This is a genomic window from uncultured Campylobacter sp. (assembly GCF_944323605.1).
GTDB lineage: Bacteria > Campylobacterota > Campylobacteria > Campylobacterales > Campylobacteraceae > Campylobacter_D.
In genome coordinates, this window is the sequence record NZ_CALUTC010000002.1 from 57,672 (window position 1) to 115,342 (window position 57,671).

Annotated in this window: 48 protein-coding genes and 6 tRNA genes (2 of these 54 cut by a window edge); 25 read left to right on the forward strand and 29 right to left on the reverse strand. The window is 31.4% G+C overall.

Features of this window, described 5'->3' with window-relative positions:
• Window positions 1-385: the 3' portion of a hypothetical protein gene (locus Q0J35_RS01990; RefSeq protein WP_297192876.1), read on the forward strand. 146 nt of this gene lie to the left of the window's left edge; the window shows 385 of its 531 coding nt (coding positions 147-531); its start codon lies beyond the left edge, outside the window; it ends in the stop codon at window positions 383-385.
• Between the two features lie 329 nt (window positions 386-714).
• Here the strand turns inward: Q0J35_RS01990 and Q0J35_RS01995 are convergent, their stop codons facing one another.
• The 4 genes from Q0J35_RS01995 to Q0J35_RS02010 form a co-directional block, all read right to left on the reverse strand.
• Complete coding sequence (locus tag Q0J35_RS01995) at window positions 715-1,998, reverse strand: site-specific integrase (RefSeq protein WP_297192877.1); 1,284 nt, start codon at window positions 1,996-1,998, stop codon at window positions 715-717.
• A gap of 175 nt (window positions 1,999-2,173) precedes the next feature.
• Window positions 2,174-2,249, reverse strand: a tRNA-Val gene (locus Q0J35_RS02000).
• A 33-nt stretch (window positions 2,250-2,282) separates the two neighbouring features.
• Window positions 2,283-2,774 carry a flavodoxin FldA gene (gene fldA / locus Q0J35_RS02005; protein WP_297192878.1) on the reverse strand — a complete coding sequence of 164 codons (492 nt, stop codon included), beginning with the start codon at window positions 2,772-2,774 and terminating at the stop codon, window positions 2,283-2,285.
• A 72-nt stretch (window positions 2,775-2,846) separates the two neighbouring features.
• Window positions 2,847-3,173, reverse strand: coding sequence for a DUF2325 domain-containing protein (locus Q0J35_RS02010; RefSeq protein ID WP_297192879.1), 327 nt, complete (start codon window positions 3,171-3,173; stop codon window positions 2,847-2,849).
• Between the two features lie 166 nt (window positions 3,174-3,339).
• Between Q0J35_RS02010 and Q0J35_RS02015 the strand changes: the two genes are divergently transcribed.
• The 5 genes from Q0J35_RS02015 (at window position 3,340) to Q0J35_RS02035 (ending at window position 3,767) form a co-directional block, all read left to right on the forward strand.
• Window positions 3,340-3,417, forward strand: a tRNA-Pro gene (locus Q0J35_RS02015).
• A gap of 15 nt (window positions 3,418-3,432) precedes the next feature.
• Window positions 3,433-3,509 (forward strand) — tRNA-His (locus Q0J35_RS02020).
• A gap of 3 nt (window positions 3,510-3,512) precedes the next feature.
• Window positions 3,513-3,589 (forward strand) — tRNA-Arg (locus Q0J35_RS02025).
• A 12-nt stretch (window positions 3,590-3,601) separates the two neighbouring features.
• A tRNA-Arg gene (locus Q0J35_RS02030) sits at window positions 3,602-3,678 on the forward strand.
• Between the two features lie 4 nt (window positions 3,679-3,682).
• A tRNA-Leu gene (locus Q0J35_RS02035) sits at window positions 3,683-3,767 on the forward strand.
• Window positions 3,768-3,790: 23 nt separating this feature from the next.
• On the opposite strand, the gene Q0J35_RS02040 is transcribed toward Q0J35_RS02035, so the two are convergent.
• The 4 genes from Q0J35_RS02040 to waaC form a co-directional block, all read right to left on the reverse strand.
• Window positions 3,791-5,581 carry a sodium:proline symporter gene (locus Q0J35_RS02040; RefSeq protein ID WP_297192880.1) on the reverse strand — a complete coding sequence of 597 codons (1,791 nt, stop codon included), beginning with the start codon at window positions 5,579-5,581 and terminating at the stop codon, window positions 3,791-3,793.
• Between the two features lie 12 nt (window positions 5,582-5,593).
• On the reverse strand, window positions 5,594-9,082 hold the full coding sequence (locus tag Q0J35_RS02045) for a proline dehydrogenase family protein (protein WP_297192968.1): 3,489 nt from the start codon (window positions 9,080-9,082) through the stop codon (window positions 5,594-5,596).
• A gap of 207 nt (window positions 9,083-9,289) precedes the next feature.
• Entirely contained in the window at window positions 9,290-10,171 is an 882-nt protein-coding gene (locus Q0J35_RS02050) for a lipid A biosynthesis lauroyl acyltransferase (protein ID WP_297192881.1), read from the reverse strand.
• Complete coding sequence (waaC, locus tag Q0J35_RS02055) at window positions 10,158-11,186, reverse strand: lipopolysaccharide heptosyltransferase I (protein WP_297192882.1); 1,029 nt, start codon at window positions 11,184-11,186, stop codon at window positions 10,158-10,160. Before waaC ends, Q0J35_RS02050 begins: the two co-directional genes overlap by 14 nt.
• A gap of 66 nt (window positions 11,187-11,252) precedes the next feature.
• Here waaC and Q0J35_RS02060 point away from each other — a divergent pair, with 66 nt between their 5' ends.
• From Q0J35_RS02060 to Q0J35_RS02125, 14 genes are all read left to right on the forward strand, one after another.
• On the forward strand, window positions 11,253-12,038 hold the full coding sequence (locus Q0J35_RS02060) for a 3'-5' exonuclease (RefSeq protein WP_297192883.1): 786 nt from the start codon (window positions 11,253-11,255) through the stop codon (window positions 12,036-12,038).
• A 50-nt stretch (window positions 12,039-12,088) separates the two neighbouring features.
• Window positions 12,089-13,075, forward strand: coding sequence for a UDP-glucose 4-epimerase GalE (gene galE, locus Q0J35_RS02065; protein WP_286005621.1), 987 nt, complete (start codon window positions 12,089-12,091; stop codon window positions 13,073-13,075).
• Complete coding sequence (locus Q0J35_RS02070) at window positions 13,069-14,766, forward strand: ABC transporter ATP-binding protein (protein ID WP_297192884.1); 1,698 nt, start codon at window positions 13,069-13,071, stop codon at window positions 14,764-14,766. The genes galE and Q0J35_RS02070 overlap by 7 nt, the downstream gene beginning before the upstream one ends.
• Window positions 14,763-15,830 (forward strand): glycosyltransferase, encoded by a 1,068-nt coding sequence (locus Q0J35_RS02075; protein WP_297192885.1) that lies wholly within the window; start codon window positions 14,763-14,765, stop codon window positions 15,828-15,830. The genes Q0J35_RS02070 and Q0J35_RS02075 overlap by 4 nt, the downstream gene beginning before the upstream one ends.
• Complete coding sequence (locus Q0J35_RS02080; protein ID WP_297192886.1) at window positions 15,827-16,756, forward strand: glycosyltransferase family 2 protein; 930 nt, start codon at window positions 15,827-15,829, stop codon at window positions 16,754-16,756. The genes Q0J35_RS02075 and Q0J35_RS02080 overlap by 4 nt, the downstream gene beginning before the upstream one ends.
• Window positions 16,744-17,841, forward strand: a complete 1,098-nt coding sequence (locus tag Q0J35_RS02085) for a glycosyltransferase (RefSeq protein WP_297192887.1) — start codon at window positions 16,744-16,746, stop codon at window positions 17,839-17,841. Before Q0J35_RS02080 ends, Q0J35_RS02085 begins: the two co-directional genes overlap by 13 nt.
• Before the next feature lie 6 nt (window positions 17,842-17,847).
• Complete coding sequence (locus Q0J35_RS02090) at window positions 17,848-20,100, forward strand: STT3 domain-containing protein (RefSeq protein WP_297192888.1); 2,253 nt, start codon at window positions 17,848-17,850, stop codon at window positions 20,098-20,100.
• Window positions 20,101-21,231: a glycosyltransferase family 4 protein gene (locus Q0J35_RS02095; protein ID WP_297192889.1), complete on the forward strand. Its 1,131-nt coding sequence runs from the start codon at window positions 20,101-20,103 to the stop codon at window positions 21,229-21,231.
• Complete coding sequence (gene pglC, locus Q0J35_RS02100) at window positions 21,224-21,826, forward strand: undecaprenyl phosphate N,N'-diacetylbacillosamine 1-phosphate transferase (RefSeq protein WP_297192890.1); 603 nt, start codon at window positions 21,224-21,226, stop codon at window positions 21,824-21,826. Before Q0J35_RS02095 ends, pglC begins: the two co-directional genes overlap by 8 nt.
• The gene (locus Q0J35_RS02105) at window positions 21,813-22,415 is read left to right on the forward strand and encodes an acetyltransferase (protein ID WP_297192891.1); all 603 of its coding nucleotides are present in this window, start codon (window positions 21,813-21,815) and stop codon (window positions 22,413-22,415) included. Before pglC ends, Q0J35_RS02105 begins: the two co-directional genes overlap by 14 nt.
• Window positions 22,412-23,569, forward strand: a complete 1,158-nt coding sequence (locus Q0J35_RS02110) for an aminotransferase class V-fold PLP-dependent enzyme (RefSeq protein WP_297192892.1) — start codon at window positions 22,412-22,414, stop codon at window positions 23,567-23,569. The genes Q0J35_RS02105 and Q0J35_RS02110 overlap by 4 nt, the downstream gene beginning before the upstream one ends.
• Window positions 23,570-23,572: 3 nt before the next feature.
• A complete protein-coding gene (gene pglF, locus Q0J35_RS02115) occupies window positions 23,573-25,354 on the forward strand; it encodes a UDP-N-acetylglucosamine 4,6-dehydratase (configuration-retaining) (protein ID WP_297192893.1) in 1,782 nt (593 codons plus the stop codon).
• 50 nt (window positions 25,355-25,404) lie between these two features.
• A complete protein-coding gene (locus Q0J35_RS02120; RefSeq protein WP_297192894.1) occupies window positions 25,405-25,674 on the forward strand; it encodes a hypothetical protein in 270 nt (89 codons plus the stop codon).
• A 115-nt stretch (window positions 25,675-25,789) separates the two neighbouring features.
• On the forward strand, window positions 25,790-26,428 hold the full coding sequence (locus Q0J35_RS02125; protein ID WP_297192895.1) for a GntR family transcriptional regulator: 639 nt from the start codon (window positions 25,790-25,792) through the stop codon (window positions 26,426-26,428).
• A gap of 51 nt (window positions 26,429-26,479) precedes the next feature.
• Here the strand turns inward: Q0J35_RS02125 and prpD are convergent, their stop codons facing one another.
• Genes prpD through prpB form a run of 3 tightly spaced genes read right to left on the reverse strand, consistent with a single transcriptional unit; the run spans window position 26,480 to window position 29,935 of the window.
• Entirely contained in the window at window positions 26,480-27,934 is a 1,455-nt protein-coding gene (gene prpD, locus Q0J35_RS02130) for a 2-methylcitrate dehydratase (RefSeq protein WP_297192896.1), read from the reverse strand.
• 1 nt (window position 27,935) lies between these two features.
• Window positions 27,936-29,063 (reverse strand): citrate/2-methylcitrate synthase, encoded by a 1,128-nt coding sequence (locus Q0J35_RS02135; protein ID WP_297192897.1) that lies wholly within the window; start codon window positions 29,061-29,063, stop codon window positions 27,936-27,938.
• Window positions 29,060-29,935 (reverse strand): methylisocitrate lyase, encoded by an 876-nt coding sequence (gene prpB / locus Q0J35_RS02140; protein ID WP_297192898.1) that lies wholly within the window; start codon window positions 29,933-29,935, stop codon window positions 29,060-29,062. The genes Q0J35_RS02135 and prpB overlap by 4 nt, the downstream gene beginning before the upstream one ends.
• Before the next feature lie 311 nt (window positions 29,936-30,246).
• On the opposite strand from prpB, the gene Q0J35_RS02145 reads away from it, so the two are divergent.
• Window positions 30,247-31,176, forward strand: coding sequence for a hypothetical protein (locus Q0J35_RS02145; protein ID WP_297192899.1), 930 nt, complete (start codon window positions 30,247-30,249; stop codon window positions 31,174-31,176).
• Between the two features lie 48 nt (window positions 31,177-31,224).
• Here Q0J35_RS02145 and Q0J35_RS02150 read toward each other — a convergent pair whose 3' ends face one another.
• From Q0J35_RS02150 to Q0J35_RS02165, 4 genes are read right to left on the reverse strand one after another with little or no spacing between them, the layout of a single operon-like run.
• Window positions 31,225-32,190 (reverse strand): biotin-dependent carboxyltransferase family protein, encoded by a 966-nt coding sequence (locus tag Q0J35_RS02150; protein WP_297192900.1) that lies wholly within the window; start codon window positions 32,188-32,190, stop codon window positions 31,225-31,227.
• A complete protein-coding gene (gene pxpB, locus Q0J35_RS02155; RefSeq protein WP_297192901.1) occupies window positions 32,171-32,911 on the reverse strand; it encodes a 5-oxoprolinase subunit PxpB in 741 nt (246 codons plus the stop codon). Before pxpB ends, Q0J35_RS02150 begins: the two co-directional genes overlap by 20 nt.
• Window position 32,912: 1 nt before the next feature.
• The gene (locus Q0J35_RS02160) at window positions 32,913-34,082 is read right to left on the reverse strand and encodes an NRAMP family divalent metal transporter (RefSeq protein WP_297192902.1); all 1,170 of its coding nucleotides are present in this window, start codon (window positions 34,080-34,082) and stop codon (window positions 32,913-32,915) included.
• Between the two features lie 8 nt (window positions 34,083-34,090).
• On the reverse strand, window positions 34,091-34,858 hold the full coding sequence (locus Q0J35_RS02165) for a 5-oxoprolinase subunit PxpA (protein WP_273402856.1): 768 nt from the start codon (window positions 34,856-34,858) through the stop codon (window positions 34,091-34,093).
• Window positions 34,859-34,946: 88 nt separating this feature from the next.
• Between Q0J35_RS02165 and Q0J35_RS02170 the strand changes: the two genes are divergently transcribed.
• Window positions 34,947-35,876 (forward strand): SLAC1 anion channel family protein, encoded by a 930-nt coding sequence (locus tag Q0J35_RS02170; RefSeq protein WP_297192903.1) that lies wholly within the window; start codon window positions 34,947-34,949, stop codon window positions 35,874-35,876.
• 4 nt (window positions 35,877-35,880) lie between these two features.
• Here the strand turns inward: Q0J35_RS02170 and Q0J35_RS02175 are convergent, their stop codons facing one another.
• The 14 genes from Q0J35_RS02175 to ileS form a co-directional block, all read right to left on the reverse strand.
• Window positions 35,881-36,648: a thiazole synthase gene (locus tag Q0J35_RS02175; RefSeq protein ID WP_297192904.1), complete on the reverse strand. Its 768-nt coding sequence runs from the start codon at window positions 36,646-36,648 to the stop codon at window positions 35,881-35,883.
• A complete protein-coding gene (gene thiF / locus Q0J35_RS02180) occupies window positions 36,642-37,454 on the reverse strand; it encodes a thiamine biosynthesis protein ThiF (protein ID WP_297192905.1) in 813 nt (270 codons plus the stop codon). The genes Q0J35_RS02175 and thiF overlap by 7 nt, the downstream gene beginning before the upstream one ends.
• Window positions 37,454-37,645, reverse strand: coding sequence for a sulfur carrier protein ThiS (thiS, locus tag Q0J35_RS02185; protein ID WP_094325736.1), 192 nt, complete (start codon window positions 37,643-37,645; stop codon window positions 37,454-37,456). The genes thiF and thiS overlap by 1 nt, the downstream gene beginning before the upstream one ends.
• On the reverse strand, window positions 37,620-40,739 hold the full coding sequence (locus Q0J35_RS02190) for a type ISP restriction/modification enzyme (protein ID WP_297192906.1): 3,120 nt from the start codon (window positions 40,737-40,739) through the stop codon (window positions 37,620-37,622). The genes thiS and Q0J35_RS02190 overlap by 26 nt, the downstream gene beginning before the upstream one ends.
• A gap of 7 nt (window positions 40,740-40,746) precedes the next feature.
• The gene (gene dapE / locus Q0J35_RS02195; RefSeq protein WP_297192907.1) at window positions 40,747-41,850 is read right to left on the reverse strand and encodes a succinyl-diaminopimelate desuccinylase; all 1,104 of its coding nucleotides are present in this window, start codon (window positions 41,848-41,850) and stop codon (window positions 40,747-40,749) included.
• Window positions 41,851-41,876: 26 nt separating this feature from the next.
• On the reverse strand, window positions 41,877-42,476 hold the full coding sequence (locus Q0J35_RS02200; RefSeq protein WP_297192908.1) for a LysE family transporter: 600 nt from the start codon (window positions 42,474-42,476) through the stop codon (window positions 41,877-41,879).
• 1 nt (window position 42,477) lies between these two features.
• A complete protein-coding gene (locus Q0J35_RS02205; protein ID WP_297192909.1) occupies window positions 42,478-43,170 on the reverse strand; it encodes an NAD-dependent deacetylase in 693 nt (230 codons plus the stop codon).
• Between the two features lie 81 nt (window positions 43,171-43,251).
• Entirely contained in the window at window positions 43,252-45,444 is a 2,193-nt protein-coding gene (locus tag Q0J35_RS02210; protein WP_297192910.1) for an endonuclease MutS2, read from the reverse strand.
• A 35-nt stretch (window positions 45,445-45,479) separates the two neighbouring features.
• Complete coding sequence (gene murC, locus Q0J35_RS02215; protein ID WP_297192911.1) at window positions 45,480-46,763, reverse strand: UDP-N-acetylmuramate--L-alanine ligase; 1,284 nt, start codon at window positions 46,761-46,763, stop codon at window positions 45,480-45,482.
• Between the two features lie 12 nt (window positions 46,764-46,775).
• Window positions 46,776-47,561 (reverse strand): carbon-nitrogen hydrolase family protein, encoded by a 786-nt coding sequence (locus tag Q0J35_RS02220; protein WP_297192912.1) that lies wholly within the window; start codon window positions 47,559-47,561, stop codon window positions 46,776-46,778.
• On the reverse strand, window positions 47,554-47,727 hold the full coding sequence (xseB, locus tag Q0J35_RS02225) for an exodeoxyribonuclease VII small subunit (RefSeq protein WP_297192913.1): 174 nt from the start codon (window positions 47,725-47,727) through the stop codon (window positions 47,554-47,556). Before xseB ends, Q0J35_RS02220 begins: the two co-directional genes overlap by 8 nt.
• A complete protein-coding gene (gene guaB / locus Q0J35_RS02230; protein WP_297192914.1) occupies window positions 47,727-49,181 on the reverse strand; it encodes an IMP dehydrogenase in 1,455 nt (484 codons plus the stop codon). The genes xseB and guaB overlap by 1 nt, the downstream gene beginning before the upstream one ends.
• Window positions 49,178-50,548: an Asp-tRNA(Asn)/Glu-tRNA(Gln) amidotransferase subunit GatA gene (gatA, locus tag Q0J35_RS02235; RefSeq protein ID WP_297192915.1), complete on the reverse strand. Its 1,371-nt coding sequence runs from the start codon at window positions 50,546-50,548 to the stop codon at window positions 49,178-49,180. Before gatA ends, guaB begins: the two co-directional genes overlap by 4 nt.
• Before the next feature lie 96 nt (window positions 50,549-50,644).
• Window positions 50,645-53,413 carry an isoleucine--tRNA ligase gene (ileS, locus tag Q0J35_RS02240; RefSeq protein ID WP_297192916.1) on the reverse strand — a complete coding sequence of 923 codons (2,769 nt, stop codon included), beginning with the start codon at window positions 53,411-53,413 and terminating at the stop codon, window positions 50,645-50,647.
• A gap of 101 nt (window positions 53,414-53,514) precedes the next feature.
• Here ileS and Q0J35_RS02245 point away from each other — a divergent pair, with 101 nt between their 5' ends.
• The 3 genes from Q0J35_RS02245 to napA all read left to right on the forward strand — a co-directional run.
• On the forward strand, window positions 53,515-54,609 hold the full coding sequence (locus Q0J35_RS02245) for a CinA family protein (protein WP_297192917.1): 1,095 nt from the start codon (window positions 53,515-53,517) through the stop codon (window positions 54,607-54,609).
• A gap of 3 nt (window positions 54,610-54,612) precedes the next feature.
• Window positions 54,613-55,044: a GNAT family N-acetyltransferase gene (locus Q0J35_RS02250; RefSeq protein ID WP_297192918.1), complete on the forward strand. Its 432-nt coding sequence runs from the start codon at window positions 54,613-54,615 to the stop codon at window positions 55,042-55,044.
• A gap of 152 nt (window positions 55,045-55,196) precedes the next feature.
• On the forward strand, window positions 55,197-57,671 hold the 5' portion of the coding sequence (napA, locus tag Q0J35_RS02255; protein WP_297192919.1) for a periplasmic nitrate reductase subunit alpha. The gene runs 300 nt beyond the window's last position; 2,475 of the gene's 2,775 nt are visible here — the first part of the coding sequence; its start codon is at window positions 55,197-55,199; the stop codon falls past the right edge of the window.

Here is a 57,671-nt window from a genome sequence, read left to right on the forward strand (position 1 = left end):
TTGCTATAAAAATGAAAGAAAAGAGGAAAGAACAAAAGAAGTTAGACTTTGTTTTACGCTAAATGAGTGGAAAATATTAAAGGAAAAATCAGTGCTAAATGGTCATAAACATCTCACACAAGAATTAAGATACATCATACTAAATGAAATTTATAAAGATAAATTCCAAAACACTAAAGAACTTTTAGAGCTCACATCAACTAAGACAAGTATAAATATATTGGGTAGAAATTTAAACGCATTAAATAGAGAGCTTAAAAGAAAAAAATTGATTAAGGTTAATGAAAAAAATCTCGAGCTAATGTTAAAAAACATAGTTGCAAAAATTGATAAATTGACTTTAAATTTAGAAAATATAATCAAAAAGACAAAGGATAAAATTTAAGCAAAGCCTTTAAAAATACCTAGAGTATTTTTAAAGAGCTTTTCATAAACTCCAAAAGAAAGATGAAATATTTCTACTACATAAAATCTTAATCCTAAGAATTATTTTAATCTTGTTAAAAAGTAATCCAAAACACTGCTACATAGAACTTTTAACATATAAATTTGTATTTCTTTTTATCCCTATACACACCTATTTTTTAAAAAGAAATAGAAAAAATGCTTTCAAATGTCTATATATCAATGTGTTATTTCTTTTTAATGGCATTAAAAAGAAATTAAAAAGAAATGCCCCAAAGATAAAAAGAAATCTTTGTTTTGATTGTAGGATTATTGGATTATACCCAAATTTTCTAAATTATTAAGATAGTTTTCATACCACTGCAAAAGCTCTCGTTTTTGTTCTATGGTAGCCTTTTGTCTTTCATAAGAGAATTTGATTTGATTAAGCTCTTTATGTGCTAAAACACTTTCTATTACCTCTTCGCTTATACCAAGCTTTAAAAGCTCACCTTTGTTTTGCGAACAAATTGTTCTAAAGGTAGCTCTAAACCCGTGAGAACTTGCCTTTTCTTTGTATTTATTCTTTGCACCTAAATTTCTAATTGCCTTGCCTATGCTGTCCCTATGAATATGCCCTAGAGTATTAAAGGCAGGAAATACAAACTTGCTAATATTACCACTGAATAAAAACTGCTCTTTAAGAATTTGTATCATAGTTTCACTTAGGGGTATTTCGTGTGCTGTCCTAGTTTTCATTTCATTGGCTGGTATAGTCCAAATCCTATTTTCAAAGTCTATATCAGTCCATTTAGCACTAGCTGTATTAAATGGACGATTTACGCTTAAAATTTGCAAATAAATGGCTCTTTTGGTTTGTAGTTCCATTTTATTGTCGTTTTTTAAGTCCTTAATAAAATCTTGTAAATCTTCTTTTTGTGTAAGTGCCGGATATCTTGTATCTATGCTATGTAAAACTTTAAACCTTGCTGGACTTGGAAATTCATCTTTTAAGCCAAAGCTTGGGTCAAAGTCTAAATATCTGTCTTTTATAGCTATCTTAAATACACCTTGCAAATGATTAATAAGGCGATGTATAGTTTCGAGTCTGCTTGTGCGAGGATTATTTGGATTATAAATAGCATTTAAAATTACAAGCAAATCACTATATTTTATATTTTTAACATCAAATTCAGCTAAACTTGGCAAAAGGTATTTTTCGTGCATTTGTATTACTTTTTTAGTATAGCTATCACTTAAACCTTTTTTACGCTTTTGCTGCATAAATAAAGCAAAGAGATTTTTAAATTTATATTTTTCATTAGCATTTTTAAGAGCTTGTATGTCATTGCCACCCTCAAGCTCTTTGAGTAGTTTTATGGCGTCTTTTCTAGCTTCTGCCACACTATAAATTCCTTCTCTAAATTCCTTTATTTTATAAAAATATGATTTCTCATTATGTCTTATCCTTAAAGAAAAAACCTTAGTGCCTTTTGGATTTATAAATATACATAATTCTTTAGGATTTCCAACAACTCTAAAATATTTCCTTTCTTTTTGAGTAAGACTTCTTATATCTTTATCGTTTAGATAGGTTTTTGCTATATTTGCCATAAATTCTCCTAAAAGTAACCTAATAAATTTTTAGTAACCCAATTAGCAACTTAAATAATACGAAACGATTATAGCACAAAGAGAAAGAAAAAGAAATTAAAAGCAATATAGAGCTTAATATATAAGCATTTGAAAGAAGTTAAAGAAAGCTAAAAAAACTTAAAAAAATCTTAAATGGTGGCTCCGATTGGGCTCGAACCAACGACTTCCACCATGTCAAGGTGATACTCTACCAACTGAGTTACGGAACCAAAAAAAGCTAGGACTTAACCTAGCTTAAATTTTTATGCAAATTGAGCTTTTATTTGCTCTACCCAGTTGTTTATTCTTTCTTCAGTTAAATCTTCTTGATTGTCATTATCTAAGGCAAGACCAACAAATTTGCCATCAACTACGGCTTCACTAGCTTCATAGCTATATCCTTCTGTTGAAACTTGACCTACTAATTTAGCACCAGCTTTTTTGAAATTCTCAGCTAGTTTTCCCATAGCATTGCAATATGTATCAGAATAAGATTCGCTATCTCCCATACCAAAAACAGCCACGGTCTTTCCGTCTAGTTTTAAAGCTGAAAAATCAAAAGAATCCCAGTCATCTTGTAAATCTCCACTTCCCCAAGTAGATGAACCAACTATAAGCTTGTCGTATGAATTTATTTTAGCAGCATCTATGTCAGATATATTTAAAACATCGCTTATGCCAAGTTTTTCTGCTATTGTATTTGCAGCACCTTCTGTATTTCCCATAGAGCTTCCATAAATTACAGCAACAGACATTTCTAATCTCCTTAAATAAAATTTTTCTTAAATTTTGCATTCTATCATATTTTGTATAATATTTTCTTAAAATCACTGTAGCTTCTTGCAAACCTTACAAGAAAAATCTTTATCCAAGCCAAACACTTTGCAATATTCAGCATAAACGCAAGATACAGACCTTTTTGCACAAACTAAGGCTATTTTTCTCTTTTTAGCTTCGCTTTTTATCTTTTTCATTGTGTTATGGTTTAAGAAGCTAGTTAGCATAACTATGCACTCTGTATTTTTTGGTATAGGTTTTTTATTTACTCTATTTTCGTTTCTTGCGTCCCAATGCTTTATATCCTTAGCTCCCAAATTACTTAAAACAGCTTTTATAGAGGTTATATCGTCTGCTCCTATAACTAAAATTTGCATTTTTTCTCCTTATTAAAAGATTTTAATAATTGTTATTATAATATATAAAATATAAATTTATTTTGAAAGCAATTATTATTTTTATAAAAAATAATTTTATGTATTTTTATAAAATTCTTGACTTTTAAAAATTTTTTATATAGAATTACCGTTTATTTTTGTAGCTCGGGGTGTAGCGCAGTCTGGTTAGCGCACCTGGTTTGGGACCAGGGGGCCGAAAGTTCGAATCTTTTCACCCCGACCATTTTACTTAAAAATGGTGAGTGTAGCTCAGTCGGTTAGAGCATCAGATTGTGGTCCTGAGGGTCGTGGGTTCGATTCCCATCACTCACCCCAGTCGCGCTCGTAGCTCAACTGGATAGAGCAACAGACTTCGGATCTGTAGGTTATGGGTTCGATTCCTATCGGGCGCACCATTTTTAGCTTAAGCGCTCATAGCTCAGCTGGATAGAGCAACGGCCTTCTAAGCCGTAGGTCAGAGGTTCGAATCCTCTTGAGCGTACCATTTTGCGGATGTGGTGAAATTGGCAGACACGCCAGACTTAGGATCTGGTGCAGCAATGCGTGAAGGTTCAAGTCCTTTCATCCGCACCACTACTTAATAGCCTTTTAGAGGTTTAAATATTTTTCACAATAACTTCGAATTCTTTTTCGCTTTTTTCATCTTTTTTAACCAAGCTTACTATTATTATCATTAAAGACGCACATATAAAGCCCGGAACTATCTCGTAGATAGGGAAATTCAAAGCTTCTGCTAGGACATTTTTATAAAGTATAACAACTACAGCACCTGTTATCATACCTAAAATAGCTGCAAGTTTAGTCATTTTTTTCCAAAATAGTGAAAAAATCATAACAGAACCAAAACTAGCACCAAAACCAGCCCAAGCATAAGCTACTATACTTAAGATACTTGAATTTTTATCGGTAGAGATTAAAAAGGCTATTACCGCAACTATTAAAACACCTATTTTACCTAGTTTTAGCACTGTTGAATCTTGTGCATCTTGTCTAAAAACTCTTTTATAAAAATCTTCTGCTATGGTAGAGCTTGAAACTAGAAGTTGAGAACTAGCTGTGCTCATAATAGCTGCTAAAATAGCTGATAGTAAAATTCCAGCTATCCAAGGATTAAACAAAAGTTGAGACATAACTATAAAAATTCTTTCTGGATCTTGCAAAGTGAGATTAAATTTATTTACATACGCAACCCCAAGCACACCTATAAAGCAAGCTGCAATCAAGCAAATCGCCATCCAGCCTATCCCTATAACAGTCGCACTTGGTATATCTTTTGTAGATTTTATAGACATAAAACGCACCAAAATATGAGGCTGACCAAAATACCCAAGCCCCCAAGCAAGTGCTGAAATTATACCTAAGATAGAAACTCCTTCAAACCACTGTAATCTTTCCTTTGCAACGAAAGGTATATATTGCCAAGCGTTAAGAAGCGATATTAATTTATTATTGTCATTTGTTTGCAGTGCTTCTTCAAGTTTTTTTGCGAATTCTCGAGACGAAATAGAAACGCTTAAGTCATTGTTAAAAAGTGCTAATATATCGGCATTATTTTTAAGCTCATTTGAAAGCTTAGATGCGTTTATCATTCTATCTTGAGTATTTTGTAACTCTGTGATTAAGATTTGAATTTTATCTTTTGAGGAGTCTAAATTTTGCACTATATTTGGAACATCTTTTTGAATTTCTACTATTTTTTTGCTAGATTCATCAGAAAGTTTTACATATTTTGCAGCCTCGCTAAGACCACCAATATGCGTAAGCATAACAATAGGCACTACAACAAGGGCTAAAAGCATAAGTAAGCCTTGTATCATATCCGTCCAACACACTGCTTTATATCCACCAAAAAATGTATAGGCTACTATTATCACTGTTCCTGTTGTAAGTGCGTAAGAATACTTTATACCAAATACTTCTTCAAACAATTTTGCCCCACTTACCAGTCCAGATGAAACATAAAATGTAAAAAATATTAGTATAACAATAGCACATATAATCCTTAGTATATGCTTATCATCGCTAAATCTTTTTTCAAAATAATCGGGTATGGTTAGGGAATTTGATGCGATTCCTGTATAAATTCTAAGTCTTTTTGCTACAAAAATCCAGTTTAAAGTAGCACCAATAGTTAAGCCTATAGCTATATAGCTATCAACAAAACCGCTGACATATAATGCTCCTGGTAAGCCCATTAATAACCAGCCACTCATATCAGAAGCCCCAGCACTAAGTGCTGATATAGCAGGACCCATAGATCTAGCACCTAAAAAATAGTCCTCTGTGCTTTTGTTTTGTCTATAAAAATAAAAACCTATAAAGAGCATTAAAGCCGAATAGGCAACAAACATTATCGCAATAGGTGTATTTATGCTTACAACTTCCATTTTTTTCTCCTTTTATTTTTTTAAAGCACGAATCCCTAAATTTCCATATCTGTGATACGATATGCTTAGAGATTTTTCATTATGATAAAACAATAACTCAAAACGACCGTTTAAAATCGGCTTATCTCTTATGATGATTTTAGCCAAAGAAGCAGCTTTTATGTAAATTTCATCATCTACACTAGGTTTTGCGTGATAGCGAATTCTCTCATACTCATCTATCTTAGCCACAAAGTCTTCAAGTTTTTCTTTTATAAAACTAGCGTTTAAATTTAGCTTTTCGCAAACTTCTTTTGCCTTTGTTATGTTTTCGTTTTCATCAAAACTTATAAGAAGCTTTATTTTTAATATACTAGCTGCTAAACTTACCCCTAAAATATCTTGCAAATTATCCTCTTTACACACTCTAAAGGCTAAATTTTTTATCTTTGTGTAAGAAAATAAATTTTCTTCCCCTCTAATGCCAACATAATCCTTAGATAAACAAAATTCGTTTTGGTAGTGATAAACATAAGATTTTGCCATCAAAGTAAGCTTGTTTATACAATCTTTATCATCTAAATTTATATTTTCCAGTGCTTTTGTAAGCTCATTTTCTAGCAAATTTTCATCTGCATTATCTTGGCTTATGTCTAAAAACTGTGTTATATAATTGTAAATTCCTACCTTTCTACCAAAGCCAATAGCGGATTTTTTAACCCCTCCAAAAGGCTGACGCAAAACTATAGCACCTGTTGTAGGCTTGTTTATATAAATATTTCCAGCTTCTATGTGAGTGTGAAAGTATTCCCATTCTCTTTCATCAAGGCTTTCAAAACCAGCGGTTAGTCCGTATCCTGTCGAATTTACTATCTCAATCGCTTCTTTTAAGTTTTTTGCTTTCATTACTGTTAAAATTGGTGCAAAAAGCTCTGTCATATGGGTGAAATCGCCTTTTTTTGTGCCATATTTTATTCCCGGAGTCATTAAATGCTTGTTATTGTTTATAAATTTAGGTTTTAAAGCCCATTCTTCATAAGTTTCAAGCTCATCAAGTGCTTTTTGAACTTTAGAATCTATGTTGTCACAAAGTGCGGCTATTTTGTTTTTAAATTCAAAAGGAGAGCCAACAGACATAGATGAAGCCGCATCTACGAGAGTCTTTTTAAACTCTTCATCTTCATACACCTCCTCTTCAAGCACAAGCAATGAGGTTGCAGAGCATTTTTGACCAGAATTTGAAAAAGCGGAGTGAATGATATTTTTAATCGCACTATCTCTATCAGCAAATTTAGAAACTATAGTAGCGTTTTTGCCACCTGTTTCAGCACTTAAAAGAAGTGTAGGATTTGCATCTAGCATTTTGTAAACAGTCTCTTCTCCTCCCGTAAGTATAGAAAATTTTATCGATTCATCTTTAAGTAGATATTTTGATATATCGCTACCTTTTGATGGTAGAAAAATAAGTGCGTCTTTTGGAATTCCAGCTTCCCAAAGGCATTCGCAAATCATATATCCGGTTAGAGTTGATAAAGAGGAAGGCTTATAAATGACTACATTTCCTGCTGCTAATGGTGCTACTATAGTGCCTACAGAAATTCCTACAGGAAAATTCCAAGGAGCTATAGTTACGCCTATGCCTTTTGGAGAGAATTTTGTTTGCGGGTTTTGCTCTCTTAGCTTTTGTAATGAATGTGGATAAAATTCAGTAAAATCAATGGCTTCGCTAACTTCAGGATCAATTTCTAAAAAAGTTTTGCCAACCTCTAAGGCTGCAATGCCTATCAAATCTCCTCTTTTCTCTCTCATTATTTTAGCTGCCTTAGCTAGAATTTGATGTATTTCATCAAAGCTTTTTTCTTTAAATTTGGATTTTTTAGCTACCTCAAGTGCTAATTTTATCTCTTTTTCACCGGCTAAATAAGCCTTGCCTATGAGTTGGTTTTTTATCTTGTCTCTTACTTCTATGTAGTTTAAATTTTCATCTTTTATTTGTTTTTCTATAAGCGGATAAACATCATACTTGCTTAAATTTTCATATTTTTCTTTGATTTTTTTAGCCCAAATTCTATTTTGTGGCAAGATAAAATCCGTATCGCTTTCGTTTTGAAATTTTTTGCTTTCATACGAGCTTTTTATATTTTGTTCTTTGTTTCTGTCTTGTTTTCTGTGGGTTGTGTTGTCTAGCGTTTTAATGCCTTCTAGTGATTTTAAGAAAATTTCTTTTTGAATTTCCCAGTTATTATCTCCTACTTTTAAGTTGAAAAAATAACGCATAAAATTATCTTCGCTAGTGTTTTCATCAAGCCTTCTTACTAGATATGCTATAGCATTGTTAAAATGTGCTTCATCGCAAACTGGTGCGTAAAGTATTAAGTTGTGAATTTTAGATAATTCATAAGAACACTGCAAACTCATGCCTTCAAGCATTTCAAAAGTAAAGCTTTCAAGTGCATTTGCCTCCTTGATTCTAGTGTAAGCATAAGCTATTTCAAAGATGTTATGGCTTGCTATGCCTATGTTTATGTATTTATAATTATCATCTTTTAGTATGAAATCAAGCATTTTGTTGTAATTGCTATCTGTATCCACTTTTTTGTAAAAGGTAGGAAGTTCCCAAGCTCTTTGACTAGCTATTGTTTCTTCACTTTCCATATTTGCACCTTTTACAAAGCGGATTTTTATAGGTTTCATTCCCTTTAAAACCCTTTCTTTTGAAAAGGCAAATAGCTTTTTAAGATATTCGTAAGAATCTGGTATATAAGCTTGTAAGACAATACCGGCTTTTATATTAAATTTACTAAGACTTTCCATAAAAGCAGCAACTGTTAGCTCTAGGTCTCTAAATTCCTCCATATCAAGATTTATGAATTTTTCAACCCCTTGCTTTTTTTCCTCCTCTTGTGCTAAGGCATACAGATGATCTAGCCTTTTTACCACCTCATCTTTTGAGTATTCAAAGTCTATTATATTGATTTGTGAAAAAATAGTGGTGATTTTTATAGAAATGTAAGTTATATAGCTTGATTTTAAAGCTTCCTCGTATTTTTTTATCCTTATTTTACTTTCGGCTTCTCCTAAAACCTCTTCTCCTATTAAATTTACATTCAGCGTGATTTTATCCTCTGTTTTTCTCTTTTCTATGTGAGGTTTTAAAAAATTTTCATTGGCATCTAAAACCATAGCACTCGTATCTTTCCTAAGATGAGACACGAAAAATGGCACCGATATACTAGGTGCAAGGCGACCAAAATTTAAAAATACAAAAAGTAAAAATTTTTCAAAGCTAGTAAAAAAATCAGCTATACCAAATTTACGCAAAGTGTATTCTATAAATTCAAAACTTGCTTTTTTGTCTTTACATCGAAATGATCTGTCTAGAAGCTCTATAAGCATAACTTTATTTTCAGGATTGTTAAGCAGTTTTTGCATTTTACTGTGAAAATTTTTCTCGTTTTCACTTATATTTTGCACTATTTTTTCTTGCAAATTTTTTGCAAATTCTAAGCTATCTTGGACTATTTTATCCATTTTAAGTTCTCCTAATGGTTTTAATCATTTTTTATTATACACAAGTTTTATTCAAAGTAAAAAATGTAACAAAGATTATTTTAACTGTTTGTGGAATGTATTTCTTGCTTTGTAGTGAAAACATAGCTTTTTTAGGCAGTTTATCTTATTAAGCTAGGTAAAAAAAATGTATTATTTGTGTTTCAAAATGTAACAGTTTTAATCATAAAGTTCTGGATAATATCTTTTGAATCTTTTATGAAAGAAAAAATACTCATCAGGTTTAAATTTTATCATATTTTCAAGGCATTTTGCCTGGTATTTTGTAAGCTCTTCTATGGAGTGTTCTTTTGCGTCCATTTCTTTAAAATGTTTTATGCAGTATCTATCATCATCTATTTGGTAAATAAAAACAGGCACGATAAGTGCAGCACTTTTCTTAGCTATGATGCTTGCTCCACTTATAAAATTTACATCTTTGTCAAAAAATTTTATTTTCAAGGCTTCATTATCGCTTACATCTTGATCGCTTAAAATTCCTAAAACTCTATCATCTCTTAAAGCCTTTAACATAGCCTTTGCACCGCCTTTTTTGTCTATTAACTCCACATCAAATTTTGAGCGATTTTTTGAAACAATCTTATCCATAACATTACTATCTAATGTTCTCATAACTATTGATATTTTTTTAAATAAAGCAGAGTAAAAGCTTGGTAAAAGTTCCCAGTTTCCATAATGTGCAGTTGTAAAAATAAGCTTTCTTCCGCAAAAAGAAATTCTTTTAAAATCATCAAAATTTTCCACAGCTACTTTTTTTTCTAACTGCTCTTTATCTATATTTTCATTTGCTAAAAAATCAAATCCAAATTTGGCAAAAGATTTATATATGTTTAATGAAATTTCATCTCTTTCCTTTTTGTCTTTTTGGGGAAAGCACACGCTTAAGTTTGTGTCTATTATTTTTCTATGTTTTTTGTTTAGCTTAAAGCTTGTTGTTGCTATTAAATTTGCTAGTATTTTTATAGATTTTTTAGGCAAAATTTTAAAAATAGTTTTTAAAATATAATAAAGCCCTAGATATAAAATATCACTTTTTCTCATCTAAAAAACCTTTTATTTTCGCAAAAATTTCATTTTCATCTATATCCTCTATGCAAAAATCACTCTTATCAAGTCTTGTAGCGTCTATTTCTTTATTTGCGTTTATTGTAAAATTTATCTTAGTTTCATAAGCATTTCTTTTGCTAGGTGTTGCACCAAAGACAGTAAGCGAAGGCTTGTTTAAGGCAAAGGCTAGATGTGTTGGACCACTATCGTTTCCAAGCACAAAAGAACTTAGCTTGGTGATTGAAATTAATTCTTGCAGACTAAGCTGTTTGCACAGTTTAACATTATCCTCATCTTTGCAAAATTCAAGCACAAAACAGGCGAAATCTCTTTCCTTGTCGCAGCCAAAACATAGCAAAAAATCATAGTCTAAATAGCTAGAAGCTAGCTTTTTACAGAGCTTAGCCATTCTTTTTTTTGGATAGATTTTATTTTCTACACTAGAGCCACAGTGTATTAAAAAAATCTTTTTATCATCACTTAAAGACAAATCAGCTTTTAATTTCGCTTCTAACTTTTCATCACTTATGAAGCAGGGTTTTTTATTTAGCAGAAATTCTCTTATATCAATTTTCAAATTTAAAGCAAAACAAAGCAAGCTAAGATTTCTTTCATAAATATTTGTATTATAAGAAATGTTTAGTTTATTTTTATAAAAAATACTTGCTAGACTTTCTTTTATGCTATATTTATCAAAGCCATAATTTTTTTTTGAAAGCAAGGCACTTAAAATAGCAGATTTTACAAGACCTTGCATATCTATTACAAAATCATAGTGATTTTTCCTAGCCTCAAAAGCTATTTTTAGGCTTTTTAAAATTTTTTTCTCTTTTAGCGGTAAGGTGTATAGTTTATCTATAAGATGGTGGTTTAAGAGTATATTTTTAAATTTTTCATCTATAAAATAATGAATTTTAGCATTTTTAAATTTTTCTTTTATGAGCTGCAAGATAACAGTGCTTTGTATTATATCTCCAAGTGCTGAAAGTCTTATTATGGCTATTTTCATTTTATTTACTTACCTTGTAATTTTGGCTATGATTTTAACAAAATTTTATTTACTAAAAGGATAAAAATGAAAAAAAATGAGGGCTATATTTGCGTATTTGATTGTGAAAGTATAATAGATGTCGAGCTTGTAAGAAAGCTTTATGGCTTTGATGGAGATGATTATGAAGTATCTAAGCAAATGCTAAAAGCATATAAAGATGAGAATGATACAGAGTTTTTACCCCTGCCATTTCACAAAATAGTAAGCATTTGTGCCACTCTTTGCGACAGTTTTGCCTCCTTTATAAAGGTTGATAAAATATCAGGTGATGATGAAAAAACCTTAATATCAAATTTCTTTAAGATAATAGAAGATTACGAACCAAGATTAGTTAGTTTTAATGGCAAAAATTATGATATGCCCTTATTGGTATTAAGAGCTTTAAAATACAACATAAAAGCAAGTGCTTATTTAAGTCAAGAAGATAAATGGAATAACTACAAAACAAGATATAGCGAGATAAAACACTGTGATTTGTTAGAATCTTTAGGGGCGTTTTCTTTAAAAGGCTTAAAGCTTGATACTATTTGTTCTATGGCAAATTTGCCCGGAAAATATGATGTAAATGGCTCTGATGTTCTTAGTCTTTACTATGAAAATCAACTCGAAAAGATACATGAATATTGTGAAAGTGATACCTTAAATACTTATATGCTTTTTTTAAAATATGAACTTATAAAAGGAAATTTAAACGATAGCGATTACAAGCATTATTTAGGGCTTATGAGCGAATATCTAAGCTCTCACAAAAAGCACAGAGCATACAGCGATATTTTTATAAAAGCTTGTGAAAAAGAGCTTTTGGCTTAATTATTGATTAGCAAAGATAAGGTAAAATTCTAAATATTAAAGGAGGGATAATGAAGATTTTATTAACAGGTGGAGCAGGGTATATAGGTTCTCATACCTTAAAACAATTTTTAGAAACAGATAATGAAATAGTAGTTTTAGACAATCTATCAAAGGGAAGCGAGATAAGCATAAAAGATTTGCAAAAATTAAGAGAATTTAACTTTGTTAAAATGGATTTAAATGACTTTGATGGAGTTAAAAAGCTTTTTAAAGAGCAAAAATTCGAAGCAGTAGTGCATTTTGCTGCTAGTATAGAGGTTTTTGAAAGTATGCAAAATCCATTAAAATACTATATGAATAATACAGTTAATACTACAAATTTAATACAAACTTGTCTAGAAAATGGCACAAATAAATTTATTTTTTCATCTACAGCTGCGACTTATGGTGAGCCAGAAAATCCTGTTGTTAGTGAAACTAGCGAATTAAAACCAATAAATCCTTACGGAAGGTCTAAGCTTATGAGTGAAGAGGTTTTAAGGGATGCAAGTATGGCAAATCCTAGCTTTAAGCACTGTATTTTAAGATATTTTAATGTAGCCGGGGCTTGTAATACTTACGGCATAGGACAAAGATACCCAAAAGCTACATTGCTTACTAAGGTAGCTGCCGAGTGTGCGGCACATAAAAGAGAAAAACTTTTCATTTTCGGAGATGATTACGATACAAGAGATGGCACTTGTATAAGAGATTATATACATGTTGATGATATCTCAAGCGCACATTTAGCGGCTCTTGAATACCTAAAAGATAATGAAAGTGATGTTTTTAATGTAGGTTACGGACACGGTTTCAGCGTGAAAGAGGTTATAGACGCGATGAAAAAGGTTAGTGGTGTTGATTTTAAGGTTGAAAATGCTCCTAGAAGAGCAGGAGATCCTAGCGTTTTGATTTCTGATGCAAGTAAGATTAGAAAAAAGACTTCTTGGAAGCCAAAATACGATGATTTAGAACTGATTTGCAATAGTGCTTATAAGTGGGAAAAGCAGTGTTAAAAAAACTTTTTTTCGTGTTAAGCAAGCAAGATAAGAGATTTTTATTTTTCTTGCTTTTATTTTCTATATTTGTATCTTTTATAGAAAGTTTTGCTATAAGCCTTATAATGCCTTTTGTCTCTTTGGCTAGCAATTTTTCTTATTTTTCAAGCAATGCTTATCTTATGTCTTTGCTTAATTTTTTTTCATTAAGCCCTTATGAATTTGTGGTATATCTAGGCTTTGTTTTGATTGTATTTTACGTTTTTAGAGCGGTTTTAAATGGAATTTATTTTCATCTTTTAGCTAAATTTTCAAAAGGTAGATACCACCTTTTTGCACTTAGGGTTTTTAAAAAATATTTTTCTTTAAATTATGAAGATTTTACTTATCAAAACAAATCAGAACTTGTTAAAACTATAAGCCACGAAGCGTATAATTTAAGCACAATGCTTGCTTCATTTTTACTTATGCTTAGTGAAATTTTTGTAGTTTTTCTTATATATCTTTTAATGCTTTTTGTTGATTATAAAATAACTCTATTTTTAAGCGGGTTTTTGCTGGTAAATGCTCTTATATTAGTAAAAATACTGTCTCCTATGATAAAAAAAGCCGGCGTAAAAAGAGAAAAGGCTATGAAAGATTTTTTCGAAACTGTTGAGACAAATTTAAGTAATTTTAAATTTATAAAATTAAGAGCAAAGGAAAAAGATGTAACTAAACTTTTTGACTCACAAAGCCTAGATTTCTCAAAGGCAAATATAACGAGTGAAAGCGTAAATGCTATGCCTAGAATTTTTTTAGAAGCTGTTGGCTTTTGTGTTTTGATATTTATAGTTATACTACTCATAATGCAAGAAAAAAGCGATATATCAAATGCTTTGGCTATGATATCTATGTTTGTCTTAGCACTTTATAGGCTTATGCCAAGTGCGAATCGCATTATCACGAGCTATCACGACTTGCTTTATTACCGTTCTTCTTTGGATATTATTTATAATGCTTTGCAAAGTAAAGACGAGAGCTTAAAAGATGAAAAAATAAGTTTTAAAGAAAAAATAGAATTAAAAAACATAAGTTTTGCTTACAAAGACAAGGCTCTTCTTTTTGAGAATTTAAATTTTGTTATTAAAAAGGGCGAAAAAATAGCTCTTGTAGGAGAAAGCGGAGGCGGTAAAAGCACCTTGCTTGACTTGCTATGCTCTCTTTTAAAGCCAAGCAAAGGAGAGCTTTTAATAGACGGCAAATTATTAAACGAAAATAATTGCAAAGACTTTAGGCAAAAGATAGGCTACATACCGCAGCAAATTTATCTTTTTAATGATAGCATAGCAAGCAATGTAGCATTTTGCGAAGATATAGATGAAAATAAGGTTAAAAAAGTTTTAGAACAAGCAAATTTAAAAGATTTTATCTCTTCTTTAAAAGATGGAATTTATACAAAGGTAGGAGACGGAGGAAACAATCTAAGCGGAGGGCAAAAACAGAGAATAGCCATAGCAAGAGCACTTTATAATGATCCTGAAATTTTAGTTCTTGATGAGGCTACATCAGCTTTAGACGATAAAAGCGAGGAAAAAATAATGAATGAAATTTATAGTATTAGTAGGGATAAAACATTAATCATTATAGCCCACCGTTTAAGCACTATAAGAAATTGCGATAAGGTTTATCGACTTTCTAAAGGAAAAATTACAGTGGAAAAAGAATGAAAATAAGTTTTATAATAGCTACTTTAAATGCTGGTGGTGCTGAACGGGTTTGTGTTTCTTTTGCCAATGAACTTTGTAAAGAACATAATGTAAGTATAGTTAAATTTCACAAGGAAAATAGCTTTTATGAACTTGATGAAAGAGTGTCTGTAAAAACATTAAAGCAGTTTAGCTTTAACAGTTTATACAATAAAATAGCAAGTAGGATAAAAAAATTTTTAGCTTTAAGAAAGGCTTTAAAAGATGAGAAAAGCGATGTTTATGTCTCTTTTTTAGACAGCACAAACATAGCTTGTATAATAGCAAATATAGGCTTGAATAAGCCTTTGATTATATGCGAACATAGCTCACAATCTTATCTAAAATCAAAAATTTGGCGTTTTTTAAGAAGGCTTACTTACCCTTACGCAAAGCTTTTGACTGTTTTATCTAATGAAGATAAGATTTATTATGAAAAATTTGTAAAAGATGTTAGAGTGCTTTTAAATCCCTGCCATTTTAGCACACAAAATATACAAAAATCTAAAAAGGAAAATTTAGTTCTTTTTGTTGGCAGGCTAGATGAAAATAAAAATGCAAAAATGTTTTTAAAAGCTGTAGCAAATTTAGATGAAAATCTTAGAAAAGATTATGATTTTGTTGTGGCTGGAGATGGAGAGCTTAGAGAATATTTAGAAAATTTAGCAAAAGATTTAAAGATAAATGTAAAATTTCTAGGTAAGGTTTCTGAAATTTCAAAGCTTTACAAAAAAGCTAAGGTGCTTTGTTTATGCTCTTTTGTAGAGGGTTTGCCAACTGTTCTCATAGAAAGTCTTTATTTTGATGTAGCAAGGATTAGCACTAGATATAAGGGCAATTTAGACGATTTGATAGAGGATAAAAAGGACGGTTTGCTGGTAAAAACAGATGATTTTATCTCTTTAAGCAAAGCCTTATCTAGTCTGCTTTTAGATGAAAAACTACTTTTGCAAATTTTAGAGAATGCAGAAAAAAGAAAACAAAGCTTTGATACAAAAGTCTTAAGTGATAGACTTTTGTCTTTTATAAAGGAAGTGCAAAAATGAAACCTTTTTTATCTGTTTTAATCAGCACTTATAATAGAAGCACCCTTTTGCAAAAAGCCATTTTAAGTGTCTTAAAGCAAGATTTTAAAGATTTAGAAATTATCATAAGCGATGATAATTCAAGCGATGATACGAAAAATGTAGTAAATAAGCTTATGGCTGAAGATGAGAGGATAAAATTTGTAACAAATACAAAATACAAAAAAGGACCAAATGGAAACAAAAACAATGCTTTAGATAACGCTAGTGGCGAATTTGTTATGTTTTTAGATGATGATGATGAGTTATTAGACGGTGCTACTTTATCTTTGGTTGATAAAGCAAAGCTTGGATATTCACATATTTTTGGAAACTGTTTGATAGAGGAAAATGGCAAGTTAAAACAAGAATTTAGCGGCAAGGGTTTAGACAAGGAACAAGAGGTAAGCAAAAAGGATTTTTTACTTGGAAAATTTTATGGTGAATTTTTGTCTATATTTAAAAGAAGCTTACTTGATGATAAAAGATTTAATGATGAATTTTACGGCAATGAAGCTGTTTTATGGGTAAATTTATACAAAGAAAAAAGTCTTTATATACACAAGGCTTTAAGAATTTATAGGATAAATAGAAATGACAGTGTTACAAAAGGTGCTTATAATAATGCAAATAGAGTATATCTTGGCTATTTAGAACTTGCTAAAATTTTAGAAAAAGAATTACAAAGCGATAAGGATTATAAAAAAACTTGTGCGATTTATTATAAAATGGCAGCTTATTATGCAAAATTAGCTAAAATGTATAAAGAAATGTTTTACTGTATTTTTAAAAGCATAAAGATAAGCCCAAATTTACCAGCCTTTTTGCTTTTACTTGTAAGCTTTTTGCCAAATACAATTATAGCTTTTTTATCAAAAATAAGAGTGAGAATGAAATGCAAAAACTAGCTATCTTTATATATTCTTTGGGTTCTGGCGGTGCTGAAAGAGTGGTTGCAACCTTGCTTCCTACTTTAAATTTACACTTTGATACTCATTTGATTTTAATGTCTGAAAAAATTTCTTATGATATTAAAGACACGAAAATTCATTTTTTAGAGCAGTCAAAAGCAGATGAAAATGCAATATTAAAATTTATCAAACTTCCTTTTTTAGCCTTTAAATATAAAAAACTTTGTGAAGAATTAGACATAAATACACAATTTGTTTTCTTAAATAGACCAAATTATATAGCCCTTTTGGCTAGGATTTTTGGTTTAAAATCAAGACTTATTATAAATGAATGCACCACTCCAAGCGTTATGTATAAAAAACCGTCTCTAACATCTTTTATAAACAAATTTTTAATAAAAATGCTTTATAATAAGGCTGATTTAATTCTTGCAAATTCACAAGGAAATAAAGAGGATTTGCTTAAAAATTTTAAGGTAGATGAGATTAAATGTAAAATTTTATATAACGCTATAGATTTAGACGGTATAGAGGAAAAGGCAAAAGAAAATATAGACTTTAAAGAACCTTTTATACTAACGGTTGGTAGGCTTGACAAAGGAAAGAATCACAGCCTTTTGATAAGAGCTTATTCTAAACTTGATACAAAGTTAAAACTGTGTATATTAGGTGAGGGGGTTTTAAAAGATAGTTTAGAGCAGCTTATAAGGGATTTAAATTTAGAAGATAAGGTTTTTTTATTAGGATTTGATAAAAATCCTTATAAGTATATGAGCAAGTGTGAATTTTTTGCTTTTGCTTCATCTTTTGAGGGTTTTTCTAATGTTCTTATAGAAAGCTTGGCTTGTTCTTGTGCTGTTGTTTGCACGGATCATCAAAGTGGGGCTAAAGAATTATTTAAAGATAATGAATTTGGACTATTGGTTAAAGTTAATGATGAGAAATCTATGTTTGAAGGGCTTAAAACTATGCTAGAAAATAGCGAATTAAGAAGCACTTACAAACAAAAGGCTAAATTTAGAGCTAAAGATTTTGATAAAACAAAGATAGCAAAAGAAGCTCTGGCATTTTTAAAGGATTAGGTGATTATGTATATCAGGAAAGATACTAAGAAATTTTTATTTTTACTTTTTGTAGCTTACTGTTTTTCCGTTATTTGTAGATTTTATTGGATTTATTGGGCTTCATCTTTTGAAGAGTTTTTTTTCAATAATCAACTTATGATAGTTTCAAATGACGGATATGCCTTTGCTGAAGGTGCTAGAGATATGATAGCTGGTTTTCATCAAGAAAACGATCTTTCTTATTATGGCAGCTCTTTATCCACTCTTACATATATATTATACAAGATATTGCCGTTTAGTTTTGAAACGATAATCTTATATATGAGCGTTTTTTTATCCTCTTTGATAGTTATCCCGATAATGCTTATAGCAAATGAATACAAATTAGGCTTTGGAGGGTTTTTAGCAGCCCTTTTAGCTTCAGTGGCAAATAGCTATTATAATCGCACTATGGCAGGATATTATGATACTGATATGTTGGCTATAGTTTTGCCTTGTTTTATAGTATTTTTTATGATAAGGCTTATACTTAAAAAAGACTTGTATTCTTTGTTATTCTTGCCATTTTTTACTATGTTTTATCTTTGGTATTATCCTTCTTCTTATACTCTTGTTGTGGCTTTGATAGGATTGTTTTTTATATACAATCTCATTTACCATAGAAAAGAAAGCTTGATATATATGGCAACTATTTTTATGTTGATTTCTATATCTTCTTTTGCTTGGTATTACGAGCTTTGCATTATAGCTATTTTATTTGCCTTATTTGTGCTTAAAAATGAATATTTTAAAGCTAAATTTATAGCCTTACTTGGTTTTTTGGCTGTATTATTTTTGCTTTTAAGTGGGGGGCTTGATCCTATACTTTATCAGTTAAATTTTTATATTTTTAGAAGCGATATTTCATCAAGCCTAGCACAGGGCTTTGCTTATTTTAATGTAAATTTAACCATACAAGAAGTAGGGGATATAGATCTTTCTTTATTTATGCAAAGGATAAGTGCTAGTGAATTAGCTTTTATATGCTCTTTTATAGGGCTTATATTGCTTTTAAGAGAGCATAAAAGCTTTGTTTTGGCTATTCCTATGTTGGTCTTAGGTTTTTTAGCCTTAAGAGGTGGGCTTAGATTTACCATTTATGCCGTGCCTGTTATGGCTCTTGGCTTTGCTTGTTTTTATAATTATATAAGTGCCTATTTTCAAAATTTAAAACTAAAGGGCAAAGAAATTCGTTTTTATTTGATACTATGTGCTGTTTCTTTTGTGATTTTTACAGTGCTTTGTATATTTTTTGAAAGTGCTTTTTTGTTTGAATTTGCCGTGCTTTTTATCTTCTTATTTTTTATAATATATTTTATAAGGGATAAATTAAAATTAAAATTTGCACTCTTACTTTGTGCTGTATATGTGTCTTTATTCTTTGCTATCAAGCATATATACGAATACAAAGCCCCAACAGTTTTTTCAAACATAGAAACTAAGACCTTAAATTCTTTGAAAAATATTGCAAATAGAGAAGATTATGTGATAGCTTGGTGGGATTATGGCTATCCTATAAGATATTATTCTGATGTGAAAACTTTAGCCGATGGTGGCAAACATTTAGGCAAAGATAACTTTTTCCCTTCCTTTGTTTTAAGCAAAGACGAAATTTCAGCTGCGAATATGGCAAGACTTAGTGTAGAATACACAGAAAAGAATTTTAAAACCCCATATCCTGATATATTACAAGCTATGATGAAGGATTATAATCAAAGCAATGAAATTTTATTTTTCAATGAAATATCTAAAAAAAGCTTTGATTTTAAGGGAGATAGAACAAGAGATGTGTTTATATATATGCCAGAAAGAATGTCTGGTATTTTTTCAACAGTAGCTTCTTTTTCAAATATTGATTTAAACACAGGAGAGATAAATTCTCCATTTTTCTTTTCCTCTGCATATGTTCTTGGAAGAAGCGAATCAAGCATCATACTTAGCAATGGTATATCAATTTCAAACGATTTAACAAGAGTTACTATAAATGGAGTGGAAAATTTTATAAATACCTTCGTTGAGGTTATATCTATAAGAGATGCGATTTATAATATAAGAAAAATAGATGATAACTCAAAAATATATATGTTTTTTATAAACCCATCTCATTTTTTGATAATGGATAAAACAATGTTTGAAAGTGCTTATGTGCAAATGTTTTATCTAAGCAAGTATGATAAAGACCTTTTCGAGCTTGTTATAAATGATGCAAATTCTAAAGTTTTTAAGGTAAAAAGGTAGATGAAAATAGCTTTTTTAAGCCACAGTGCAATGAGTGTTTATCATTTTAGAATGCCTATAATTAAGGCTCTTTTAGCTAAAAATCACGAGGTGTTAATATTAGTGCCAGATGATGAATACTCAAAAAGACTTAAAGCTGATGGCTTAACTGTGATAAATTATGAGCTTCAACGCTCTTCTATAAATCCTTTTGTTGTGTTTAAAAATTTCTTAAGTCTTAAAAAGCTTTTGACTTCTTTAAATTTAGACGCTATTCAAACTTCAGCCCATAAAAGCAATACCTTTGGCATTATAGCAGCTTTTTTTGCTGGTATTAAATTTCGCTTTGCTTTAGTTGAAGGTCTTGGCTCATTTTATATAGACAATGATTTTAAAAGTAAGCTCGTAAGATTAAATATAAATTTATTATACAAACTTTCTTTTAAACTAGCTACAAAATTTATATTTGTAAATGATAGCGACTGTGTATTTATGAAAAAATTAGGTTTAAAATGCGAAAAAATTTGCGTTATAAAATCAGTTGGTATAAATTTAAAGCATTTTTTTCCTCAAACGATACCAGATGAGTTAAAATATAAATTCTTAAAAGAACACAAACTTTGTAATAAACCTATAGTTTTAATGGTAGCAAGAGCCCTTTGGCATAAGGGTGTTAAAGAATTTTATGAAGCGGCTGAGATCTTAAAAGATAAGGCAAATTTTATTTTAATAGGTGGCGTAGATGATAACAAATCCTGTGCCCCGCTTAGTTTTTTGCAAAATGGTTTTGTAAAATATTTAGGTCAAAAAGACGATATTGCTTATTATCTAAATTTATGTGATATTTTTGTTTTGCCAAGTTATAAAGAGGGTTTTCCACGCACAGTTTTGGAAGCAAAAGCTTGTGAAAAGGCTTGTGTAGTAAGTGATTGCGATGGTTGTGTGGAGGCTATTAAAAACGGCTTTGATGGACTTTATTGTAAAAAAGCTTGTAGTGCTGATTTGGCTGAAAAAATATCTTTATTATTAGATGATGAAAAATTGAGGGCAAATTTAGCTAAAAATGCCTTTAAGGACGCTCAGAAATATGATGAAAATTTGATAGCAAAAAAATACCTAAAAACATATGAGGAAAGCGGTTTGTATGTATAAGAACTTTTTTAAACGAATTTTAGATTTTTTATTTTCTTTGTTTTTAATCATAATACTTTCGCCGTTAATGATTGTAGTGGCGATTACACTTAAGATAATTCAAGGCTCTGTTTTATTTAAGCAAGAAAGACCGGGCTTAAATGCTAAAATTTTTACTATTTATAAATTTAAGACTATGAGCGATGAAAAAGATGAAAATGGAAATTTGCTCCCAGATGAATTTCGTTTAAAGCCTTTTGGTAAGCTTGTGAGAAGTCTTAGCTTGGACGAATTACCACAGCTATTTAATGTTTTAAAGGGAGATATGAGCTTTATAGGTCCAAGACCTCTTTTAGTAGAATACCTAGAGCTTTACAATGAAGAACAAAAACATAGACACGATGTAAGAGGAGGCATAACAGGCTGGGCTCAGGTAAATGGTAGAAACGATATATCGTGGGCTAAAAAATTTGAACTTGATTTGTATTATGTTAAACACTGCTCTTTTTTACTTGATTTAAAAATATTTTTTTTAACCATTGCAAAGGTTATAAAAAGAAGTGGAGTAAATAAAACAGGAAGTGCTACTACGGTGAAATTTAATGGCAGAAACTAAGAAAATTTATATCTATGGCTGTGGTGGGCACGGTTTAGTTTGTGCTGATGTGGCTATTTTAAATGGTTATGATGAGGTTATTTTTGTTGATGATGAAGGCACAAAGGGGCTTAAATTTAGCAAAGACTTGCCTAAATTTGATATATTTGTAGCTATAGGTGCAAACAATATAAGACAAAACATATACCAAAAGGTGCTACAATATGGTTTTAATTTGGTAAATTTAATACACCCAAGTGCTATCATAAGCCCAAGTGCTACGATAGAACAAGCAGGTATTTTAATAATGCCAGCTGTAGTCGTAAATGCAAGGGCTAGGGTAGAAAAAGGAGCTATTTTAAATAGCTCTTGTGTGGTAGAACACGAATGCGTAGTAGGCGAGTTTTCGCATATAAGCGTTGGTGCTAAGTTAGCTGGAAATGTTAGTCTTGGAAAAAGAAATTTTTTGGGTATAAATTCTGCCATTTTGCCAAATTTGACCTTGGTTGATGACTGCATTTTGGGTGGTGGAGCCTTACTTGCTACAAGTTTGCAAGAAAGTGGGGTTTATGTGGGAGTTCCTGCTAGAAAGATAAAGGAGAAGTTATGAGATATTTGCTGTCGGCACCGCATATGAGTGGCAAAGAACAAGAATACATAAAAGAAGTTTTTAAAAGCAATTTTATAGCTCCTTTGGGAGAATTTGTAGATAAATTTGAAGATAGTATAAAACAATACACAAAAAGCAAAAATGCTCTTGCGTTAAATTCTGGCACAGCCGCTTTGCACTTAGCTTTAAGAGTTAGTGGTGTAAAAGAAGGAGATATTGTTTTAGCTTCTAGTTTTACCTTCATAGCTTCAGTAGCTCCTATAAGATATCTAAAGGCAAAACCGGTTTTTATCGATTGTGATGAGACTTACGGCATAGATCCTTCTTTACTCAAAAAAGCAATAAATGAAAGCGAAAAAAAACCAAAAGCTTTGATTTTAACTCATCTTTATGGAAACAGTGCAAAGATGAAAGAGATAATTAATCTTTGCAAAGAAAATGATATAGTATTGATAGAGGACGCAGCAGAAGCTCTTGGCTCTTTTTATGATAAAAAATCGCTCGGCACTTTCGGCACTTTTGGAGTTTATTCATTTAATGGAAATAAGATTATCACAACTTCAGGCGGGGGTATGCTAGTTAGTGATGATGAAAAAGCCTTGCAAAAAGCTAGGTTTTACAGCACTCAAGCAAGAGAAAAATGTCTTCATTATGAGCATTTAGATTACGGATACAACTACCGCTTAAGCAATGTTTTAGGTGCTATAGGGGTAGCACAAATGGAAATTTTAGAAGAAAGAGTTAAGAAAAAAAGGCAAATATACGAATGGTATAAAGAATTTTTAGATGGCTATCTTAATTTTTTTGATGAACTTGCTAATTCTAGGTCAAATAGGTGGCTTAGCACAGCTACGATTGATTTTTCAGAAAAAGATTTATTTAAATTTGAAAAAAAAGAGTATGCTAGTGCTGTTGATGTTAAGATAAATCCTAAAATACAAAAGATTATCAAGGATTTAAAAGATAATGACATAGAAAGCAGACCTATGTGGAAAGCTATGCATTTGCAAAAAGTATTTGAAGGTGAATTAGCTTATTTAAATTCAAATTCACAAGGTTTTTTTGAAAACGGGATATGCCTTCCTAGCTCAACAGTTATGCAAAAAGATGATGTAAAACTTGTTAGCGAGATAATTATAAAAAGTATTGGATAATGTATGCTAAGACTTTCTTTTAAGAGCAAAAGGTTTATATTTTTTTTATTTTTTGATATATGTCTTATAGCTTTTTCTTTGCTTTTGTCTTTTTATTTAAGATTTGATTTGTCTATACCGCCTTATTTTCATTCTGGTATGATTAAATCCTTTTTTATCTTGCTTTTACTTAAAATTTCCTTTTTATATATGTTTGGGATTTATAGGGTTGCTTGGAGATTTTTTTCTTTAAATGAGGCTAGAAAAATTTTTATAGCTTTGTTTTTATCGTCCCTAGCTTTTACTGTGATTTTTTATATTTTTTCTGACTTTTTTAATCCTTTCCCAAGAAGTGTTATAGGCATAGACTTTGTTTTATCCTGCCTTTTTATAGGTAGTTTGAGAATTTCAAAAAGAATGTTTATGGATTTTAGAAAGTCTAAATTTGAAAGTGAGGCTTTGCCTTGTGTTATAGTTGGTGCTACGTCAAAAGCTTTACATCTTTTAAAAGGTGCAAAGGAAGGTAGCTTGGAGCTTTTTCCTGTAGGTGTTGTGGATATGAGAAAAGAGCTTATAGGCTCTCAATGTGATAAATTTTTAGTTAGAGATTTAAAGGCTTTAAAAGAGTATTCCCAAAATGGCACAAAAACAGCTATCATAGCATTTAAAAAACTATCTCAAAAAAGACTTAAAGAGCTTTTTGATGAGCTTGTATCCTACGGTATGAGTGATATAAAAATTTTTTCATTCACTCAAAATGAAGCCAGAGACATAAGCATAGAAGATTTATTGGCTAGAAAACCAAAGGATTTAGATAGCGAAGCTGTTGCAAAATTTTTGCAAGGCAAAACTGTTTTAGTCAGTGGAGCTGGTGGAACGATAGGCTCTGAACTTTGTAAGCAATGTATGAAATTCGGGGCAAAATATTTAATAATGCTAGATCATAGCGAATACAATCTTTATAAAATCAACGATGATTTAAGTGAATACAAAGACAAAATAGAGCCTGTTTTGATGAGTATTTTAGATGAAAAAGATTTAGATGAGGTGCTTAAAAAATACAATATAGACCTTATACTGCACGCAGCTGCTTATAAACACGTGCCTTTGTGCGAACAAAACCCTCATTCAGCAGTTGCAAATAATATCTTAGGGACAAAAATTCTATGTGATTTAGCTAAGAAAAATGGTGTTAAAAAATTTGTTATGATTAGCACTGATAAAGCGGTAAGACCTACTAATATAATGGGCTGCTCTAAAAGAGTGTGTGAAATTTATACATTGAATTCTAGTGATGAGAATTTTGAAGTCGCATCTGTGCGTTTTGGTAATGTGCTTGGTTCAAGCGGTAGTGTTATACCTAAATTTAAAGCACAGATAGAAGCTAATGAAGCTTTGACTGTAACTCATCCAGATATAGTGCGTTATTTTATGCTTGTTGATGAGGCTGTTCAGCTTGTTTTGCAAGCTGCTGCCATTGCAAAAGGCGGCGAGCTTTTTGTGCTTGATATGGGAGAGCCTGTTAAGATAATGGATTTGGCTAAAAAAATGCTAACTCTTTCTAATAAACCTGAATTAGAGATAAAAATTAGCGGTCTTAGAAGAGGGGAAAAGCTATATGAAGAGCTTTTAATAAATGAAGATGATTTGAAAACGCAATACGAAAGTATTTTTATAAGCAAAAATGACAGTTATGACCTAAAACTTTTAAATGAACAAATACAAAAGCTTTTAAATAGCGATGATGTGGCTAGTATCTTAAAAGAAATAGTACCAGAATTTAATCACAACAAAAACGGTGTCTAGATATTGGAACTAAATTTGCTTGTGTTAGTAAGCAAATTTAGGAGATTAGTATGATAAATTCTGTTAAAAATTCTGCGAATTTACAATTTGATATAAAAATAAAAGAAAAAAATAAAAACGCTGATGAATTTCAAGCTATTTTAAAAGATATAAAGCAAAAAGAGTTAAGCAAAACAGAAGAAGCTAAAAGCGATTTAGATATAGCAGATATTAGGGTTAAATTTGAAAATTACGCACAGAGTAAATTTTATATAGATTCCTTGAAAAAAGAGCAAGATGAAAAAATACAAAATTTGCTTACTTTATTGGATAAAAAATAAAAGAATCAGTATAAATAATGTTACAAAAATGGTATTTTTTTTAAAAAACTTCTAAAGATATATTTTTAAAAGCTAAATTTTGTTAGCATTTTATTATATTTTATAAGAAGTTGTTATGAGTAAGAATCAAAGAATTTCAAGTGACGTTATTTATGATTATGTTATCAATGCCATAAAAGAAGGTAAGTTAAAGCCAAAAGATAGGATAAAAGAACAAGATTTAGCCCTTGAAACAGGTCTTAGCAGGACGCCTATCAGAGAAGCACTAGGCATTTTACTTAATGAAGGCATTTTAACTCAAGATGGAAAAAAAGGTTTGGTTGTTGCTGGACTTGATTTGGTTTCAATCACAAAGCTTTATGAAATGAGAGAGCTTTTAGAAGGTGAAGCAGCAAGACTTGCCACATTTTTTGCCTCTAAGGTTGAAATAGAAATTTTATATAACATAGTTAATTCCCAAAAAAAATTAAATGATATTCAAAGCTTAAGAGCTAATAATATTTTATTCCACGAAACTATTTTTAGATGTTCTAATAACAACTATCTACTTAAAACTATGCAAAATTTAGATAAATCACTGATTTTACTTGGTGAAAGCACTTTAGCTAAGCCTCAAAGATGCAAAGAAGCTTTTAATGAGCATTTTCAAATAGTTAATGCTATAGAGAAAAAAGATGAAAAGATGGCAATGGATTTAGCAAAATTTCATATAAGACAAGCTTATAAGGTAAGGCTTGAGAGGATTTTATCCTAAGTAGCTTTTATATATTTTTAAAATTACTTAGAGTGCAAAAGCACCCTAAGTTTAGCCAAGCCAGAATAAGTCTGAAAACTCGTTAAAATTCATTTTTTCTAAGCTTTTTTGATCTTCGCAAATTTTTATGATATTTTCACATTGTTTTGGGCTTAGTCTTGTGGCTAGATTAGCCTTAAATTTAGCCACTAAAACAGGTATGCCTTCTTTTCTTCTTCTTTTATGTCCTATTGGGTATTCAACCTCTATTTTTTGGGTTTTAGAGCCATCTTTAAAGAAAACTTGAACTGCATTTGCTATGCTTCTTTTATCGCTTTCTAAGTATTCTTTTGTGTATCTATCATCAACCTCAACCACCATTTTTGCTCTTAAAGAATCTATCCTGCTATCTTTTGCTACCTCGTCCTCATAATCATCAGCAACAAGGCGTCCAAAGATAAGAGGTACAGCTACCATATACTGAATGCAGTGATCTCTGTCTGCTGGATTTGCTAACTCTCCTACCTTATTTATTATCCTATGTCCTGATTCTTGAGTTGTGATGACTATCTTTTCTATCTCATCAAGCCTGTCTTTAACTTCATTATGTAGTTTTAATGCCGCTTCTACCGCTGTTTGAGCGTGAAATTCAGCAGGAAATGAAATTTTAAACAAAACATTTTCCATAACATAAGAGGCAAATTCTTGCGGTATGCTTAGTTTTTGTCCCTTCATTTTTACATCTTCATATCCCCAAAATTTAGCACTTAAAGCCGAAGGATAGCCCATTTCTCCGCTTTTTGCCTTAAGGGCTAAATCAACTCCCCTGCTTGAGGCATCTCCTGCTGCCCAACTTTTTCTACTACCTGTATTTGGTGCGTGTCTGTATGTCCTTAATGCACCTCCGTCTATAAATGCATTTGATACAGCATTTCTAATTTCTTCGAAATTACAACCTAAAAGTTTAGCAGATACCGCTGTGCTAGCTATTCTAACTAGCAAAACATGGTCAAGTCCTACCTTGTTAAAACAATTATCAAGAGCTAAAATCCCTTGAATTTCGTGTGCTTTTATCATAGCTTTTAGCACACACGATACTTTAAGCGGCTCTTTTCCTTCGCTTATGTTTTTTCTACTTACATAATCAGCCACAGCCCAAATAGCCCCTAGATTATCGCTAGGGTGTCCCCATTCAGCTGCAAGCCAAGTGTCATTAAAATCAAGCCATCTAACCATAGCTCCCACATTAAAAGCTCCTCTAATAGGCTCTAGCTGATATGATGTTCCAGGCACTTTAGCTCCAAGTGGTCTAAATTCCGCCCCTTCTACACTAGGTCCTAAAAGCTTAGTGCAAGCTGGATACTTAAGTGCTAAAAGCCCACATCCTATAGTATCCATTAAACAGTATCTAGCAGTTTCTAAGGCTAAATCGCTTTTTATTTCATACTCATCTGCATACTTTGCTATTTTTGTTAAAAGCTCATCAAATTCTGGTCTTTTTGCTTCTAAAATTCCCATATCACTCATTTTATCTCTCCTTTATATTTACAAAATTTCTTGGTTCTGGTCCTGTGTATTCGCTACTTGGACGTATTATTTTATTATTTGCTCTTTGTTCTTTTATATGAGCACACCAGCCACTTACTCTACTCATTATGAAAATCGGCGTGAAATAATCCGTTTTAATTCCCATAAAATGATAGGCTGAAGCACTATAAAAGTCTGCATTTGGTGGCAAAGATGGTCTTTTTTCCTTCATTAAATTTTCTATTGCTTCGCTAACCTTGTAAAGCAGGGTATCTCCACCAAGCTTCTTGCTCCATTCTTTTATAAGTTCATTTCTTGGATCTCCTCCAACTCCATAAACCCTATGTCCAAAGCCCATTAAAAGCTCTTTTTTCTCAAGCTTTTCATTTACTCCTTTTATAGCCTCATCAACTGAGGAAAAGCTTTGTATCAAATACATTGCAGCTTCATTTGCTCCGCCGTGCAATGGTCCTCTTAAAGCACCAATAGCCGCAGCTACAGCACTAAAAATATCACTTCTTGTAGAAGCACAAACCCTTGCTGTAAAAGTAGAAGCATTAAATTCGTGTTCCGCGTAAAGTATTAAGGAGCAGTGCATAGCTTTTATAAAATCTTCCTTAGGTTTTGAAAGTTGTAGTTTTTCTAGAAAATATCCAGCTATGGTTTTTTCATCGCTATTAAAGTCTATTTCTTTGCCAAAATTTGAGTAATGATGCCAATAGCAAAGCACTGAAGGTAAAATTCCAAGCAATCTTATAATCTTTTCATCTTGGTCGCTAAAATCTTCTTTTTCAGCTTCTAAAGCCCCAAGTGCTGCAACTGCACTTTGCATCAAATTCATAGGATGCACGTTTTTTGGTATGGCTCTTAAAACAGCTTTTAAATTTTCACTCAAATTTCTATTAGCACAAATTTTTTCTTTGTATTCTTTTAGTTCGTTTTCTTTTGGCAATTCTCCGAATTGAAGCAAGTAAGCAACTTCTTCAAATTCAGCCATTTTTGCCAAATCTTGTATGCTGTATCCGTAGTAATTTAAACCATTTCCAAGCCCGCAAGTGCAAATGGCACTACTTCCAGCTATAACACCAGCAAGTCCCCCTACCTTTTTCTTAGCTTCACTTAAACTCATTTTTTATCCTTTTTAAATAAACTATCAAGCTTTTCCTCATATCTGTAGTAATCAAGCATACTATAAAGCTCTTCTCTAGTTTCCATTATATCTAAGACTTCTTTTTGGTGACCGTTTTTAAGAATGCTTTCATAGACTTTATAAGCAGCTTTGTTTATAGCACGGTTTGCTGAAAGTGGGTAAAGAACCATTGCAATTCCAACACTTGCTAGTTCTTTTTGTGTAAAATACGGAGTTTTTCCAAATTCTGTTATATTTGCTAGGACAGGAACTTTTACAAGCTCTGTGAATTGTTTATACTCATCAAGGCTGTGTATAGCTTCTGCAAATATCATTTCAGCTCCAGCTTCAACATAAGCTAAAGCCCTTTCTATAGCTTTTTCTTGTCCTTCTATAGCGTGTGCATCAGTTCTTGCCATAACAACAAAATCAGGATCTATCTTAGCATCCATTGCGGCTTTTATCCTATCGCACATCTCATCTTTGCTTACAAGCTCTTTATTTGGGCGGTGTCCGCATCTTTTTTGAGACACTTGATCTTCAATATGAGTAGCTGCAGCTCCAGCACGGGTTAATTCTTTTATAGTTCTAGCTATGTTGAATGCCCCTCCAAAGCCTGTATCTGCATCTACTAGCAAAGGAGTATCAACTCTAGCACAAATTCTCCTAACATCTATACAGACCTCTTCTAAGGCTATTATCCCTAAGTCAGGCAAACCATAAGAAGCACTAGCAACGCCAGAGCCTGAAAGATAAAGAGCTTTATGACCTATCTTTGTCGCTTGTAAGGCTTGATAAGCGTTTATAGCACCTACTATAGCAAGCGGATTGCTATTTTTTACGAGTTCTTTAAATTTTTTTCCAGCACTCATTTTTAATTTTCCTTTCTTTTTGGTTTTTTTCGTCTATGTCTTTTTTGTAGTTTTACAAATTTTTTATTTGCTTTCTACAAGCTTTCCTTTCTTTTAAATTTTTCTTTATTATAAAGATTTTACAAAAAAAATAAAATGCAAAAAATCTTTACACTATGTATAATTTTTGCACTAAAAATATTTTTTTTGCATATTTTTTATACATTTTTTATAAAATTGCATAAAAATATTGTAAAATTTATATACATTTACTCTCTCTATTTTTGCGGTTTGTGTAACCATTTGTAATATTTTTAAAGGGGTATAATTTTATGTTAAATACCAGAGAAAAAATGCAAGAGATTTTCAAAAGGTCTTCTTTGAGTTTAAGTAAATTTGCAAATATTTTAGGAAAAGATAGAAGAACTGTAGTGTCTTGGCTTGAAAACAAAGATAAAAGAGAACTCGATGAAAATAGCAAAGAAAAAATTTGTGATTTTTTTCGCTATCCATTTAAAATTTGGAATAGCGATGATGCGGAGTTTTATTCACTTTTAAATGGTCTTGTTCAAGAAGAAGTTAGAATCATAGATGAAGGCTATGTCGGCGGTTTAAAATACATCTATGAAAATGAAAATGAAGGCTCTCTTATCCTGCATCCATCTTTTCCAAATCCAGCCTACAGGGATTTTATAGTGCCTTCTGTGTATCAAAATATAGACAGCGAAGAGGCTAGGTATTACCGCAAAAAAAGAGGAGAAAAAATGCGTTCTTACTCTTTTGTAGCTAGTGAGTGGTATTCCATAAAATCATTGCTTGAGTTTTGTTTTTCTCCCATAGGAAATTTTTATACAAGGGAGCAAAAAATATCAATCCTAGAGCTAATGCTACACACTTTTAAGGACAATTTAAACAAATCCTTGTATTTTTTCGATTCTTACTCGCTTAAAATTTATGGACTTGATATGTTTTATCTCTCTATCAATATAAAAGAAAATTTTATGTTTTTTAAGGCTCCACTTGAGATGTTACTTGTAGAAATTCGTAACAGTTCTTTGGTTTATAAGCTGCATCATCATTATACAAATGCTAAAAAATGCCCAGTTCATATAGATCCAAAAGATGCAAGTTTTATACTAGAGCTTTTAATACAGTGCTTAAAGGAGAGATTAGACTTGCTTAGTGCTTGTGAATTTATAGGAAAGAAAAGTAAGTATGTGGATTTGTTTAAAAAAAGTTTAAGTTTAGAACTTTTATCTTAGTGTTTTAAATATGCTATAAGTGTGAATTTGGACGGTAAAACATAAATTTTATAATAATGTTTCAAAATTTAAATTTATCTTTTCATCTAGGGCTTTTAAGCTAAGCATTTTTTCTTTATAAAGATTTATAGCCTCATTTATATCTATACTTTCAAAATAAATTTCATTATTAAGCCTAGACTGTGCTAATAAACTTAAGTCATTTTCTATCACAGTTGCTATTTTTGTATATCCTCCGGTGCTTTGCCTGCCTGCCATTAGTATTATAGGAAAGCCATTTTGCGGCACTTGTATATTTCCAAATACAGCTGGATCAGAGATTATATCTGCTTTATCTTTATGTTCTATCTTTTCATCTGCCTCTGTGTGTATAGCCATTCTATCGCTTTTGTTGCCAACTTTATACACAGTATTTAAAAACGTATCCAAGCCTTTTTTTGTAAAAGCGTCTTTGTCTGTAGCCATTAACACTCGTATTTTTAATCTTTTTTCTAGTTTTAAGTAAGGATTTTCGCACTGTCTTTTGCTTAGATTAAATGGTATGAAAGTATTTTTAGCCTCTAAAATATCTCCATTTTTAAGATTTCTTCCATCAAAAATGCCAACTTTCATTTTAAAATCAGAACTCTTGCTATCTAAAAAATTTTTACAGTCAAACCCACCAGCTATGCATAAATAGCCTCTAAAACCAACCTTTGCCAATCCTAACTCTAAGACATCATTTTTTTCTGCCTTATATACTTTGCAAGTTTTTATGTCTTTACCGTTTAGTTTTGCATCAAAAGACGCACCACTTAAGCAAAAATAATGCTCATCTAAAAATTCATATTTTCCACCTTTTAAACAAAGCTCAAGCCCAGCTTCTTTATAAAAATTTCCAAGTAAAATATTTGCTATCATTAAAGAGTGAGTGTCCATAGCTCCACTTCTTGCTATGCCAAAATTTGCATAATTTTTTCTACCAAAATCTTGCAAGCTAGAATTTATAGAAGCTTCAATTATCTTTATACTCATATACTTCCCTTTTGTAAGCATTTTTCTCAACAGCTTCTTTTATCTCAAAAAAATTCTTTTTATCAATGCTTTCAAATTTTAAAAACATTCCAGCTTCTAAAAACACAGGCTTATTTTCATTTGTCTTATCAAAAAAATTAAGAGGGCTTCTAGCTATTATTTGCCAACCACCCGGACTTTGTATAGGATAAATTCCGGTTTGTTTGTCAGCTATACCCACAGATCCAGCCTCTATCAATGTTCTAGGACTTGCTAATCTAGGTGTGAAAAGCCTTTTATCAAGCCCTCCAAGATATGCAAAACCAGCCATAAATCCAAGCATATAAATTCTATAAAATGGGCTTGTATGAAGTTTTATAAGCTCTTCTTTGCTTAGTTTAGTGTGAGAGCATACAAAATCTAAGTCTATTCCAAATTCTTCATCATAACAAAGCGGTATTTTAATGCATAAAAAATTCTTTTTTTCTGTATTTATCTTTTCTTTTTTTATATTTTCTAAAAATTCACACAAGCTTTTCAGCGAAATTTTTAAAGGATTATAATATATAAGTAAAGAGCAGTAAGCACTTACGACCTCTTCTATGCCTAGAATTTCAAAATTTTCTTTAGCTTTTTGCAAGCTTTCTTTTACAGATAAGACTTGAGAATTTATTTCAGGCGATATTTCTTGCTTAAATTGAAGCAAGACAGTATCTGTGCTATTTATGTGTATTTCAAACATTTTAAAACAACTTTAGCATTGTAAGTATTGCTAGATAGGACATTAATATGACTATAAAAATTCCAAAAATACTCATTATTTTTGGGTGTTTATAGTCTCCGACTATACTTTTTTTGTGTGCTGCTACAATCATAATAAGCAATGTTACGGGAAGTATCCAGCCATTTATTGTTCCAGCTAGTATTAGTAGATTTGTAGGGCTTTGTCCTAAAAAACAAAATGTAAGCGTTGAAAATATTATGAAAGATATAACCACAAAACGGTTGTATTTATCAAGCTTATTATGAAAGGACCTTATGAAAGAAACGGAAGTATAAGCAGCACCTATAACAGAGGAAATAGCTGCTAAAAACAAAACTGCTCCAAAAAATTTAAGTCCCACATCTCCTAAAGCTTCTAAAAATACAGAACCAGCTGGATTTTCTTTATCTACAGTAAAGCCAGAGCTAAGCACACCTAAAACAGCTAAGAATAAAAGAACTCTCATAACAGCAGTTACGAGTATGCCACTTACAGCTGCCTTGTTTATGTGTTTTAGATTTTCAACCCCTACTAAATTTGCATCTATTAATCTATGAGCACCTGAAAATACTATATATCCGCCGACAGTCCCACCCACTAAAGTAACTATAGCTACCACATCTATTTTTGATGGTATGAAACTTTCTTTCAAGGCTAATAAATATGGAGGATTAGATGAAAAGGCAACATAAGCAGTTATTAAAATCATCACAAAACCAGCAAAGACTATAAATTTATCCATAAGTTCGCCAGCTCGTTTAAATATAAAAATTCCAATAGCTATTATACAGCTAATAATGGCAGCGTTTATCAAGTCTAGTCCAAACATCAGTTTCAAACCTAGTGCAGAACCAGCTATATTTCCCATATTAAAAATAAAGCCTCCAAGGGCTACTAAAAATGCTATAAGATAGCCAAGTCCTGGAAATACCATATTTGCTATGTCTTGTCCTCTTTTTTTGGCTACTCCTATAACCCTCCATATATTAAGCTGTGCACCTATATCTAGGATTATAGATATAAGTATGACAAAGCCAAAACTAGCAAGTAAAGTAGATGTAAAGCTTGCAGTTTGAGTTAAAAAACCAGGTCCTATGGCTGAAGTAGCCATTAAAAAAGCTGCACCTATTAAAGCTGTTTTATTTTGCATTTTTACCCTTATATTATATTTTCTAAGCTAGAAATTTCAATACCAGCTTTCTTAAACTCTAAATTTATGCTTTTTACAAAATCTAAGGCTTTTGCATTATCCCCATGAACGCATATACTATCAACTTTTATGTCTATTTCCTTGCCATTTATAGTGCTAACTTTTCCATTTTTTACCATATTGATCACTCTTTTTATAGCCTCTTGTTCATCGTCTATTACAGAGCCTTTTATAGACCTTGAAACAAGAGTGCCGTCCTCATTGTAAGCCCTATCTGCAAAGACTTCATTTGCATATCTTAGTCCTTTTTTTCTTGCACTCTCACACATTAAAGAAGAGCTAAGTCCAAGCAAAATGATATTTTCATCAAATGAAGCTATCGCTTCGCATAAAGCAAGAGAAAGCATTTCATCTTTACAAGCCATATTATAAAAAGCTCCGTGTGCTTTTAAGTGAGAAATTTTTGTATTATGTGCCTTTGCAAAGGCTGATAAAGCACCTAATTGATAAAGCGTGTAGTTTTTTGCTTCATCAAAACTAATCTTCATCTCCCGGCGTCCAAATCCCAAAAGGTCTGGAAATGAAGGGTGAGCACCTATTTTGACATTATTTGTCTTAGCTAAAGATATTGTTTTATCCATAACCATAGGATCAGATGCGTGAAATCCACAAGCTACATTAGCAGAGCTTATGTATTTTAAAATTTCCTCATCAAGCCCCATTTTATAAATAGAAAAAGCTTCACCTAAATCGCTATTTAAATCAACTTTTAACATTATTTAGCCTTTTATTTTAGATTATAATAAATTTTTCATTAAAAAACACAGTATAAAATAAATTTTTATATATAACAAAAGGAAAATTATGAATTTAGCTCATTTTCACATTATGTTTTTTGCCGTTACTATGGGGCTTGGAGGCTTTGCTATGGCTTATAGGGAGCTTATAAAAATAGCATTTTTTTCTGATTTTTATTTCATACTTTTTAGATTTTTTGTAAGCTTTTTGTTTTGTCTTATAACTTTGCTTTATATTATTAAGATATTTAAACATTTTGATGAGGTCAAAAAAGAATTTTCTAATACCATAAAGATAAATTTCTTTTCCACCTTTCCTATATCTTTGCTGATTTTAGCAAATTTATGGCAAGATTTTGTGTTCTTGCACGATACTTTATTTTATATAGCCTTAGTCCTTCAAACTTATTTGAGCTTTTATATCATTTCTTTTTGGATAAATAAAAATTTAGAGATAGAGCATTCAAGTCCAGCTTGGTTTATACCGGTGGTTGGAAATTTGATTATAATTGTAGGAGCTAGAACAGTCGAGCCTTGGCTTTGGTTTTATTTTTCTTTGGCTATGTTTTTTTGGTTGGTTCTTTTTTGTATCATTTTTTACAGGATTTTATTTCACTCACAACTTCCAAATAAATTTATGCCAACGCTTTTTATAATGATAGCCCCACCTTCAGTTGGCTTTTTAGACTATTTAAAATTAACTAATAGCTTTGATGTTTTTGCTATAATGCTTTTAAATTTAGCTTTGTTTTTTAGTATATTATTAGTATTTATGTATAAAAACTTTTTAAAGCTCAATTTTGCTTTATCTTGGTGGGCTTTTACCTTTCCAAGTGCGGCTATGTGCATAGCTTGTTTTAAAGCTTATGAATTAAGCGCTTCGTCATTTTTTATGAATTTTGCCTTGTTCATATTTCTTGCTTTAGTCCTTATGATAGTTTTTATATCCTATCATACTATAAAAAATATACTAAATAAAAGCATTTTTAAAGATTGATAACTTAATCCCTTAAAAAGCCGGTTAATGGCGAACTAGCGTCTGCAAATTCGTTTATAGGTGCTATTTTAGCTAGATAAGCATTTCTTCCAGCCTGTATAGCTAGTTTAAAAGCTCTTGACATTTTTGCTACATCGTTTGAAAGAGCTATCGCAGTATTTACCATAACAGCACTTACGCCCATTTGCATAGCCTCACAAGCTTGAGCGGGTGTGCCTATGCCCGCATCTACGATTATGGGTAGTTCTATTTCATTAAGTAAAATTTGTATAAATTCTTTAGCACAAAGCCCTTTGTTAGTGCCTATGGGAGCAGCAAGTGGCATTATAGCAGCTGCTCCAGCGTCTCTCATAGCTCTGGCTGCGTATAAATCAGCACTCATATAAGGTAAAGCCGTAAAGCCGTCTTTTACTAGAAGTTCAACGGCTTTTATAGTTTCGTAATTATCTGGTAATAAATACTTACTATCCCTTATAACCTCTATCTTTACAAGCTCACTTTTGCAAATTTCTCTAGCAAGTCTAGCTATTTTTAGTGCTTCTTCTGCAGTCCTTGCCCCTGAAGTGTTTGGCAGCAAAGAAATGCCTTTTGGTATGTAGTCAAGTATATTTTCTACATTTCCTGTGTTTGCCCTTCTTAAAGCAAGGGTTAAAAGATCTACCTCGCCTTCATTTATCGCTGCTTTTATCAAATTTAAAGAGTATTTTCCAGAGCCAAGTATAAAGCGAGATTTAAACTCAAATTTTCCAAGTTTTAAAGTATCCATTAACATTCCTCGTATTCTTTGTTTGCAAGCAATTCAAGCACTAAATTTGCTTGATGAGCAGCACAGATATTTACCCTTGGTGCTATTAGTCCGTTTCCAAGTCTTGCTGCACTTTTTAAGTCCCCGCAGACAAAAAAATTTTTTGCTATTTTTCTTGTTTTTATGAGATTTGAATTCCCATAACCAGCTAAACCAGATGCGGATATTAAAATTTTATCCTTAAAAAAACTGTGAAAATTTTGTGCCAACATAGCTTTATAAACGGCGTTATCAAAAGCTTCACAGACTATATCATCATTACAAAAAAGCTCTTTTATATTTTCTTTTTCTATTTTAATGGTGTTTATGTTTATTTTTATGAAAGGATTTATTTTTGAAATTTGCTCTTTTAAAGCCTCTGTTTTAAATTTACCCAAATCATCTACATTGTAAGCTTGTCGGTTTAGATTGCTAGGTTCAACAGTGTCAAAATCTATCAAATGAAGTGTCCCAATCCCACTTCTTGCAAGCATTATAGCTATGTGCGAACCAAGTCCGCCAAGCCCACACACAGCAACAGAGGATTTTTCAAGGCTGTCATAAAGCTTTGGTGTGTGTCTAGCTCTCATCATAGCTTTTAGTTCGTCTTTATTTGGCATTGTTTTTTTGCTTATGCAAAAAAGCTCATCTCCTTCTTTAAGCTCTATGTTTTCTTTTGTGGCAAAGCCATTTACTATAAAAACATCGCTTTCATCTTTGCTTACAGTTTGAAAAAAATCTAAGCTATTTTTAAGATTTGTATCAAAATCCCTGCCATTAAATTTGATCTTCATCAACCACCGCCTACAAAGCTTACGATTTCGGCTTTATCGTTTTCTTTTAAAAGCAAGGTTTCAAACTTATCTCTTGAAATGACTTCTCCATTTAATTCTAAAGCTATAAATTCCATTTTTAAATTTTTTTCTTTTATATAATCCATAAATTTAAGCTCTTTAAGCTCAATTTTTTCTCCATTGATAATCATTTAATTCCTTTTGAATTCTCATAGTTTCTTTGATAATTTTACACATTTTTAATAAATGTTCCAATTCTTCCTTAGAACATTCATAATTTTTGCGGTATTTTAGCCACTGTTTTATAACCTGATAGCCTCCTATTGTATAGCCCCAAATTTCATCACTTATAGGACTTATGGCTAGATCTTCATTTAAGATGATTTTATTATCTAGGAAACGGTCTTTTTCTTGGTATTTTTTGATCTTAAAATTTGTCTTTTTATCTTTTTTTAAAAAGATAAAATCAATCTCATCTTGCAAGTCTTTCTTAAACAAATGAAGCTCTACAAGCTCTTTACCAAATTTAACAAATTCATTAAAAGTATTTTCATCTACTTCAAAATTTATCCTAGCAAAGCCTATTTTTAGATACTCTAAGTATTTTTCTCTATATTTTGGATCGTATAAATTCGCATAGATAAAGTATAAAATTTCCTCAGGGCTTTTATCTTTTAAAATTTTATGTTTTTCTTTGTAAGCTAAAAATTCGCTTGTGAAATTAGGAAATTTTTCATCGTTGGTATAAAAATAAAGCGGGGCTATGTATGTTCTACTGCCTACATAATGTCCATCTATGATTTTATCACATATTAAAGACAAGCCAAAACAATCATAATTTAACGTTTTTTCAAAACAAAGCCCTAAATTTTCTTTATTTATAAAATGTTGCATAATGTCATATCTAGGAAGTCCTAAAAACCCTTGTTTCTCTGAATAAAAAGTCCATCGAGTATCAAAAGGTCTATAATGTATTTTGCTAATAAAACCTGTATTATTTTTATATTGAGTTAAAGTATCTGAAATTATGGAATTATCTAAATTATATTTTTTTACATTTTCTTCTTTTGTTAAATTTTTAAAATCAGATAAAACATTTTCCATATCTTTTTTATTTAGCTGTATAGCTATATTATCTTTTTCCGTTTGAATTCCACTATTATGATTTAAAAATATAGCCTTTTTATCTCCTAAAGCTTTATCAGGAGCTAAAGCCCAGAAATTTTCATATTCTTCATTATTAAATTCTTTTTTTACAAAGAAAAAATGAGGTTCATTTAAGCTTAATGCTTCCCATTTTATACTTTGTAAGCCCTTTTGTTTTATCTCATCTAAAAGGGCAAATTTTTCTTTTCTTGAAAAGATATTATTAACACTTGTAGAATAATAATACACCTTAGCACCGTTACTTGGACTATCCTTATACTTTACAAATAAGCTTATACAAACGCCTATTTTTATATCAAAAACATTTTTATCATTATTAGCGTCTTTGTCGCTTCCGTGTAAATTTAAAATGTAAATTTCATCAAAGCTTTTATATAAACTTTGCCTCATCTTTCTGTGTATGCGTCCCTCTAAAAAAGAATTATTTGTGATAAAACCCATTAAGCCTTTATTGTTTTCAAAGATATTAGCTCTTTTTTGCTCTAGCAATTTCCACTGGGCAAAACGTATAAATTTAATATAATCATCATCTAAAGGTTGTATATTTGTTTCATTTAAGCCTTGTTTATAGCTTTGTAAAAGCTCAAGTATTTTTTTATCCTTATTTTTGCTTTTTGCGTTATAGGGAGGGTTTCCTAAGATAACAAGTAAATCTTGACTGTGTTTCACATCTCTTGCTTTTTTCCACTCTGTATCTAAATTTTCCAAAGGCATAAACATATTAAAATTCGCATCTTTTTCTAAGTCTAAAGTATTATTAAGAAAAATTTGAAAATCCGCTTCGCTAAAATCCTTAAAACCATTTTTTCTTAAAATGTGTCCTAGTTTTAACCTTGCTACGATATAAGGCACAAAGGACAGTTCAAATCCGTAAATGTCTTTTAAAAATTTATTTTTTATGGCTTCATTTTTAAAAACTTCACTTTCTTTAGAAATGATTTTTTCAAAAACAGAGGCTAAAAAGCTTCCTGTGCCTGTAGCAAAGTCAAGCACTTTTACGTTTTCATCATTAAAGCCTTTGTTTTTGTTAAATTTGCTTTGCAAAAGCTCATCTAAGCTTGAAACTATCATATCTACAACACTTTTTGGAGTGTAAAAAACTCCGCCTTCTTTGCGTTTTTGTGTCGCTCTTAAATCATCATAAGCCTTTAAAAAATCCTCATACAAATATATACTTATGCTTTCTAAGTCTTGATTTAAAATTTTACAAAGTGCTATTTTATCTATCAAAGCTAGGGTTTTTTTGATATTTTCTAAGGTGTATTTTATATCTTGTGGTAAAGAAAAAGAAGGCACAGCAAAATACACAAATTCGCTTAAGGTTATAAAAGTGCTTGGTAAAAATGAGATAAATTTTTCTATAGGGATTTTTTCTAAATCATAATCATCATTTTCTACATAAGAAACAAAGATCCCATACACTATGGCTTGAGCTAAAATATCACAAAATTCTTCATCTTCTAAATCTATCTTTTCTATATTTTTAAAGGTATCTTTTGTTTTTCGAAAAAATCTTTTAAAAGAAGAATTTGCATCGCTTTCATCAAAAGAAATTTTTAAAGCATTACTTAAATAAAAACTTTGAGAGCTTAAAACTTTTATTAATTCTTGCTTTGATTTTATAGCGGTGCTATTGTCATCAAAAAAGGCTTGAAGTAGCTTTTTAAGTAATGAGATATTGTTTTCAAATAAATTTTGCTCGTTTAAATTAAGCTCATCATCAAGCAAATCAACATCAAAAAGCACCTTATCAAAAGAAAAAAGTATAAAGCGTTTATAGTTTGTAAAGATGATATTAGGTGAAATTTGCAAGTATTTGCTAAGCTGCTTTCCTTTTAAGTGTAAATTTAAATCTGCATCTAAATTTTTACATTCTATAAAGCCTATGAGGTGATTATAGCTTAGCTCATTTTCTTTATCTATGAGTTTATACGCTTTAAAATCAGGTCTTATAGAGCCTTGTCCTTTTTCGCTTTTTGGCTCGTGGATAATTTTTATCTCTTTAGGCTTTAAGCCATTAAGCAAATTTTCAAAAGGGGTTCTAAAAGTATGTTCGTTATAGTTTTTAGCTTGAAAGATTTTGTGAATTTCACTTGCATATTTTTTAAAAATATCCATTTTTTTCCTAGTTAAAATTCTCTATCAAATCCTTAAAAATAAGACAAAGTTTTTCAAAATCCTCCACACTTACTCTTTCATTTGCAGCGTGTATGCTTTCATTGCAAACACCAAATTCAACCACATTTATACTATGCTCTGCAAAGAAACGTGCATCGCTTGTGCCGCCTTTTGTGTTAAATTCTGGCACAATGCCTGTGATCTTTTGTATGCTATGATTTATTTTTTGCACTATTTTATTATCTTTATTTGTTAAAAAGGGTTTTGAGCTTTGTTTTAACTCAAGTTCATAATTTAAACCTTCAAGCACCTTATCAACATAGGATTTTACATCATCAAGCGAGCTTTGTGGAGAATTTCTGACATTAAACATCATTTCAAGCTCATTTGGAGTAACATTTGAAGTTTGCATACCTGCTCTTATATCTGTTATGACTATCTTTGATGGAGCAAAAATTTCATCTCCTGGATCAAGATCAAACCCCGCTAAAAGCTTCAAAGCAGGGGCTATTTCGTGTATAGGATTTATAGCTTTTTGCGGATATGCTGCGTGTCCTTGCTTTCCTTTTATCTTAAGTTTTGCGTTTATAGAGCCTCTACGTCCTATTTTCAAGCTATCTCCAAGCTTGTTTTCGCAACTTGGTTCAGCAACAACAACATAATCAGGCAAAAGATTTTTTTCTTTCATAAAATTTATAATCTCAGCGGTGCCGTATTTAGCCTCTCCCTCTTCATCACTTGTTATTAATATAGAAAGCCTTGAACCGTTAAAATTTTTAGCTTCAAGAGCTGCTGCTAAAAAAGCTGCTAAGCCACTTTTCATATCAGCTGCACCTCTTGCATATATGAAGCCATCTTTTTCTATGGGTTTGAAAGGATCACTATCCCAACCATCTCCCGGCGGCACTACATCTATATGTCCGCAAAATGCTAAATGCTCTCCGTTTTCATTAAATTCTTTTGTTAGTAAAAGATTTTTAATACCCTCTTTTTCTATAAAAAATGCTTCAAAATCTACAAAATGCATAGCTATGTAGTTTAACGCCCCGTCATCTTTTGGTGTGATTGATTTGAATTTTAAAAGCTCTATCAAAAGATCTTTAGCTTTCATAAAATTCTCCTTTTTATTTTTTTATATTATACAAAAAATGTTTTATATATTAGCATAAAAGCGAAGTATTCTATTATAAGGGCTGATGCTAGATTTATGTAAAATAATACTTTAGCATTAAATTTATCAGCAAATTTTGAAACAAAAAAACTAAGACAAAAAACCCAAATGAGTATAGATAAAAAAAGCCCAAAACCAAGGACTAGATAGTATTTTTCTTTGCTTAAAAAAGAAGAGATGCTTAGCCAAAAACTTATGATGTAAGGATTGCTTAAATTTAAAACAAATCCCTTTATATAGCTTTTTAACGCCCCTTCATTTTCTTTGCTTTCTTTTAGTTCTAAATTTTTAGTTTTTGTTTTTATGCTTAAAAATGCTAGATAACTCAAAAAACAAAAGCCAAAAATCGCTAAAATTTTGTTAAAAAATTCATTATCTAAAAATTTTAAAATCCCAAAAATAAGCAAGAAAAAGTAAAATATATCAGCACTCATAGCTCCTATGCCTAAAAAAAACGCGTTTTTAAAAGATTTTAAGGCATAGCTTAAAATGAGTATGTTCATAGGTCCAAAAGGAACAGCAACGCCAAAGCCTAGCACAAGTCCTTGAAAAAAAGATGCAAACATTTTAGTCCTTGAGAAAAGTTCTTATATAAGTAGCTATTTCATCTATAGCTTCACTAGCTTTTTTAGTATATGTTTTATCAAAGAAAATGCTTAACTGTTCATCATATTCTAGATTATTTAAAATGCTTTTTTCACACATTCTTGCAAAATGTCCAACAGGCAAAACCGCTCCGCTCGTTCCTATGCAAACAAAAAGCTTTGTTTTATTTAGCAAGTTATAAAGAGTTGCATACTGCGGTGCGGCTTCTTCAAACATAACTATATTATGTCTTAAAAAAGGCTTTTTGCACTTAGGACAAATTCTATCCTTTTGCCTTTCATAGCCTATATTAAAAACGCTTTCACAAGCCTCGCAACGAAGTTCTGGCAAAAAACCGTGCAAGTGAATCACGTCTTTACAGTTAGCCCTTTCAAGCAAATCATCTACATTTTGAGTTATTATAAAAATTTGTTCTTTAAATTCGCTTTTTAACTCGGATATGACTTTATGAGCGTGATTTGGTTTTACGTCTTTTAACTGCATTCTTCTTTCATTGTAAAATTCTAAAACTTTTTTGGGATCTTTTTCAAAGCCACTAGCCGAGCAAACTTCCATAACGTCGTATTCTTCCCATAAACCATTAGAATCTCTAAAAGTTCTTAAACCACTTTCAGCACTTAAACCAGCACCGCTTAAAATCATCACAGTTTTCATTACAAAGCCTTAAATTTTTAAGCAAAGTTTAGCAAAAAAGCCGTAAATTTTAAAATAAAAGCCTTTATTTTATGATTTTAATCAAAATTTTACTATCTTAGCACCAAATCCGCCTTGATTCATCGGTGCATCGTTAAATTCTTTTACACTTTTATGAGTTTTTAAAAATTCTTTTACAGCAAAGGCGAGTTTTCCTGTGCCTATTCCGTGATACACTAAAACTTCTTCAAAACCAGCTATAAGTGCATCTGAAATGAATTTATCAAGCTTTTCTATTGCTTCTTCACTTCTTAATCCGTGTAAATCAAGGCTTACAGAAGCTGTATTTGTTTTTTGAAATTTAACCGTGCTTTGTGTTTTTTGCTTTTGTTGTTGTATTTTTACAAGAAAGGAAAGAGGCACTCTAAGGCTTATATTGTCGCTTTGTATGAGAGCTTCATTTTTGTTTATAGATATAATCTCTCCTTTTATGTCGTTGTATTTTACAAAATCCCCTATATTAAGTGTTTGCGTTTTATTATTATCTTTTATTTTTATTTTTGATTTTAATTCATTTGCCTTATTTATGCTTCTTTGCTTGTCTTTTAGCTCTGTGAAATTTAAGGCTTTTTTTGCTTCTTGTATGGCTTCGTAATACTTAAATTCTAAATCCTTAACTAGTGCATTAAGTTTATTTTTGCTTGATTCTTCTTGCTCTTTTAGTCTTTGCAAAAGCTTGTCTAATTTTACTTCTTTATTTTCTATCTTTTTTATCTTTGATTTTAGCTCTAGTTCTAAATTTATATTTTTAGAAACTATATTTTCTAGATCTTCTTTGTCCTTGCCGTAAAGTTCTCTTGCTTCTTTTACTAAATCTGCTTTAATCCCATATCTTAAAGCGGATTCAAAGGCGTATGATTTTCCTATCGTTCCTTTTAAAAACTCATAACTAACTCTTGCATTTTTTTCATCATAAAGTGCAGCTACAAGCTCGACTTCTTCATTTTTAGCTAAAAGTAGGGCTAGTTTTTTATGGTGGGTTGTGATTATTATCTTTTTTTTCTCTTTGATTAAATTTGAAATAAGCACAGTATAAAGACAAGAAGCTTCATTTGCGTCTGTTCCAAGCTCTATTTCATCAACACCTAAGAGTAAATCTTGTTTGTCAGAAAGCTTTGAAAATTCAAGCATTCTACCAGCAAAAGTTGAAATATCATTTTTTGCATTTTGTGGATCTTCTATAATGCTTATAAAATTTTTAAATGAACCTATCTTGCTTTTGCTCGAATTTATAGGTATTGGCAGCAAATATTTTGACAAAAAACAAGCAGACATTATCCCTTTTAACAACATAGATTTTCCACCAGCATTTACTCCGGTAATAAGCAAAACTTGTTTTTTAAAATCAATACTTACTTTTTTCGCATTTTTTAGCACAGGGTGTGCGAAATCCGTTAATACTATATCCTTTGACTTATCGCAAAGAACAAATTCATAATCTTTTTGTTTAGCCAAAAGCACTCTAGCACTGTAAGAGTCAAAAATATCAAAGGCTTTGTTGATAAATTTTAAAAAGGAGAGATTTTTATGAAAAATAGAAGAGATTTTTTTAGCGTATTCGTAGTAAATTTCCTCTTTTTGAGATTTTAAATTTTCTTTTTGACTAAGTAGGTTTTCAATGCAAAGAGGCAGGACATAAAAGCCCCCAGAATTTGAACGTGCTAAAATTTTACATTTTAATACAGAAGAAAAACCGCCTCTTAAAAGCAGACATTCCTCGCCGTTGATTAGATGAATTTGTCTGTCTATTAAATAAGAAGAGATATTTTGCGAATTTAAAAGTCTTGAAAATTCTAGCTTTATTTCCTCGTTTTTTAAACTTATATTTTGATTTATAGCCTTTAGTCTTTCATCAAGCTCATCTTTTATTTGTGCTTTTTCGTCAAAATATTCGTAAAGCTCCAAAATTTCTGGCTTTATAACTATTTTATCTAGCCATTCTCTTAAGGATTTTTCAAATTTTAGCTTTTTAAGATAGCTAAAATATTTACAAATTCTTACAAATTCAAAACTTTGCTCTAAATGTAAAACGCCTTCTTTACTTAAATGAACTAATTCTTTATCTAAATTTTTTATCTCATTTGGCGGCTCAAATTCAACGCTTTCAAGCTCTTTTATATGCTTAAAATGGAGATTGTAATCCCCTTCTAAAAAGAAATCTTTATCTCTTGCTAAAAGTTTTTTAAATTCGTTTATGTATGAATTTAAATCCAGCTTTTGTATGAGTGTTTTCATATTTATAGCAGAGTAAAACTCCTACCTTTCTAACTTTATCTTAGCTTGTTGCTTATATCTCCAGCTCCAAAACCTATTATAAGCCCCTCATCAAATACTCGCCCATCATTTGCTACTAAATATTTTCCCTCTCTTTTCAAATCATTTATAAAGATAGCCTTTTTAAAATGTTCTTTTAAATTTATATCTATTTCTTTTTCTCCAGCCGCATAAACAGGCAAGATAATTAATTCATCAACATCTTTAAAAGCTTCTTTAAATTCATTTAAATTTGCAAGCAAACGAGTGTATCTGTGTGGTTCGAATATAGCACTTATTTTTTTATATCCTAGCAACTTTGCGTATTCAAACGCAGCTTTTAAAGTGGCTTTAATCTCTGTAGGGTGGTGACCGTAATCATCTATGATAGCTAAATTCTCATCGGCTTCTAATATATCAAATCGCTTTTTAATCCCCATATAACTTTGCAAATTCGCTTTTATCTCATCTATGCTTTTGTATTCTTTAGCGGCTAAAATAGCCAGTGCCGCGTCGATTGCTAAGTGATTGCCTATGCCAAGTATGTGAAATTCGCCATAGTCTTTAAGTTTAAAGCTTGTATGTGGCTTATAGTCTTTAATAACTGTCTTGCAGTCTTTTATATCCTTACTTGGATATAGTTTTATGCAGTCTAAGTCCAAATTCGCCAAATATTCATCTTCAGCATTTACAACTCTTATCTTTGCTTGTTTTAAAAAGTCATAATAAGCTTTTTGTAGTTTTTTTAAATCATTATCATAGTGTTCTAAATGCTCTGCTTCAGTATTTGTAACTATAGCTAAATGAGGGTTTGAATTTAAAAATGAACTATCGCTTTCATCGGCTTCAAAAATGAGCTTATCATTTGCTTTATATATCATATTTGAGCCAAAATTCTTTAATATAGCTCCTATGATTACCGAGCTTTCATCTAGCAAAGAAGCGAGTATGCTTGAAGTGGTGCTTTTTCCGTGAGCTCCGGCAACTGCTAAAACCTTTTTATCTTTTAAAATCATAGGCAAGGCTTCTTTTCTTGATAAACACTGTATGCCAAGCTTTTTTGCCTCTTTAAATTCAACATTTTCTTCTTTTATAGCTGCTGAATAAATAACTAAGTCCTTATTTAAAACATTTTTGGCTTTGTGCGGTATAGACACTTTTATGCCTTGCTTTTCAAGCTCCATTGTTGTTTTACTTTCTTTTAAATCAGAGCCACTTATATCAAAACCTTTTTCTTTTAAGAATCTAGCAAGAGCTGAAATTCCAATGCCACCAATGCCTATGAAATGTATTTTTTTCAATTTCTACCTTTTTTATGAGTTGTATTTTTTAGCTATAAGCTCAAATTTCCATAGCTTTCTAGCGTCATTTGCTTTTTTTGCGTCTATTATAAGCATTTCTTCTTTATCTTTTAAACACTCTATAAGCTCGCCAAAAGCATTTATATAAAGTGTGTTTCCATAAAAATTCCAATTATTATCGTTTTTAAGTTTTCCTATGCGATTGACCCTAAGCACAGCACAAGAATTTAAAAAAGCTCTAGTTTTAAGCATTTCAAGCCACCTTTGCTCGCTATTAAATGTAGAAGCTGTAGGTAGTATCAAAAGATCTATCTTTTTTGCTCTTATTTCAGTCCAAAAAAAGTCAAAATGTGCTTCAAATCCAAAGCACAAAGCACATTTTATATCTTTATATTTAAAGTTAAAAAGTTTCAAATTTTTGCAAGAATTTTTAAAAAATTTCTCTTCATTCCAATGGGAGTAGGACATTAAAATTTGTTGTTCGTATTTTTTTATCTCGTCTTTTGAAATTTTTAAACACAGTTTTTTAAAGCCATCTTTTTCTACGGTTACAAAGGGTGCTATGATTTCAATACCGTATTTTTTGGCAAATTTAACTAAGCTTTCTTTTTTGACTTCGCTTTGTTCTTTTATCATATTTTTTGGCATACTTATAAGTTCTGTAAAAAAACTATTTATAACGTATTCTCCTAAGATCACTAAATCAGCACCATTATCTTTTGAAGCTTTTATATAGTAATCAAGCCTTGATTCGCTAAGTGCTAATGTAGGAAGTTGTAGGGCTGCTATCTTACTCATCTATTTTTTCCACTTCTAATTTTGCATTATCTAATATCTCTCTTGCTTTTTTTATATCAAGCAAAGCATTTTTATATATTTTTATGCTTGTATCCAAGCTAAGATCTTCTTTGTTTAGCTCTTCTAAAGCTTTATTTACCTTATCTATACATTCTTCGAATTTCATTATTGATTAACCTTATAATTTGGTGCTTCAGCGGTTATAGTTACGTCATGAACGTGGCTTTCTTTAAGACCTGCACTTGTGATTTCCACAAATTCAGCCCTTTCTTGAAAGCTTTTTATATCCTTTGCACCTACGTAACCCATAGATGAGCGAAGACCGCCAATAAGCTGATGTATAACATCTTTTATGCTTCCTACATAAGGAACTCTAGCTTCTATACCCTCTGGCACTAGTTTATCTATCGCCATTCCTTCTTGAAAGTATCTATCAGAACTACCTCTTTGCATAGCAGCTAAACTGCCCATACCTCTGTAGCTTTTATACTGCCTGCCTTGATAACTAAATATCTTGCCTGGGCTTTCGTCTGTCCCTGCTAATAAAGATCCTATCATCACTGAATTTGCACCTGCTGCTATGGCTTTTGCTATATCGCCTGAATATTTTATACCACCATCTGCTATTATTTTTTTGCCGTGTTTTAAAGCTTCTTTTGCACAGTCAAATATAGCAGAAATTTGAGGAACTCCAACGCCTGAAACAATACGAGTAGTGCAAATGCTTCCAGGTCCAATCCCAACCTTTATCGCATCAGCTCCAGCTTCGCACAATGCCTTTGTAGCTTCTGCTGTGGCTACATTTCCAGCTATAAGGTCTAAATTTTTGTATTTTGCTTTTATCTCTTTTACTGTGTCAATTATGCCTTTTGAATGTCCGTGTGCGCTATCAAGCACTATTACATCAACTCCGGCTTCAACAAGCGCATCAACTCTTTTCATATCTTTTACTCCAACAGCTGCCCCAACCCTTAATCTACCATAGCTATCTTTGTTTGCATTTGGATATTCTTTGCGTTTTTTTAAGTCTTTTATGGTTATCAAACCTTCTAAATGTCCCTTTTCATCTACTAAAGGTAGCTTTTCTACTTTGTTTTTGCTAAAAATTTTTTCAGCCTCGTCTAAGGTGCAACCTTTTGGGGCTGTGATTAAAGGTGATTTACTCATAAGATTTTTTACTAGATTATTTGTATTTGTTTCAAATCGCAAATCCCTATTTGTAATAATACCTAGCAAGATTTTATTCTCATCTACTACTGGAACACCAGAAATTCTGTATTCAGCCATTATGGCTAATACTTCTTTTACTTTAGCTTCCTCTCCTACAAAAATCGGGTCTATAATGACCCCGCTTTCACTTTTTTTAACCTTTTTTATCTCTTTTACTTGATAATTTATATCCATATTTTTGTGTATTATGCCTATGCCACCAAGTCTAGCCATCATAATCGCACTTCTATGCTCTGTTACCGTGTCCATAGCAGCCGATATTAATGGCATATTTAAACTTATATTTTTTGTAAGTTCTGTTTTTATATCAACTTGTTTTGGTAAAACTTCAGAATATTTAGGCAGCAAAAGCACATCTTCAAATGTCAAAGCTCTTTTTATATCTTTCATTGTCTTTCCTCATTTATGATTTTTTCAAGACTTAAAGCACCGTCAAGTAAAATTTGTTCGTTATATGCCTTGCAAATAAATTGAGCCGATATATTTAAGCCGTCTTTATCCTTTGCTACTGGCACTGAAATTCCACCAAGTCCGGCTAAATTTGCAGATATAGTATAAACATCTTCTAGATAGGAATCTATAGGATTTTTTTTGCTATTTATATCAAAGGCAGTGCTAGGAGTAACAGGCATAAATATTAGATCGCAGTCGCTTAAAAGTTCATTATATTTATTTTTTATAAGAGCTCTTGCTTTTTGAGCCTTTATGTAGTAAGCATCGTAATATCCGGAGCTTAAAACAAAACAGCCAAGTAAAATCCTTCTTTTAACCTCATCGCAAAAACCTTGTGAGCGACTTTTGATATATAAATCTTTTAAATTTTCTATATTTTCAGCTCTTTTTCCGTATCGTAAGCCATCGTATCTGCTTAGATTTGCACTTGCTTCAGCGGTAGCTATTATATAATAAGCTGCTATATCGTATCTAAAGTCTAAAAGTTCTTTAAATATTATTTCGTGTCCGTGAGCCTTAAGCATATCAAGACTTTTTAAAAGAGCATTTTTTATATCGGGGCTACTTTTTTCTATGTAATTTTTTATAGCCACAATCCTTAGTTTTCTTTCAGCATTTAATTTATCGCTTGTCTTTACAAATTCTACATTTGCACTAGTGCTATCAAGATTATCATATCCTGCTATCGCATCATAAAGTATAGCAGCATCTTCAACGGTTTTTGTTATAGTGCCTATTTGGTCAAGACTTGATGAGTAAGCAGCAAGACCGTATCTGCTAACTCTTCCATAGCTTGGCTTAAAGCCAACGCAACCACAAAAAGCGGCTGGTTGTCTTACAGAGCCTCCGGTATCAGAACCCAAAGAAGCCAATGCTATATCAGCAGCTACTGCAGCAGCACTTCCTCCACTACTTCCTCCTGCTACTTTTGATAAATTTGTAGGATTTAGTGTTTTACCATAAAACGAACTTGTAGTAGAATTTCCCATTGCAAATTCGTCCATATTACATCTACCAAAAGGAGAAAAGCCATTTTGTTTCAAGTTTTTAATAGCTGTTGCATCAAATGGGGCGATGTATCCTTGCAAAATTTTAGAAGCACAGGTAAGCTCCCAACCTTTTACGCTTATGTTATCTTTTATAGCTATTGGAATTCCATCTATGCTATCTGTTAAATCTTTGTCTAAAAATTGCTCTACATAAGCACCTAAATTTTTTGTTTTTTTAGCTTTTTCGTTTAATTCTTTTTTAAGCTCTTTAAGCTCTGTATTTGATAATTTTAAAGCCTCCTTTAAGCTTATCATTTGTTATCCTTTTTCTTTAATATTATAAATGATAAAATTCCTACTACTGCAAATGCTAGTATAGTGTATATTATGATAGAATTTGGCACTTCTTGATTAAACATTTATTTCCTTTAGAACTTTAGCACATCTAGCACAGGTTTCATCCTCATTTTTAGCTGTAAATTTCCAACATCTAGGGCATTTGTGGTGTTTTGCTTTGAGGATTCTAAACTGTTTATCATCTACTACAAATTCGCATAAAGCTTCTTCGTTGTTGTCTATGCTTGTTATCTGGCTTACCATAAACCAATCCTCTATCTCACTTAAATCATTACTTAAAATTTCATTAGCAGAGCTTTGCAAGCATAATTCCAGGGTTGATTTTATTAGTTTATCTTTTTTTAAAACATCTATGTTTTCTAAAAATTTCTCTCTAGCTGATAGTAAAAGTTCGTCATTTATGGAAAAATCAAAGTTAAAATCACCCTTATATACCAAATCAAACACATCATTTGCGTTTTCTTTTATTATAGAGTTTGCGTGTTCTAATGCCTCATCTGCGGTATGCGTTAAAGTCGGTGCTATTAAGACTAGTAATTCTTTTGTTATGAGACAAAGTGCTGATTGAGCGCTTATCCTTCTTTTAGAATTTTTGCTATCACAATAAAGCCTATCTTTGCATATATCTAAGTAAATACCGCTTAATTCTACTATCATAAAATGAAGTATTAAATTATAGCCCTTTGAGAATTCATATCTATCAAAAAATTCTTTCGCATTTTTAAAAACCTCACTAGCCTTGCTTAATATCCATTTATCTATGAATGTAAAATCTCTTGTATCGATAAAATCAAGGTCATTTGTATTGGCTAGTAAAAATCTTATGGTATTTCTTATTTTTCTGTATTGTTCTGCCACTTGTTTTAAGATGCTATCAGATATTTTTAGATCCCCAGTAAAGTCGCTAAGCAGCATCCATAGCCTTAAAATTTCAACACCATAGTTTTTTGCAACATCTAAAGGAGATATAACATTTCCTTTGGATTTGCTCATTTTTTGCCCTTTTTCATCTACAGTAAAACCGTGTGTTAATATGCTCTTATAAGGTGCTTTTTCTTTTATAGCAGAACTTAATAAAAGAGAGCTTTGAAACCAGCCTCTATGCTGGTCGCTTCCTTCTAAATACATAGATGCTGGATATGACCCAGCCTCATAATCACCAGAGCAAAGCACGGCATTAAAGGTGCTACCGCTATCAAACCACACATCTAAAATATCATAAATTTTTTCTAAATTTTCTGCTTTATGTTTTGAATTTTCTGGCAATAAATCTTTTATATCAAGCTCCCACCAAGAATCAGCTCCATTTTTTTCAAATAAAGAAGCTATATGCTCTAAAATTTCATTGTCTAATACAAGTTGTTTTGTTTGTTTATCTATAAAAAATGCTATAGGAGTGCCCCAGTCTCTTTGCCTTGATATACACCAATCAGGACGGTTGCTTATCATAGAGCCTATTCTTTTTATACCACTTTGAGGATAGAATTTTGTAAGCGAAATTTGCTTTAAAGCTATTTCTCTTATTGAGCTTGAGTTTAGTTTTTTTTCATCCATTGTTATAAACCACTGTTTTGTGGCTCTGTAAATAACTGGCTTGTGTGTTCTCCAGCAAAAAGGATAAGAGTGTATGAATTTTGATACATTTATCAAATTTTCTCCTAAAAGCTCTAAAATCCTTTCGTTTGCTTTAAATACATGAAGTCCAAGAAATTCTTTTATATTTTCTTCTTTAAACAACTTTTTTTCTTTTATTGTTTCATCGTAACAAGCACTTTCATCTACGGGCATAATCACTTCTATGTCGTATTTTAAAGATACATAATAATCATCTTCTCCGTGTCCAGGGGCAGTATGCACAAGACCAGTGCCTCCGTCCATTAAAACGTGCTCTCCAAGGATTATTAAGGATTTTCTTAAATTTAAAGGATTTATAGCTTCTAGTTTTTCAAGCTCTGCAGCTTTAAATTCTTTTTGTATTTCGCCCTTTGTAAATTCTTTTTGTATCATACTTTCAAGCAAGGGCTTTGCAAAAATTAAATTTTCTTTTGTAAGCACGTATATTTCATTTGGGTTTATAGATATAGCTTGATTTGCGGGTAGAGTCCAAGGAGTTGTAGTCCATATAACTGCTTTTGCCTCTTTTATGCCAAGCTTTTTACAAGATTTTTCATCTAAGTTAAATGCTACAAATGCTGAATAATCTTCCTTATCTTCATATTCTACCTCTGCTTCTGCAAGTGCTGATTTTGCCGCCCAGCTCCAAAATACAGGCTTACTTCTTTGCACCAAAAGCCCTCTTTTTGCTACTTCGCAAAGCGTTCTGTAAATTTCAGCTTCAAATTTAAAATCCATAGTTAAGTAAGGCTTATCCCAGTCCGATATCACTCCAAGTGCTTTAAATTCTTCTTTTTGTATATTTACAAATTCATTTGCGTGTTCTCTACATAGCTTTCTAATCTCTTTTTTGCTTAAGGTATCTTTTTTTCCAGCAAGTTTAAGCTCTACTTGTTGCTCTATAGGCAAACCGTGACAGTCCCAACCGGGAGTAAAAAATACTTTTTCTCCATTAAAATAATGTGTTTTTACTATACTTTCTTTTAGAATTTTATTTAGAGCGTGCCCTATATGTATATGCCCATTTGCATAAGGTGGTCCATCGTGTAGAGTGAAAATTTTACTTGCTTCTTTTCTTTTTTCTGACATTTTTTTGTAAGCATATGAATCTTTAAACCATTTTTTAAAACGTGTTTTTTCATTTTCTGCAAGATTTGCCCTCATTGCGAAAGTAGTATTTGGAAGTAACAAGCTATCCTTATAGTCCATATAAAAACCTTAAAAAGAAATATTGATTTTGTAATTTTACTTAATTAGATTTAACTTTGACTTTATTTTTAGATATAATCACGCAAAAAATAAGGAAAAAAATGAGACATTTGCTACTTATAATTGGAAATGAAATAAAAATGAATAAAAATTACACGGATTACATAGTAAGAATTTATGAATCTAAATTCAAAGAAGTAAGTGAAATGATAATGTTAGAAAAAAATAGCAAAGAACTCCCTTTCTTACTTGAAAAATGGATAAAAGAATATGAATTTATAAGCATTTTTGTCTCAAGCGATTATTATGGCACTAGTGCAAAGGTTTTAGCTACACTAAATGGGGATAGTCTTGTTTTAAAAGATGAAATTTTAGCTCCTATAAAATCCTTAGAACATAATGATAACGGTTTTTTAATGGCTTTTTCTAAGTGCAGGGTTAATTTAATAAAGCTTTCTCTTTCCTCAAAATTTCCAAATCTTCTTGGAGATATAAGCCCAAATTTTGAATATTTTTGTTTGCTTGATATAGATGAAGATAGTGCTAAAATTTTGCTTGATACCATAGCAAAGTCTTATGAAATAAGCATACAAAGCTCATCTTTGTTAGAAAATTTGGTTCTCATAAAGGCTACAAGTTTGCAGTATGGTAAGCTAGATGAATTTTTAAAAGCCTCTAAAAAGTTATTTTCTGGTAAGTTTATACCAAATAAAAATCCTTTATATTTCATAGTTTCGGCTTTGAAAAAAGAGAAATTAAAAATTTCTTTTGCAGAATCTTGCACTGGAGGTCTTTGTGCTAGTGAATTTACTAAGATAGAAGGAGTGAGTGAAATTTTTGAAGGCTCTGTTGTATCTTATTCAAATCGCATAAAACACGAATGGTTAGGCATTAGCGAGACGGTTTTAGAGGCAAATGGTGAGTATTCTCAAAAATGCGTTTATTTTATGTTAAAAGGTATTTTTAAGACGGCAAAACCCGATTTTGCTTTGGCTTTGAGTGGTGTGCTTGGCAATGATGATGTGGGCGGTATAAAATCAGGAACTGTCTTTGTTGGTGCTATGTATAAAGACGGATCGTTTTTGCAAGAAATTTTATATTTAAATGGGGATAGAGAATTTATGCAAAAACAAGCCGTATTGTCAGCTTTTTGCCTACTTTTAAAACTTAAGCCAGAATTATTTATTATTGAATAAGAAATGAAAGAATTATCAAAAAAATATGAATTAACAAAAATATATCCTCTTATAAATCAGTTAAGAAAAGACTTGAGTCTTAAGGAATTTTTAGACAAATTTTATCTAGCTGTAAAAACCCAAAATTATAAATTATTTGCACTAGAAAAAGAGGATTGTTTTGTGGCGGCTTGTGGCGTTATGCCTTTTAATGTTATTTATCACACAAATTGCCTTTATATATGTGATTTTGTTGTAGATGAAAAAGAACGTTCAAAGGGCATAGGTCAGGATTTTTTAAATGAGATTTTTTCTTGGGCTAAAAAACAAGGATATGAAGAGATAGAGCTTAGCTCGTCTTTCTTTAGACAAAAAGCACATACTTTTTATACTGAAAAAATGTCCTTTATTAAAACAGGTTTTGTCTTTAAAAAGAAATTAAATACTACAGTATAAAATTTAAATTTTTATTTTATTCTTTTTTAAAATAAATACTATTAAAGTCCTAAAATTTGCTACTTTTAAATTATTTTATTTAAAAATAATTTAAAAATTTTTTATGTAAAATACGCCATTATTAAATATATTGTGATGGAGGCAAAACCAAGATGAATAGACGAGATTTCATCAAAAGCACTGCTATAGCAAGTGCTGCTAGTGTGGCTGGTTTAGCTGTGCCTAGTTCTGTTATGGCGAATCAGCAAGATTCCTGGCGTTGGGATAAATCAGTATGTAGATTCTGCGGGACTGGTTGCGGTATAATGGTGGCAAGAAAGGACGGAAAAATAGTTGCCGTAAAAGGAGATCCGGCTGCTCCTGTTAATCGTGGATTAAACTGTATCAAAGGATATTTTAATGCCAAGATTATGTATGGAGAAGACAGACTTGTAGCACCTTTACTTAGAGTCAATGACAAGGGAGAATTTGATAAGAATGGCAAATTTAAACAAGTCTCTTGGCAGAGAGCTTTTGATGAGATGGAAAAGCAGTTTAAAAGAGCATACAATGAGCTTGGTCCTCAAGGTATAGGTGTTTTTGGTAGTGGTCAATACACCATACAAGAAGGATATGCTGCTGTAAAACTTATTAAAGGTGGTTTTCGTTCAAACAATATAGACCCAAATGCTAGACACTGTATGGCATCAGCTGTTGTTGCCTTTATGCAAACCTTTGGAGTAGATGAGCCTTCAGGTTGCTATGATGATATAGAGCTTACTGATACTATCATTACTTGGGGAGCAAATATGGCAGAAATGCACCCGATTCTTTGGTCTAGAGTAAGTGATAGAAAACTTAGCAATCAAGATAAAGTAAAGATAGTAAATTTAAGCACATTTTCAAACAGAACCTCTCACATAGCAGATATTGAGATTATTTTTAAACCTAGCACGGATTTAGCAATCTGGAATTTTATAGCAAGAGAGATTGTTTATAATCATCCAGAATCAATAGATGAAAAATTTGTAAAAGAGCACTGTATATTTACTACAGGATATGCAGATATAGGTTATGGTATGAGAAATAACCAAAATCATCCAAGTTTTCAAGAGAGTGAAAAAGATACTGTAGCAAAAGAAAATTCTATAATACTTGATGAAGAAGAAGCGGTATCTTTGGCATATCTTGGCTTGAAAGCAGGGGATAAACTAGATATGAAACACGGTGCTGCTGCTACTGATCATTGGGAAATAAGTTTTGATGATTTTAAAAAAGCTCTTGAGCCTTACACTTTAGATTATGTTGCTAAAGTCGCAAAAGGCGATGATAATGAAGATTTAGAAAGTTTTAAGCAAAAGCTACAAAGCTTAGCAAATCTTTACATAGAGAAAAATAGAAAAGTAGTAAGCTTTTGGACTATGGGCTTTAATCAGCACACAAGAGGAACTTGGGTGAATGAACAAGCTTATATGGTGCATTTTCTTCTTGGCAAACAAGCAAAACCGGGCTCTGGCGCCTTTTCTTTAACCGGACAACCAAGTGCTTGTGGAACTGCTAGAGAGGTAGGCACTTTTTCTCACCGTTTGCCTGCTGATATGGTGGTTGCAAATGCTAAACACAGAGAGATTACTGAAAAAATTTGGAAACTTCCAAAAAATACTATAAATCCTAAGCCAGGTTCTCATTATGTGCAAATAATGAGGGATTTAGAGGATTCTAAAATCAAATTCATTTGGGTACAGGTAAATAATCCTTGGCATAACACAGCAAATGCAAATCACTGGATAAAAGCAGCTAGAACTATGGATAATTTTATAGTTGTAAGCGATAGTTACCCTGGAATTTCTGCTAAGGTAGCTGATTTGATATTGCCTTCTGCTATGATTTATGAGAAATGGGGATCTTATGGAAATGCAGAAAGAAGAACTCAGCATTGGAAGCAACAAGTGTTACCTATCGGTGATGCTATGAGTGATACTTGGCAAATGATTGAATTTTCAAAAAGATTTAAGCTAAAAGATGTTTGGAAAGAAACCAAAGTAGATGATAAACTAACACTTCCTAGCGTTTTAGAAGAAGCAAAAGCTATGGGCTATACAGAAGAAAGCACACTTTATGATGTTTTATTTGCAAATAAAGATGCAAAAGCCTTTAAAGCAAATGATAAAGTAGGAGAAGGTTTTGATAATACAGAGGTTTTTGGTGATGAAAGAAAAGTTATTGGAAGTGATGGTAAAGAATTCACTGGTTATGGATTTTTCATACAAAAATATCTTTGGGAAGAATACAGAAAATTTGGGCTTGGACACGGACACGATTTAGCTGATTTTGATACTTATCACAGATTAAGAGGCTTAAAATGGCCTGTTGTAAATGGCAAAGAAACACAGTGGCGTTTTAACACCCAATATGATTATTATGCAAAAAAAGCAGCTCCAAATTCAGATTTTGCATTCTATGGAACATCTGATAAAGCCTTGCAAAGAGGAGATTTGTTAAAGCCAAATACAGAGGAGAAATTCCCTCTTACAAATAAGGCTAAAATTTTCTTTAGACCTTTTATGAAAGCACCTGAAAGACCGGATACAAACTATCCATTTTGGCTTTGCACTGGCAGAGTTTTGGAGCATTGGCATAGCGGAACT

Coding starts and splice junctions, on each gene's coding strand:
- Q0J35_RS01995 (WP_297192877.1), bottom strand. CDS start 1,998: ATGGCAAATATAGCAAAAACCTATCTAAACGATAAAGATATAAGAAGT.
- fldA (WP_297192878.1), bottom strand. CDS start 2,774: ATGTCTGTTGCTGTAATTTATGGAAGCTCTATGGGAAATACAGAAGGT.
- Q0J35_RS02010 (WP_297192879.1), bottom strand. CDS start 3,173: ATGCAAATTTTAGTTATAGGAGCAGACGATATAACCTCTATAAAAGCT.
- Q0J35_RS02040 (WP_297192880.1), bottom strand. CDS start 5,581: ATGGAAGTTGTAAGCATAAATACACCTATTGCGATAATGTTTGTTGCC.
- Q0J35_RS02050 (WP_297192881.1), bottom strand. CDS start 10,171: ATGAGAAAAAGTGATATTTTATATCTAGGGCTTTATTATATTTTAAAA.
- waaC (WP_297192882.1), bottom strand. CDS start 11,186: ATGAAAATAGCCATAATAAGACTTTCAGCACTTGGAGATATAATACAA.
- Q0J35_RS02060 (WP_297192883.1), top strand. CDS start 11,253: ATGAAAAAAAATGAGGGCTATATTTGCGTATTTGATTGTGAAAGTATA.
- galE (WP_286005621.1), top strand. CDS start 12,089: ATGAAGATTTTATTAACAGGTGGAGCAGGGTATATAGGTTCTCATACC.
- Q0J35_RS02075 (WP_297192885.1), top strand. CDS start 14,763: ATGAAAATAAGTTTTATAATAGCTACTTTAAATGCTGGTGGTGCTGAA.
- Q0J35_RS02080 (WP_297192886.1), top strand. CDS start 15,827: ATGAAACCTTTTTTATCTGTTTTAATCAGCACTTATAATAGAAGCACC.
- Q0J35_RS02085 (WP_297192887.1), top strand. CDS start 16,744: ATGCAAAAACTAGCTATCTTTATATATTCTTTGGGTTCTGGCGGTGCT.
- Q0J35_RS02090 (WP_297192888.1), top strand. CDS start 17,848: ATGTATATCAGGAAAGATACTAAGAAATTTTTATTTTTACTTTTTGTA.
- Q0J35_RS02095 (WP_297192889.1), top strand. CDS start 20,101: ATGAAAATAGCTTTTTTAAGCCACAGTGCAATGAGTGTTTATCATTTT.
- pglC (WP_297192890.1), top strand. CDS start 21,224: ATGTATAAGAACTTTTTTAAACGAATTTTAGATTTTTTATTTTCTTTG.
- Q0J35_RS02105 (WP_297192891.1), top strand. CDS start 21,813: ATGGCAGAAACTAAGAAAATTTATATCTATGGCTGTGGTGGGCACGGT.
- Q0J35_RS02110 (WP_297192892.1), top strand. CDS start 22,412: ATGAGATATTTGCTGTCGGCACCGCATATGAGTGGCAAAGAACAAGAA.
- pglF (WP_297192893.1), top strand. CDS start 23,573: ATGCTAAGACTTTCTTTTAAGAGCAAAAGGTTTATATTTTTTTTATTT.
- Q0J35_RS02120 (WP_297192894.1), top strand. CDS start 25,405: ATGATAAATTCTGTTAAAAATTCTGCGAATTTACAATTTGATATAAAA.
- Q0J35_RS02125 (WP_297192895.1), top strand. CDS start 25,790: ATGAGTAAGAATCAAAGAATTTCAAGTGACGTTATTTATGATTATGTT.
- prpD (WP_297192896.1), bottom strand. CDS start 27,934: ATGAGTGATATGGGAATTTTAGAAGCAAAAAGACCAGAATTTGATGAG.
- Q0J35_RS02135 (WP_297192897.1), bottom strand. CDS start 29,063: ATGAGTTTAAGTGAAGCTAAGAAAAAGGTAGGGGGACTTGCTGGTGTT.
- prpB (WP_297192898.1), bottom strand. CDS start 29,935: ATGAGTGCTGGAAAAAAATTTAAAGAACTCGTAAAAAATAGCAATCCG.
- Q0J35_RS02145 (WP_297192899.1), top strand. CDS start 30,247: ATGTTAAATACCAGAGAAAAAATGCAAGAGATTTTCAAAAGGTCTTCT.
- Q0J35_RS02150 (WP_297192900.1), bottom strand. CDS start 32,190: ATGAGTATAAAGATAATTGAAGCTTCTATAAATTCTAGCTTGCAAGAT.
- pxpB (WP_297192901.1), bottom strand. CDS start 32,911: ATGTTTGAAATACACATAAATAGCACAGATACTGTCTTGCTTCAATTT.
- Q0J35_RS02160 (WP_297192902.1), bottom strand. CDS start 34,082: ATGCAAAATAAAACAGCTTTAATAGGTGCAGCTTTTTTAATGGCTACT.
- Q0J35_RS02165 (WP_273402856.1), bottom strand. CDS start 34,858: ATGTTAAAAGTTGATTTAAATAGCGATTTAGGTGAAGCTTTTTCTATT.
- Q0J35_RS02170 (WP_297192903.1), top strand. CDS start 34,947: ATGAATTTAGCTCATTTTCACATTATGTTTTTTGCCGTTACTATGGGG.
- Q0J35_RS02175 (WP_297192904.1), bottom strand. CDS start 36,648: ATGTTAATGGATACTTTAAAACTTGGAAAATTTGAGTTTAAATCTCGC.
- thiF (WP_297192905.1), bottom strand. CDS start 37,454: ATGAAGATCAAATTTAATGGCAGGGATTTTGATACAAATCTTAAAAAT.
- thiS (WP_094325736.1), bottom strand. CDS start 37,645: ATGATTATCAATGGAGAAAAAATTGAGCTTAAAGAGCTTAAATTTATG.
- Q0J35_RS02190 (WP_297192906.1), bottom strand. CDS start 40,739: ATGGATATTTTTAAAAAATATGCAAGTGAAATTCACAAAATCTTTCAA.
- dapE (WP_297192907.1), bottom strand. CDS start 41,850: ATGAAAGCTAAAGATCTTTTGATAGAGCTTTTAAAATTCAAATCAATC.
- Q0J35_RS02200 (WP_297192908.1), bottom strand. CDS start 42,476: ATGTTTGCATCTTTTTTTCAAGGACTTGTGCTAGGCTTTGGCGTTGCT.
- Q0J35_RS02205 (WP_297192909.1), bottom strand. CDS start 43,170: ATGAAAACTGTGATGATTTTAAGCGGTGCTGGTTTAAGTGCTGAAAGT.
- Q0J35_RS02210 (WP_297192910.1), bottom strand. CDS start 45,444: ATGAAAACACTCATACAAAAGCTGGATTTAAATTCATACATAAACGAA.
- Q0J35_RS02220 (WP_297192912.1), bottom strand. CDS start 47,561: ATGAGTAAGATAGCAGCCCTACAACTTCCTACATTAGCACTTAGCGAA.
- xseB (WP_297192913.1), bottom strand. CDS start 47,727: ATGAAATTCGAAGAATGTATAGATAAGGTAAATAAAGCTTTAGAAGAG.
- guaB (WP_297192914.1), bottom strand. CDS start 49,181: ATGAAAGATATAAAAAGAGCTTTGACATTTGAAGATGTGCTTTTGCTG.
- gatA (WP_297192915.1), bottom strand. CDS start 50,548: ATGATAAGCTTAAAGGAGGCTTTAAAATTATCAAATACAGAGCTTAAA.
- ileS (WP_297192916.1), bottom strand. CDS start 53,413: ATGGACTATAAGGATAGCTTGTTACTTCCAAATACTACTTTCGCAATG.
- Q0J35_RS02245 (WP_297192917.1), top strand. CDS start 53,515: ATGAGACATTTGCTACTTATAATTGGAAATGAAATAAAAATGAATAAA.
- Q0J35_RS02250 (WP_297192918.1), top strand. CDS start 54,613: ATGAAAGAATTATCAAAAAAATATGAATTAACAAAAATATATCCTCTT.